We start from the raw sequence: 55,904 nt of genomic DNA, 5'->3' as shown, positions 1-55,904 counted from the left end.
CCAACCCCAAAAAAGGCCGGCGTTTCAACACAATCAGGAAAGCACAACCTGACCAAAATAAACCTAGCAAAATGTGACACCCAGGACGGGGCCCGGACGCCACACAAAAAAACAAACATCTACATCCACAAAAGATGCACGATGCCAAAAATTGGCATCAGACAATTCATCATCACACTATCGAGTTCTCAAAGAACACACACCCACCAGCTACCCACCCCTCAACAGGGCTCTCACCAGCAGACTTCGCATTCAACCTTGCCAGCCACCCCGTCTCCGGGGCAACTCTTCCAGCCTACCAGACCCCACCCGCAGCCCGCAACCCCGAAGAATTCCGAACCGCTGAGAGACCCAGCAACCCCAAACACTCTACCCAAGCCACAACGACTCAAGCCGAAACATTCAGGGGCGGCCAGCCAAGAAACCCGGTCTCCACTCCCCACCATCAGACCCTTCCAGGTCTTCCGGGGCGGCGCCGTGGCTCGCTGACTCGAAGAAAGTTACGCAACCGGATCGTCGGGGTCAAATCGCCTGCTCGCCGCCCGCCCCAACAGCCATCGCCGCAGGTCATCGCCTGCCGCGCGGAACCGAATCCCGCTGCTGCGCGCGGATTTCGGTGAATCACATCGATGTGACGTGCGTCGCAGACCGTCCTTTCGGACAGGTCATCACCCCCGGTCGGTCAGTTATGCGCAGGTCAGAGCGCTCATACGGTCGAAACATGACCGCGACCGAACTGGCCACGACCCCGACGACCGCGCCCATCGGCTCTTCGCCGGTACCCGGACTCCCAACGCGGGTTGTCTCGTCCGCGCTTGTCCCCGAGGGGTTCACGCGTTGCGGTCTCCTCTCCTGGCGCCGACAGGCGGGCGTCCTGCACATCGCCCATCCCTTCGACGAGCACAGCATCTCCGACGCCGTGGTCGTCGACGGACTCGTCGCCCTCGTCGAGGCCGGCGTGCTGGCCGGCCAGTCGCAGTTCGAATGCGCCGCGATGGGGATCATCCGCACCTCGGCGAGTAGGTACACCGACGCGTGGGCGGCTTTCTACGACAACACGCTTCGCGAACTACGCACGGGCGCATCGGCATTCGCTCCCGTCCACGAACGCGCGCGGAGCCTGGTCTCGGGCGGGGACGTCCTCGAGGTGGGATCGTGCTTCGGCTTCTTCGCTCTCGCCTGCGCCCTGGACGGTCTCCAGGTCGCGGCCTGCGACATCTCGCCCGGAGCGGTGTCGTTGCTCTCCGACGCCGCTCACCGACTCCGACTGCCCGTCGTCGCAACCGTCGGGAACGCGATCGCTCTCCCCTACGCCGACGACTCGGCCGACACCGTCACGCTCATCCATCTCCTCGAACATCTCGATCCCGCGGGGGCGCACGCCGCGATCGGCGAGGCCCTCCGGGTCGCCCGGCAGCGCGTGGTCATCGGCGTGCCGTTCGAAGACGAGCCGAGCCCGCATTTCGGCCACCTCGTCCGGCTCACCGAGAACGACCTGTGCGGCTGGGCTCGAGCCGTCCCGCATGCCGGCGCCGAGGTCGTCGTCGATCACGGCGGATGGCTCGTCCTCACCCCCCGGTCCTGATTCCTCGAGTCCGGCCGCGGGTACCGAGCGACCGCGTCAGATCAGCCCGCGTTTGCTGGCGATGTACACCGCGTCGGTCCGTTTGGACACCCCGAGCTTGCGAATGATGTTGCGAATGTGGAATTTCACGGTCGATTCCGAGATGTAGAGGGTCTCGCCGATCCGCTTGTTCGACAGTCCGTCGGCAAGGAGACGCAAGACCTCGCGCTCCCGGTCGCTGAGTGCCTCGGACTTCTCGTTCTCGCCGGACACCGCGCGGAGGACGACGGCCGCGCTGCGCGGGTCGAAGGCGCTGCCGCCGCCGGACACCGCCTGGATCGCGCGCACGAGTTCGGTCGTGTCGACATCTTTGACCACGTACCCCCGGGCTCCCGCCCGCACGGCGCGTACGACCAGATCGTCGTCGAGGAACGTGGTCAGCACCAGCGCAGCGACCTCCGGGTGGCGCTGCGCGATCTGCTCGATGAGCCGCAGCCCCTCGTACTCGGTGCCCGCCGACAGCTTGAGGTCGACCACGACGACATCGGGGTGTCGGGCGTTCACCTCGGCCAGCGCGGCGTCGGCCGATCCCGCCTCACCGACCACGTCGACGACGTCCTCGCGCTCCAGCAGCGACCGCATGCCCTGGCGCAGGAGGGCGTGGTCGTCGACGAGAAGCGTCCGGATGGGGCGCCTGATGTCGTTGTCGCTCAACCGAACTCCTTCGTTCTGAGCGGGTCGTCGGGCGTCGCGGAGCCGGCCGTGCCGATCGGCAGCACGACCGCGACGCGGATACCGCCGATGCGCGACCGGCGGATCCGCAGTTCGCCTCCGAGCTCGGCGGCGCGCGAGGACATGTTGGCCAGGCCGCGGTGCCGTCCGGCCGTGAGATCGCCGAGCGACGCAGTGCGCATCACCCGGCGCAGATGTTCGGGATCACCTACGCCGTCGTCGTCGACCGACAGTGCGACGGTGTCCGTGGCGTAGGTGAGGGTCACCGTGACCTGGTGGGCACGCGAGTGGACGGCGGTGTTGAAGAGGGCCTCGCCGGCGATCCGCAGCAGGGCGTGCTGGACCTCATCGGCAAGATCGCGCTCCCGGCCGCGCATGTGGACCGCCGTGCGCAGGTCCGGCGGCATGTGCAACGAGCACAGCTCGGTCAGGACGTCGCGCACACTCGGCGACGGCGCGTTCGTGGCGTTGTTGAGCGCGTAGATGAACGACCGCAACTGCTCCACGGCCTCCTTGGTCAGCCGGCCCGCCATCTCCAGGCGATCGAGTGCGGGACCTTCGACGAGGCCGCGACACAGTTCGATCTGCACCCCCGCCGACAGCACCGACTGGGTGACCGAGTCGTGGAGCTCGCGGGCGATCCGTCCGCGCTCCTCGTTGAGCACGGTCGCCCGCATCGCCGCCGACAGTTCGCGCTGGGTACGTTCCAGTTCGGTGTTGCGCTCGGCGAGTTCCATTGCGTGGCGGTCGGTCTCGGAGAACAGCTCGGCGTTGAGCAGTGCGACGATCGCCTGGCTGGCCAGGATGCGCAGCACGACGAGATCGGTGGGATCGACCATGCGACCGACCGGTGTCCAGGCCGACAGTCCCCCGACGACGTTGCCGTCGAGTTCGACGGGGACGTGGACGTGGTCCTCCTGGAGGATCGCGCCGTGCAGGACGGTCTCGTGTCCGCGGAGGATGTCGTTGAGCCGGTTGAGCACCTCGTCGGGCAGGTCGTCGGGTGTGGCGGCCCGCTCGGACCCTTCGAAGGCGTAGAGCCGACCACCGCTCGCGCTGATCAGGTGTCGCGGGGCCGACTGCTCGAGCCGGCCGTCCGCGAGCGCGAAGACGACCCAGTCCGCGCCCAGATGGTCCCGCGCCGCCTCGACGACCGCGATGACCAACGCCTCGGGCCCTTCGGCGGTACGGACGAGAGCACGCGAGATCCGCTCCAGCGCACCGACCACCCGACTCAGCCGCGCCTCGACCCCGCGCAGCGCCGCGTAGTGGCTGCCCTTCACGCTGCGGAGTCCGACCAGGCTCTCGAGGTCGGCCTGTTCGGGGAGAGCGCTTCGCTCGGGCGACGGACCGGTCATCACAGCGCTTCGGCGTAGAGGTCCCGGATGCCTGCGGCCTGCGGACGCCGCGGGTTGGTGGTCATGCACGAATCGGCCAGCGCGTGGGCGGTGAGGCGGTCGAGGTCGGCGCTGCGCACGCCCAGCGGTTCGAGCGACGCCGGCATGCCGACCCGGGCGCCGAGCGCGGCGATCGCATCGGCCAGTCGGTCGGCGACGGTCCGGGCGTCGCCGGATGTCTCGACCCCGATGGCGTCGGCCAGGTCGACGAAGCCGTCGGCACACACATGGGCGTTGTAGCGGATCACGTGCGGCAGCAGGACGGCGTTGATCGCGCCGTGCGGGGCGTCGCAGTGCCCGCCGACCGGGTGACTCATCGCGTGCGTGGCGCCGAGAATCGCGTTGGTGAACGCCATCCCCGCCCGTAGTGCCGCGAGCGACATCTCCTCGGCCGCTACCCGGTCCCGCGGATCGTCGACGAGGCGTTCGAGATGCGTCCACACGCCGCGAATGGATTCCAGCGCAAGCGAATCGGTGAGTCGTCCGTGCGCGAGCGAGACGTAGGCCTCGACGCAGTGGGTGAGTACATCCATGCCGACCTGGGCGGTGACCGCGGCGGGCGCGGTCATCAGCAGGGTCGGGTCACTCACCGTCACGTCCGGCACGAGTGAACGCCCGATGATGGTCACCTTGGTACGCCGCTCGGCGTCGTTGATGATGCAGAACTGGGAGACGTCGGCGCCGCTGCCGGCCGTCGTCGGCACCGCGATGAGTGGCGGGAGCGGTCGTCGGGCACGGTCGATTCCCTCGTACTCGAGGATGTGACCGCCGTTGGCCGCCAACACCGCGACACCCTTGGCGGCGTCGATCACCGAACCGCCGCCCAGGGCGACGAGGCCGTCGGCATCGTGTGCCTTGTAGGCGAGGAACGCCGCCGCGACCTCGCCGGACCGCGGGTTGGGCGAGACATCCAGGTACGACGCCGCGTCGAGGCCGCCGGCACGCAGCCCGGCCATCAGCTGTGCGTACCAGGGGGTGCGTTCCAGACAACGATCGCTGACCACGAACGGTCGGCGCATCCCGAGTCCCGCCGTCGCGACCGGCACCTCCCCGAAGGCGCCCGGGCCCAGCACGATCTCCGGGGTGTGGAACTTGGCGACCTGGCCCGATGCGCGCCGACGGACGTCACCCACCATTCGTCCCGCCTCCGTTCCATCCACTCCGACCGCACCGTCCGACCACCTCGCCCCGGCGGTACCCCGACGCTACCCAGGTCACCTCAGCGCCGCACCCAGCTCGTCACAACGCGCGAGCATCTCGGCGCCGTCACGCACGCTGACGACTCCGCTGCAGTGCTCGGCGTAGTCGGCCATCGCGCACCCGGATTGCGCCCAGTAGCGCTCGGGTTCCGGTGTGATCCAGGCGATTCGGTGCGATCGGCGACCGACCTCGGCCACCAGGTCGACACGCGGATCGAGACCATTGCTGCGCGCATCCCCGACGACGAGCACCGATGTCCGCCTGCTGATCAGGTCCCCGCAGCCGCCCAGCAGTTCGCCGAACATGCGCCCGTAGTCGCTCGTCGCGGCGAGATCCAGACCGTCGGCGGCGAGCACCGCCGCGAGAGCCGAGTCGGCCGCCGCGGACCGCAGTGCGGTCGTGACGCGCACCGGCCGATCGACGAACGCGACGACCTCGCAACGGTCGCCGAAGCGATGCAGAGTCTGCGCGAGACGCAGGATGAACCCGGTGACCGGCCGGACCGACAACGACACGTCGACGAGGACCAGCAGCCGGACCGGGCCGGGCCGCCTGCGGCGCCGCCACAGTTCGGCGGGCACACCGTCGGTCGCGACCGACGCGCGCATCGTCGCCCGGATGTCGAGGACACCCCGGTCGACCGGGCGGACCACCCGGCGCGGGGCGCCGCGCATGCGCTGGATCAGCCGGTGGCAGGCGCGATCGATCTCAGCTTGGTCGACATACCCCTCGGCCGACCGGTCGGCGCCGGAGACCGCCTCGGCGCCGCCGTCGGCGTCCAGGCGTGCGACCAGCGCGTCGACGAAAGCACCCAGTGCCCGTTCCAGTTCGGTCCTCCGGGCGTCGCCGAGGTCGTCGTTGCCGTCGGTGCCGTATGCCTTGCGCGGATCGTAGGCGTCGAGTGCGGCGAGGATTGCGTGGGCCCCGGTCAGCCCGAGCGGCCGGCTCGAGACCCGGGCTGCCGATCCGGTCAGTTCGCCGACGGTCGACGAGTCGGCGGTGTCGACCTCGACCGTGTAGGTCACTCCCCCACCGGTCGTGCCGCCGTCCGGGTCGACGCCGAGCTGCTCGGCGCCGGCCGAGACGCTGAAGTCGTTCTCCTCCCGGTGAGCGCTCTCGGCGTCCCGGTGCGCGGCGTCGGGATCGTCGGCCATCAGGTGGCCGATCTCGTCGGTGTGTTCGTCGGCGCCGATCTGGCGGGCCGCGCCCTCGAATTCCTCGTCCCAGACCACGTCATCGGGCAGATCGGCCGCGACGCCGCGGGCCCGTGGAAGGTCGTCCTCGTCGGCGCGATCGGGTTCGGCGCCGAGGAAGAAGAGCTCGAAGGCCCGCTCGAAACCCGCTGTCTCGTAGCCATATTTGACGCACACGCTCTGTAGCGCCGCACGCAGGACCGCCGGCTCGGCGGCGCCGACCATCGACAGGGTCCGCCGGATCTCGATGACCTCGGCGGGCGAGGCCGCGATCCCGGAGCTCCGCAGGACCCTTCCGAACGCGACCGCGAGCAGGTCGAGCGGGTCCGCCCGCCTCGCGGCGGCGACGGGTACCGGGGTGGCCGACGCCGCAGTCATCGGCGTCATCGTCCCGGTCGGACACCCGCACTGCGGGCGCGCCCGGCACCGAAGGCGCGCGCGGTCACCGACCCGCCGGGCGTCGTGCCGTCGACGCCGACCGGTGATCCGTTCACCGGCGACCCACCGCTGTCGGCCTCGGCAGTCAGTGCGCGCCGGGCGATCTCACCGTCCGCGCCGAACTTCACGAGCAGCGCCAGCAGAGCGCTGCGATGCTCGGCGTCGATCGGCGTGCCCGCCTGTCCGTCCCGTGCTCCGAGGTACGAGGCGGCCCGCGCGGCGTCGATCACCTCCGCGATGGACGGGCTCTTGCGCAACGGGAGGTCTCGGAGGCGGCGCGCGAGGTCGACCACCTCGGCGATGACCGTCTCCTCGACGTCTGGCGCGCGGACCGCGACGATGTCCCGCTCGGTCTGCGGATCCGGGTAGTCGACCTGGAAGTGCAGGCAGCGACGTTTGAGCGCGGGCGATAGCTCGCGAGTGTCGTTGGAGGTCAGGATGACCCACGGCGACGACCGCGCCGCGAACGTCCCGAGTTCGGGGACCGTCACCTGGCGCTCGGCGAGGACCTCGAGCATCACCGCTTCCATCGCCTCGTCGGTGCGGTCGATCTCGTCGACGAGCAGGACCGTCGGCGAGGCCGACGTGATGGCCGCCATCAGTGGCCGGGCCACCAGGAAGTCCTCGGTGTAGACGCCGACCTCGGCGCGCGCCAGCGCCGAACTCGCGGCCGAGAGGGTCGTCTCGGCGGCGAGTTCGGCACTGATGCGATCGCGCAGCATCTGCACATGGAGAAGCTGTCGCGCGTAGTCCCATTCGTAGAGGGCACGCGACTCGTCGAGACCCTCGTAGCACTGCAGCCGTACCAGCTCGCGCCCCGATGCCGACGCCAGCGCCTTCGCCAGCTCCGTCTTGCCGACCCCGGCCGGCCCCTCCAGCAGGAGGGGCCGGTCGAGGAGCGTCGCGAGATGGACGACGACCGCCAGTTCCGGACCGATCAGGTATCCCTGCTCACCCAACGCCTCGGTCAGCTCCTCCACGGACGGGAAGGAACGGCTGTCCGGGGTGATGTCCCGGGTGATGTCCTCGGGGGTTTCCCGAGGTGCGCACACGTGCGTCATCGGATGTCGGACTCCTTGTCGGCCTACGGTTCTCGGAACAGTCAGGATCTCGGATCAGGCGGGCGAGCGGGCGGATCAGTAGCTGCCGGTGAAGGCGTGCGCCACCATCGGGATCAGCGACTCGACGGTGCTCTCCCGCGGGTTGCCCGGCGTGCACCAGTCGTCCATCATGTGCTCGGCGATGGCGCGGATCTGCTTGTCCGAGGTGTCCATGGTCTCGCCGCGGCCCTCGTACTTGCCGGTGTTCATCCGGTTCTTGTCGTAGCTGCTCGTCGACAGCTGACCGAAGTTGTCGGGGATGCCGAGGTCTTTGCCCAAGCGGATGGCCTCCTCGACGGCGACGTCGGCGGCCTGGACCGTCGTCATCTTCGATGTGTCGACACCGAGCAGCGCGGCGATCTCGGCGTAACGCTCGTAGCGAGACGGCAGGTTGTACTCCCAGACGCGGGGAAGGGCGATGGCGTTGTTCAGCCCGTGATGGCTGTCATAGAACGCGCTCACCGCATGCGACAGCGAGTGCACGAGACCGAGGCCGCCGGAGTTGAACGCCTGCGCGGAGATGTACTGCGCGTACATCATCCCGGTGCGGGCCGCCAGGTTTCGCGGGTCGTACACGGCGGTGCGCAGATGGTCGCGGATCAGCTCGATCGAGTACTTGGCATTGCCCAGCGAGGGTGCGAAGTCCAGACGCGACACGTAGGGCTCGCTCGCGTGCGCGAGCACGTCGAAACCGCAGAAGGCGGTGAAGTGCTCGGGGCACGTGTAGTAGAGCAGCGGGTCGTCCATCGCCAGGTCGACGAGGCAGGTGTCGTCGAAGGCCACCCATTTGTGCGGCTTGTTCATGTCCGAGGTATCGGTGATGACGTAGGCCCAGGAGGTCTCCGAGCCGGTGCCGGCCGTCGTCGAGACCGCGATGTGCTTCGGATTCTCCTTGTTGGTGGCCTTGGAGAAGCCCTCGAACTCGTTGATGTTGCGGCCGTCGTGGGCGATGACCATACGTGCACCCTTGGCGGCGTCGTGGCTGGAGCCGCCACCGACCGAGATGATGCCGTCGCACTTCTCCGACTGGTAGAGGGCCGCGGCGTCCATGCAGTTGTAGTCCTTGGGGTTGGACTCCACCTGGTCGTAGAGCACCACGTCGACACCCTGGTACTCGATCTTGCCGATCAGCTCCTCGATGATCCCGGAGCCGCGTAGACCCGTCGTCATCAGGAGCGCACGGGTCATGCCCAGGTCCTTGGCCTCGACACCGAGCATGTCGTGCGCGCCGACACCCAGCTTCGCCTTCGGGAACGGGTGGAACTCCTTGATCGGGAAGTCCCAGATCTGGTTCAGCTCAATGGCCATGGTGGTGAACTCCTTGTGACGGTTGGTCTGTCACAACGAGAATGTCGTCCAGATCACAACCGGGACAAGGGGTCCTGCCCGTCCTCGACCACAGTGCACCCGGCCGGACGGGCCGGTACCTGTCCGATCGGACAGGGTTCAGTCGCGCACGCGCTCGATCTCACCGCCGAGACTGCGCAGGATCTCCACGAAGTGCGGGTACCCGCGGTCAATGTGCTCGACGTCGTGCACTTCGGTCACCCCGTCGGCGACGAGCCCGGCCAGCACGAGGCCGGCGCCCGCCCGGATGTCCGAACACCAGACCGGCGCACTCGACAGGCGGTCGATCCCGCGGATGACGGCGTGGTGGCCGTCGGTCCGCGCATCCGCACCGAGACGGACCATCTCCTCGACGAAGCGGAACCGGGCCTCGAAGACGTTCTCCGTGATCACCGACATGCCGTCGGAGATGGCGGCGAGGCCGATCGCCATCGGCTGCAGATCGGTGGGGAATCCGGGAAACGGCAGCGTCGAGACGTTGACGGCGGTGGGCCGGCGGTCGTGCCGGACCCGGAAGCCGTCGTCGAAGGTGTCGACCACCGCGCCGGTGTCGCCCAGTTTGTTCAGAACCAGCTGCAGGTGCTCGGGTTTCACGCCGCGCACGGTCACGTCACCGCGCGTCATGGCGGCCGCAATCCCCCAGGTGGCACCGACGATGCGGTCTCCGACCACCCGGTGTGTCGTCGGATGCAGCCGGTCCACACCGACGACGGTCAGCGTCGAGGTGCCGGCGCCGTCGATCTGTGCGCCCATCTGCTGCAGCATCACGCACAGGTCGACGATCTCCGGCTCGCGGGCGGCGTTGTCGATGGTGGTCTGTCCCTCGGCGAGCACGGCGGCCATGAGGATGTTCTCGGTCGCCCCCACCGACGGGAACTCCAGCGCGATCGGTGCGCCGACCAACGTGTCGGCCTCGGCCACCACGCAGCCGTGCTCGATCGAGCTGGTGGCGCCCAGGGCGCGCAGACCCGCCTGGTGCATGTCGAGCGGCCGCGACCCGATCGCGTCTCCGCCGGGCAGCGCCACGACGGCTCGGTGACAACGCGCCATCAGCGGGCCGAGGACACAGACCGAGGCGCGGAACTGCCGGACCGCCGCGAAGTCGGCGTGGAACTTCGGCTCCGCCGGCGCCGTGATGGTGACCGTCTCGCCGTCCATGTCGACGACCGCACCGAGACCGCGGAGAACGTCCGCCATCAGCGGGACATCGGCGATCTCGGGTGCGTTGGTCAGCACGGTCGTCCCCTCGGCAAGGAGGGCCGCGGCCATGAGTTTCAGGACGCTGTTCTTCGCGCCCCCCACTGCCACCTCGCCGGACAGACGCGCTCCCCCGGACACCAGAAACCGATCGCTCACGACTGCCACCTTAACCGTCCGGGGTCACCGGCCCACCGGCCAGTACGTCCTCCGACCGTGCGTCCGATCCCGTGGGTCCGGCGCAGTACATTCGACGCATGGCGGTACACCTGACGAGGATCTACACCCGAACGGGCGACGACGGCTCCACCGGGCTGAGCGACTTCTCCCGGGTGCCCAAAACCGATCCGCGTGTCGTCGCCTACGCCGACTGTGACGAGGCGAACGCCGTCATCGGTCTCGCCCTGGCACTCGGGGGTGACGTCCCCGACGACCTCCGGGAAGTGCTCACGACCGTCCAGAACGACCTCTTCGACGCCGGCGCCGACCTCTCCACGCCGGTCGTCGACGACCCCGAGTACCCGCCGCTGCGCATCGCGCAGGATTACATCGATGCCCTCGAGCGCTGGTGCGACTCCTTCGGTGCCGACCTGCCCGCACTGGACTCGTTCATCCTGCCGGGCGGCACACCGCTGGCTGCCCTGCTGCATCAGGCACGAACGGTGACCAGACGGGCCGAGCGCTCGGCGTGGGCCGCGGTCGCCGCCCACCCCGACGACACCAGCCTGCTGCCCGCGAAATACCTGAACCGGTTGTCGGATCTGCTGTTCATCCTGTCGCGGGTGGCGAACCGCACTCGCCCCGCCGCGGGAGGCGACCAGCAGGGCGCGAACTCGCCCGGCGACGTCAAGTGGGTTCCGGGCGGCAACCGGCAACGTCCCCCGGCGCGGCCGGAATCCTAGGCGCTGCGGCGCCGCTGCGATCTCGCGGACTGCCGGGATTCGAGCCAGGACTGGAACGCGGTCACCGCACCCGGGCCCATCGCCAGTTCGTAGTCGTCCTCGGCGCGGCCGGCGGTCTGCACCTGCAGGATGAGCATGCCGTCGAGGATATCCGTCTCGGTGCCCTCGGGGGCGCGACGACCGGAGATCTCCATGCCCTGTCGTGCGAACGTCACGTTCGGCCCCGGTTTCAGCGACGTGAGCCGGTAGTAGCGCAGAGAGTCGTCGCTGTAGTGCACGGTGCCGTGACGCCATCCCTGGTCGACGCCGGCCGGCACCGTGCGCAGCAGGACCGGAGTACCCGCGCGTCGGAGTTGCGCCAGACGCAGCGCCAGGAAGCCACACAACAGGAGCGCCACCGCCAGCAGCACACTGAGCATCACGACCGCCAGCGACATCACCTACTCCTTCGTGCAGTCACCGCGGATAGGCGAAGCGTCGAACCCGGTAGGGCTCCAGACGGCTTGGGCTGCATACACGCGGGACAGGGGGCTGTGGAACAAGCATGCCAGAACGTGCACATGAGACGCCAAACGACCTCGGCAGGCCATCGGAGAATTCCGATGGCCGGCCGAGGTCGGTCGTTGACCCGAACCGCTCGCGCGGCTCGCTCTACCGGGAAAGGTGTTGTGCCGCAGTCAGACGCGCGTGAGCACGGTGGTACTCGGGCGAATCCGGCTCCGCCTCGTCGAGCGCGGTCTTCTCCGCGTTGACGTCGACGTCGTCGGCCCAGTCGGCCGACTCCGCCAGCACCGTGACGGCCTCGCCGGTGACGGAGAGGAACCCGCCCTCGACCGCTGCCGCACGACGGTTGCCGTTCTCCTCGACGATGACCACGAAACCACCCGGGACCAACTGGCCCAGGAGCGGCTCGTGGTTGGCCAGGACACCCAGCTCACCGACGGTGGTCTGCGCGATCACGAACGTGGCCTCTCCCGAGTACAGGCTCGAATCCGCGGAGACAACCTCGACGTGGAAGGACTTCTCAGCCATGGCGAACCGCTACTTTCCGCTGATCTTGGCGGCGGCGGCCTCCACGTCGTCGAGTCCACCGCAGCTGTTGAACGCCTGCTCGGGCAGGTGGTCGAACTCGCCCTTGGCGACACGGTCGAAGGCCTCGATGGTGTCGGCGAGCGGGACGACCGAGCCCTTCTGGCCGGTGAACTTCTCGGCGACGAGGAAGTTCTGGCCGAGGAACTTCTGGATACGGCGCGCACGCTGCACCGTGACCTTGTCCTCTTCGGAGAGCTCGTCCATACCGAGGATGGCGATGATGTCCTGCAGTTCCTTGTACTTCTGCAGGATGCGCTTGACCTCGTTGGCGACGCGGAAGTGCTCGTCGCCGACGATCGACGCCTCGAGGATGCGCGAGGTCGAGGTCAGCGGGTCCACGGCGGGGTAGATACCCAGCTGCGAGATCGGACGCGAGAGCTCGGTGGTCGCGTCGAGGTGCGCGAACGTCGTGGCCGGTGCCGGGTCGGTGTAGTCGTCGGCGGGGACGTAGATCGCCTGCAGCGAGGTGATCGAACGGCCCTTGGTCGAGGTGATGCGCTCCTGGAGCTCACCCATCTCGTCGGCCAGGGTCGGCTGGTAACCCACCGCGGACGGCATACGGCCGAGGAGGGTCGAGACCTCCGAGCCCGCCTGCGTGAAGCGGAAGATGTTGTCGATGAAGAGCAGCACGTCCTGGTGCTTCACATCGCGGAAGTACTCCGCCATGGTCAGCGCCGACAGCGCCACGCGCATACGCGTGCCCGGCGGCTCGTCCATCTGACCGAACACCAACGCGGTGTCCTGGAGAACGCCCATCTCCTCCATCTCGAGGTGGAGGTCGGTGCCCTCACGGGTGCGCTCACCGACGCCGGCGAACACCGAGGTGCCGGAGAACTCACGCGCGATACGCGTGATCATCTCCTGGATGAGGACGGTCTTGCCGACGCCCGCACCACCGAACAGACCGATCTTGCCGCCCTTGACGTACGGGGTCAGCAGGTCGATGACCTTGATGCCGGTCTCGAGGATCTCGGTCTTGCCCTCGAGCTCGTCGAAGGCCGGCGGCTTGCGGTGGATGCTCCACTGCTCGCCGTCGCGACCCAGGCCCGGGCTGTCGAGGCAGTCACCGAGGGCGTTGAACACATGGCCCTTGACGACATCACCGACCGGCACGACGATCGACTTGCCGGTGTCGGACACGGCCGCGCCGCGGACCAGGCCGTCGGTCGGCTGCATCGAGATCGTGCGCACCAGGTTGTCACCGAGGTGCTGCGCGACCTCGAGGGTCAGGGTCTTGGCGACCGAGGAGAGAGCGACCTCGGCGTGCAGGGCGTTGAACAGTTCAGGAATCGAGCCCCGCGGGAACTCGACGTCGACCACGGGGCCGATGATGCGGACGACCCGCCCGTCGGCGGAACCCGCCGACTGCGCGGAGGGGGTTTCTACTGCTGCGGTCATGGTGCTTGGGTCACTTCCTCTTTATCGAAGTATGGGTTCTCGTCGATCCGGACTCGGCTGGCGCGCACGCTAGTTCGCCAGTGCGCTCGAGCCGCCGACGATCTCGCTGATTTCCTGGGTGATCTGGGCCTGGCGGAGCTGGTTGGCCTCGCGCGACAACGACTTGGACAGTTCTTCGGCGTTGTCCGTCGCGGCCTTCATCGCGGTGCGGCGCGCGGCCGACTCCGATGCCGACGAATCCAGCAGCGCCGCGTAGACCCGCGTCGCCACGTACTTCGGCAGCAGCGCGTCGAGCAGGGCGTCGGCCCCGGGTTCGAAGGTGTAGTTGCGCGACGGCGTGTCGTCGGACGAATCCTCGTCGTGCGACACGACCAGCGGGGCGATCCGCCGGACCTCGGGCACCTGCGCCAGCATCGACTGGAACCGCGTGTAGACCAGGTGCAGCTCGTCGACACCCTCGAGGGTGCCGTCTCCTTCTGGGCGCTCGACCTCGGTGCCCGATCCTGCCTGGAAGAGGTCCACCAGGAAGCTGGTCGCCGTCGCCGCGTCCGAGTACTGCGGTGACTCCGAGAAGCCCGTCCACGAGTCCGAGATCTCCAGACCCCGGAAGCTGAAGAACCCGACACCCTTGCGACCCATGACGAACAGGACCGCTTCCTTGCCTTCGTCGCGCAGGAGCGCGATGAGTTCGCGGGTCGCCTTGAGCACGTTCGCGTTGTAACCACCGCACATACCGCGGTCGCTGGTCACGACCAGGATCGCCGCGCGCTTCGGGTTCTCCCGCTCGTTGAGCAGCGGGTTGTCCAGCGATCCCGAGTTGCTCGCCAGCTCCGAGAGCACGGCGGTCATCTCCTGCGAGTACGGCTTGGCCGCCGCCACCCGTCCCTGGGCCTTGGTGATACGCGAGGTCGCGATCAGTTCCTGAGCCTTGGTGATCTTCTTGGTCGACTGGACCGACCGGATGCGTGAGCGCAGCTCACGAATGCTGGCCATGAGCCCTCACCCCTTCCTTTTCGCGATGTCCGTTGACGTCTGAGATCACTTGCGGATCTTGATCTCTTCGTTCTCGACGTTGTCGGCATCCATCGCCTCGGCCTCGGCCTCGTTGACGACGCGACGGCCGTCGTGGGTGAGGTAGCCGTTCTTGAACTTGTTGGTCTCGGCGATCAGGGCCTCGGCCTGGTCGTCGCTGAGCACCTTGCCGCCGGCGATCGAGTCGTAGACACCGGTCGCGTTGTGGTGCAGGTGGCTCAGCAGCTGGGTCTCGAAGTTGCGCACGTCGTCGACCGGGACCGAGTCGTAGTGGCCCTCACCGCAGAGGTAGATCGAGACGATCTGATCCTCGACCGAGAAGGGGCTGTACTGGTCCTGCTTCAGCATCTCGACCCAGCGGGCACCGCGCTCGAGCTGTGCCTTCGAGGCGTCGTCGAGGTCGGAGGCGAAGGCCGAGAAGGCCTCCAGCTCACGGAACTGGGCCAGCTCCAGACGCAGCGATCCCGAGACCTTCTTGAGGCCCTTGGTCTGGGCGGCGCCACCGACGCGCGACACCGAGGTACCGACGTTGATGGCCGGTCGAACACCCTTGTTGAAGAGGTCCGACTCCAGGAAGACCTGGCCGTCGGTGATCGAGATGACGTTGGTCGGGATGAACGCCGAGACGTCGTTGGCCTTGGTCTCGATGATCGGCAGACCGGTCATCGAGCCGCCGCCGAGCTCGTCGGACAGCTTCGCGCAACGCTCCAGCAGACGGGAGTGCAAGTAGAAGACGTCACCGGGGTATGCCTCGCGGCCCGGCGGACGACGCAGCAGCAGCGAGATGGCGCGGTAGGCCTCGGCCTGCTTGGTCAGGTCGTCGAACACGATGAGGACGTGCTTGCCCTGGTACATCCAGTGCTGGCCGATGGCCGAGCCGGTGTACGGGGCCAGCCACTTGAAGCCGGCCGAGTCCGAGGCGGGAGCCGCGACGATGGTGGTGTACTCCATCGCGCCCGCCTCTTCGAGGGCGGACTTGACGCCGGCGATGGTCGAACCCTTCTGACCGATCGCGACGTAGATGCAGCGAACCTGCTTGGTGGGGTCGCCGGTCTCCCAGTTGGCCTTCTGGTTCAGGATGGCGTCGATGCAGACCGCGGTCTTGCCGGTCTTGCGGTCGCCGATGACGAGCTGACGCTGTCCGCGGCCGATGGCGGTCATGGCGTCGATGGCCTTGATGCCGGTGGCGAGGGACTCCTCGACCGGCTGGCGCTCGAGCACGGTGGCGGCCTGCAACTCGAGGACGCGCTGCTCGTCGGCCTCGATGTCGCCCTGGCCGTCGATCGGGGCACCCAGCGGGTTGATGACGCGTCCCAGGAACGCATCACCGACGGGGACGGAGAGCACGTCGCCGGTGCGGCTGACCTGCTGGCCTTCTTCCAGGGACTCGTAGTCACCCAGGATCACGGCGCCGATCTCGTCCTCGTCGAGGTTCAGTGCGACGCCGAGGACGCCGCCGGGGAACTCGAGGAGCTCGTTGGCCATTGCGCTCGGAAGGCCGCTGACGTGGGCGATGCCGTCCGAGGTATCGGTGATGATGCCGACCTCGTCACGCGACGCTTCGGCTTCGAACGACGAGACGTACTGCTCGATCGCTCCCTTGATCTCGTCTGGTGAGATCGTCAACTCCGCCATGGGTTCTCGTCTTTCCTTGATGTGGCTCTGAGTCTCGAAGGCTCTGAGCTCTGGGCTTCGTGGGTTCGGGTGTGTCGGGGTGGTCGTCAGCGCGGCAGCGTCTCGGCGGCCTTGGCCAGCCGTGTCGCGACATCGGCGTCGATGACCTCGTCGCCGACACTGATCCGGAGACCGCCGAGCAGTTCCGGGGCGATCTCGGTCTGCACCGAGATGGTCCGACCGTAGATTCCGCCGAGCACGCCCGACAGTCGATCGATCTGGGCATCGGACAGCGGTGAGGCGGACACCACGTGGGCGACCGACTCGCCGCGACGGGCGGCGGCCAGCTCGGCGAGCTGATCGACAGCGACGTCGGCGGCCTGGCCGTGCAGCAGGCGCACGGTCGAGGACAGCAGCGTCCAGGTGTGGGTGCCGACCTTGTCGCCGACCAGCTTCTTCAGCAGGTCGACGCGCTTGTCGGCGTCCTTGCCGTGGTCGGACAGCAGCGAGGACAGCTGCGGGTTGGCCTCGAGGACTCGGCTCACCCGGAAGAGCTCGTCCTCGACCTGCTCGATGACCCCGTCGCGTTCGGCGGCGGTGAGGACGATCAGGGAGTTCTGACGACGCAGACCGACGACGAAGTCGCTCGACGACGACCACCGCTGACTCGACGCGGTCGCGAGCACCTCGACGACGACCGGGGCGAGCTTGCCGTCGAACAGACGGTGCACCATGGCCTTCTTGCCCTCGGGGTTCTCGTCGTCCTCGACCAGGCGCTTGCGCAGCACCGGGTTCTCGCCGAGGAAGTTGATGGCCGCGGTGAGGTCACCCGAGGCGTCGGCCAGTGCCGAACCGTCGAGATCGATTGCCGCCGAATCGAAGTGCTCCGACACGGCGAGAGCGGCGTCGCGGCTGGCGGCACGCATCGCGTGCAGACCGACGAGCGAGGCGCTCGAGGGAACCGCGTTCGCCGAACCCGACGACATCTCCTGGAGTTCGTCGATGACCCGATCGACGCTGGCCGCCTGGGCCGAGTCGTCGGCGAGATGGTTGCGCACCAGTTCGCCGGCCTTGTCGACCGCGGTGAGTCCGAGATCGGTGCGCAGCTGACGAACGAGGTTGGCGCGCACCAGGGCGACCTGGTTGCGGCCGTGCTCGGAGATGCGCTTGACCTCGTGGTCGGCCTGTGCGCGGATGTCGGAGGTGATCGCCTCGGCGTCGGCCGCGGCGTCCTTCTGCATCTGTTCCGCCTCGGCCTTGGCCTCGGCGACCGCCTTCTCGCGGGCCTGCTTGCCGTCGGCGACGCGCTTGGCAGCGGCCTCGCTCTCGGCGAGCTGCTGACGCACGGTCTCCTGTCGATCCCGCATCATCTTCGCCACCGGCGGCCGGACGTACTTCCACAGGAGGAAGAGGATGACCGCGAAGCCGAAGAGCTGAGCGATGAAGATCGCGGGGTCGAACGCAGCACCGATGTCGTGCAGCCAGGTGCCGATGGGGCCCTGGTCGGATTCGGTCTCAGTGTTGGCAGCCATGATCAGTTCACCGCTCCGCTCGTCGATCGGGTATCGGAAAGAGTTGCCGAGTCGACACCGAGCACACGCGCCGCAAGCGTCTTGGCGAGTGCGTCCACATCAGCTGCAGCCGTCGAGGCGGCCTGCTCACCCTGCGTCGCCAGCTCGGAGCTGGTCGACTGCAGGGCGGCGTCGGCCTCGGCGGTCGCTCGCTGCTTCATCTCGTTCAGCTGTTCCCGCCCCTGGGCGCGAGCATCGTCGCGCTTGGCGGTGGCCTCACCGCGCGCTTCCTTGAGGAGCGAACGGAACTGGACGTCCGCATCCTCGAATTCGGCGGCGGCGGTCCGGTTGTCCTCCACGGTGCGGTGGATCATCGCGTCCCGCTCCTCGAGGACCTGCTGGATCGGCGGAACCACGAACTTGCGGATGACCAGCAGCAAAATCACGAAGATGAGCAGGACAACGAAGAACGTTCCATTCGGGAGCAGGAAGTTCTCTGCAGCAAGCGTCATTGTGGTGAGGTGTCGTTTCTACTCGGCGACAAAAGGGAGAGCGACGATCAGCCGGCGCTGATCGGGGTGGCGAACACGAAGAGCGCCATGAAGGCCAGGTTGATGAAGTAGGCCGCCTCGACCAGACCGACGGTGATGAAGAACGGGGTGAACAGGCGACCCTGTGCCTCGGGCTGGCGAGCGATACCGGCGATCAGCTGGCTACCGGCCAGACCGTTACCGATACCGGCACCGACGGCGCCACCGGCCATGATCAGGCCGCCACCGATGAGTGCGCCGAGGCCAATCATTGGATCCATTGTGATATTTCCCTTTCGTTGCTGACATCTGGTGTGTCAGGTCTGGAGTTGCGCCGACAGGTGCCGGAGCAGGTCGTCATGTTCGGTTGTGGGCGCGGCCGTGTCCGTCTCCGCGCGGTGCCCTGGTTCGGGCGGGTCAGTGATCCTCGGTCTCCATCGACTGCGAGAAGTAGAGGATCGTCAGCAGCGCGAAGATGAACGCCTGGATCAGACCGACGAAGAGCTCGAAGGACTTCCAGATCGCGTTGGGCGCCCACATGATGTACGGCGGGAAGAGTGCGATCAGGGCGACCATCATGCTGCCGGCGAAGACGTTGCCGAAGAGTCGCAGCGAGAGCGAGATCGGCTTGGTGAACTCCTCGATGACGTTGATCGGCGCGAGGAATGCGACGTGGCCCTTGATGATCCGCTTCGGGTGACCCAGCAGGCCGCGCTTCCGGAAGCCGGCGATCTGGTACCAGACGAAGACGAAGAGCGCAAGGGCGTAGGCGAAGTTCACGTCCGCGGCCGGCGGCTTGAGGATCTCGTGGTGACCGACCTGGACCGGCAGGATGGACAGCCAGTTGGAGATCAGGATGAAGGTGAAGAGCGAGACCGCGAGCGGGAGAACGTAGGGGGCGATCTTCATGCCGATGGCACTCTCGACCTGCCCACGCATCTGGATGGTGATGGCCTCCCAGAACAGCTGCACACCCGACGGCACGCCGGTCGAGGTGACCTTCGACTTCAGGTAGAACGCCAGCGCGAGCATGATCGCCGCGGCCAGCGCCGTCGCGATGATGGTCTCCAGGTTGAAGGTCAGTCCGAACAGCTCGAATTTGGTGTAATGACCCACCTGAATGGCCGGTTCGCCATCCTCTGCGGCAAGGTTGAAGGCGGTCGTCATGGTTGGCTACGAAGTCCTTTCATCACCGGAATGACCGTGTTCAGCACCAAGACCACTTGGCCGATGGCGAGTCCGAACATCGCGCCCAACCCGTCGGGTTGGACCAGGAAAGCCGCCAGCAGCGCGAGCGCCGTGATGGCACCGAGTCGCATGGCGGAGTTGAGTGCAAGGGCGGTCTTGCGCGGGTTCTCGTCGGCGACCACGACGTCGACGGCACGTCGGACGAGGATCGCGTTGACGAAGATCCCGGCGACACCGAGAAGGAAGAACACCGCGAAGAGCGGATGTCCGACGGCGAGCGAGACGGCAGCCACCACCACGATGAACCCGCCCGCGATGAGCGCGGGGCGGCGGAGTCCGGTCGGCGCCTGGGGATAGACGGGGGCCGAATCAGGGGCAGATGCGGTCATGTCCCTCCTCAGCTCTCCTACTCCATACCGATGGCACGGATCACCCGCGTACGTGCAGCAGCACATGGCCGCTGGGCGTCAGCTCGCGTTTCGTTGTGACCCTACCAACACCGTTCTTGGTGTCTCACCGGGGGGTATTGCGTCGTGTGAGACAGAACCGGGGCTTTGTGTCCGGGCCTGCGCACATGTTGACTACTACGGGCGATAGTACACGAAAATTTACGGTTTCCTTACCTTAGGCCGAGGTACCGCCATCACGGTAACCACAGGGTCGCCGGACACCGGTCAGTGGTACGCCTTCGTCGACGTTCGCAGTTCGGCGAGGCGTCGATGCAGGCGCGGCGCCATCGTCACCAGCATCGCGACGACGAGGCCCGCACCGAAGGCCGGCGCGACGACCGACAGCGGGAACAGCGTGCTGGCCGCCGCCGAGAACGCGAGAACCCCGACCCACAGATAGATGATCAGCGCGACCCGGCGCTGCGAGTGCCCGAGTTCGAGCAGCCGGTGGTGCAGGTGCATCTTGTCCGGGGTGTAGAAACCGACGCCGGCCCGGGTCCGCCGGATCACCGCCAGCAGCATGTCGAGCATCGGGATGAAGACGACGGCGGCGACCAGGATCAGCGGGGACAGCAGCGTGAAGATGTCGGCCGGTCCGTAGGCGTTCACGGCGATACGGCCCGAGGCGCTCGTGGAGGCCGCGGCGAGCAGCAGACCGATCAGCATCGCACCCGAGTCACCCATGAAGATCCGTGCGGGCGAGAAGTTGTGCGGCAGGAATCCGAGGCACGCGCCGGCCAGTGCCACCGAGATGAGGGCCGGGGGGTAGTAGCTGACGTCGCCGCCCTGGTCGCGCAGCAGACCGAGCGAGAACATGCAGATCGCCGCCGCGGCGATGAGTCCCAATCCCGCGGCCAGACCGTCGAGGCCGTCGACGAAGTTGATCGCGTTGATCGTCGCGACCGTGATCGCGACCGTGAGGAGACCGGCCTGCAGCGGGTCGAGCACCAGCGTGCCGATGTCGGCGAACGGGATGTAGAGCTGCAGCCAGCTGATGCCGAGCAGCACCAGGACGCCGGCGGCGGTGAGCTGACCGACGAATTTGGTCAGCGCGTCCAGGCCCCACCGGTCGTCGACGACGCCGACGAGGACGATCACCGTGCCGGCGGCGATCACCGCCGTCATGTCCGTGGTGTAGGCGAAACCGCGATTGAGCGCGGGGAGGTTCGCGGCGAGCGCGATCCCGGCGACCACCCCACCGAACATCCCGAGCCCGCCGAGGCGAGGTGTCGGGATCACGTGCACGTCGCGGACCCGCGGCACGGCGACCGCGCCGGCGCGGATCGCGAAGACGCGGACCGCCGAGGTCAGGAGGTAGGTCATGGCCGCGGCCGTGAGCCCCACGAGCAGGAGCTCGCGCAGAGGAACGCCCGTCCCTCCCCCGTCCGCGGCGGCGGCGAGCAACACCGGTGCGGCACCGGTCATCGCGCCACCACCGGTGTCAGACGGGCAAGGGTCTCCGACATTGCGACCACGCTACCCGTAGGCCAGTGCGGCGATCTCGCGACGGATCCGCTGGTGTGTCTCACGGTCGCGCGTCGACATCGCGGCGGCCATCGCGTCGGCGACGATCGGATGCATCGCGGCGGTCATGCCGCGCTCGGTGGCCACCGGCGTACCGATCCGGATCGCCGATCCCTCGGAGACGGGGCGGGTGTCGAACGGGAGGACCGCCTTGTCGACGACGATCCCGGCCGCGCCGAGCCGGTGCTGCGCCTCCATCCCGGAGATGCCGAAGCCGCTGACGTCGACGACCGCGAGGTGGATGTCGGTGCCGCCGGACACCACCCGGGCGCCCCGAGAGGCCAGTTCCGTGGCGAGACCGCGGGCGTTGTCCACCGCACGACGGACGTAGCCGGCGAACTCGTCGGTACCGGATTCCGCGCAGGCGACCGCCTTCGCGGCGACGGCGTGCATCGCGGGACCGCCCTGCACGAACGGGAAGACCGCCTTGCGCAGGGCCTCGCCGTGTTCGGCCCGCGCGAGGATGACCCCGCCGCGCGGACCGCGGATCACCTTGTTGGTGGACAGGGTGACGATGTCGGCGTGCGGCACCGGCGAGGGCAGCAGGCCGGCCGCGATGTGCCCGGCGAGATGTGCGGCGTCGACCCAGAGGATGCACTCGGCCTCGTCGGCGATCCGGCGCAGGGTCGGGAAGTCGAACGTCCGCGAGTAGGACGCGGCGCCGGCGACGAGGATGCGGGGGCGGTGCACCAGCGCGAGATCCCTGACCTGGTCGTAGTCGACGAGTTCGTCGTCGCGGCGGACCTCGTAGTGCAACGGCGAGAACCACCGCCCGGAGAAGTTCGCCCGAGAACCGTGCGTCTGGTGGCCGCCGTGTTCGAGGCGCAGCGCGAGCACCGGGTCTCCGGGCTGGGCGAAGGCGGCATAGACGGCGAGGTTGGCCGCACTGCCCGACAGCGGCTGGACATTGACGTACTCGGCGCCGAACAGCGCACGGGCCCGGCCGACGGCGAGCTCCTCGAGCTCGTCGGCCACGTCACAACCACCGTGGTAGCGCGCCCCGGGATACCCTTCGGCATACTTCGCGTCGAAGACCGACGCCATCGCGGCCCGCACCCCGGGCGTCGGATCGGTCTCGCTGGCGAGCAACTGCAAGGTGTCGCGGCGCCGGCCGACCTCGCGGCTCACCATGGCGTCGACCGCGGCGTCGCCGGTCGGGGCGCCACCCGCCTCGACGCCGTGTGGTCCGGACCTCGGCGCGTCGGGGCTCATCGCTCCGCGAGCAGTGCGGCCGGGTCGGTGTCGAGTACGTCGGCGACGGCGTCCGTCGAGACCGCACCCTCGCGCAGGATGCGCGGACTCGGCCCGGAGACATCGACGATCGTCGACGCCTGCGCGGCCGGCGCCGGGCCACCGTCGAGATACACGGCGATCTCGTCGCCGAGTTGTTCGCGCGCCTCGTCGGCGGTGGTCGCCGGCGGACGCCCCGAGACGTTCGCGCTCGAGACCGCCATCGGCCCCACCTCGCGCAGCACGTCGATCGCGACCGGGTGCAGCGGCATCCGGAGCATGACGGTGCCGTCGGTGTCGCCGAGGTCCCACGCCAGCGAGGGTGCTTGTCGGACAACCAGACTCAGGCCGCCCGGCCAGAAGGCCTCGATCAGGTCGCGTGCGGGCTGCGGGACGGACAGGACCAGGCCGTCGATCGAGTACCAGGAACCGACCAGGACCGGCACGGGCATGTCGCGTCCCCGGTGCTTGGCCGCGAGGAGTGCACCGACGGCGTCGGAATCGAAGGCGTCGCAACCGACTCCGTAGAGCGTGTCGGTGGGCATCACGATCAGCCGTCCGGCTTTCGCCGCCCCGACCGCCGCCCGAATCCCCGACCAGCGGTTCTGTGGATCGTTGCAGTCGAAAACAGTGCTCACGCGATCATCCTGCCATGCCGCGTCCGACGGACCCGGCCTGCCGTCGGCGCGCCGTCACGAACCTCGGCCGGCCCGTCAGATCCGTGTGCCGGGTGACTTCCTCGAAGTCGCCGTGCGCGTGCAGGCACGACACGACGGCGTCGGCGGTCGTGTCGTCGTGTTCGATCCCGACGACGCCACCCGGCGTCAGCGTGCGGGCGATGACCGGCACCATCGGCACGATGACCGACATCCCGTCCGCGCCGCCGAAGACCGCGCGAGCCGGGTCGTGGGCGACCTCGGGTCCGACCACGGCGTCGAGCGGCACGTAGGGCGGGTTCGTGACCAGGACCGACACGCTGCCGGCCGGGACGGCTCCCGCGACCTGATCCGGATCGGTGACGTCCGCGGCGACGACGTCGACCCGTGACCCGACGGCCGGTGTCGCGTCGGCGACGTTGCGACGCAACCACACCAGCGCATCCTCGTCGGCCTCGATCGCCACGACCCGGGTCGCCGGACTCATCGCGGCGATGCCGATCGCCAGTGCCCCACTGCCGCTGCAGAAATCAGCCGCGAAATGCGATCCGGGGGTGGCGCGGAGTCGGTCGACCGCCCATTCGAGGAGGTACTCGGTCTCCGGCCGGGGGATGAACACCCCGGGGCCGACGGCCAGCTCGACGGGGCCGAAGGCGGCGGTCCCGATGATGTGCTGCAAGGGAATCCGCTGCGACCGCTGGTCGATCGCCGACCGGAACGCGCGGGCCGGCGCGTCGTCGATCGTGTCCACCAGCACCAGTCGGCCCGCATCGATCCCGAGCACGTGGGCCATCAGCCATTCGGCGTCACGGCGTGCGGAGTCGATCCCGGACGCGGCGAGACGGGCGGTCGCGGCACGCAGTTCGTCCGACAACGGGGTCGGCCTGCCGGTCACGACTCCTATTCCGCTTCCATGCGGGCCTGCCGGTCCGCGGCGACGAGCGCGTCGAGCAGGTTGTCCATGTCACCGGCGAGCACCGCGTCGAGATTGTTGGCCTTGTAACCGATCCGGTGATCGGTGATGCGGTTCTCGGGGAAGTTGTAGGTCCGGATCCGCTCGGACCGGTCCACGGTGCGGATCTGGGCCGCACGACCCTGCGCGGCGGCGGCCTCCGCCTCTTCCTCGGCTGCGGACTGCAGCCGGGCGGCGAGGACCTGCATCGCGCGCGCCTTGTTCTGCAACTGCGAACGTTCGTTCTGGCATGTGACGACGATTCCGGTGGGCAGGTGGGTGATCCGGACCGCCGAATCGGTGGTGTTCACGCCTTGGCCGCCCTTGCCGGACGAGCGGTAGACGTCGATGCGCAGTTCCGATTCGTCGATCGTCACCTCGGCCACCTCTTCGGGCTCGGGGTAGATCAGCACCCCGGCCGCCGACGTGTGGATGCGGCCCTGCGACTCGGTGACCGGCACCCGCTGGACGCGGTGCACACCGCCCTCGAACTTCAGTCGCGACCAGACCCCGTCGCGCACGGCCTCTTTCGACTTGATCGAGAAGGTGGCCTCTTTGTAGCCGCCGAGATCGGACTCGGTCACGCCGAGCACCTGCGCCTTCCAGCCGTGACGCTCGCAGTACTTGAGGTACATCCGGGCCAGGTCCGCCGCGAACAGTGCCGATTCCTCGCCGCCCGCACCGGATTTGATCTCCAGGACCACGTCGTCGGCGTCGTGGGGGTCGCGCGGGGCGAGCAGGTCGGTCAACGTCGCGTCGAGTTCCTCGACGGCCTCTTCGAGAGAGGGGATCTCGGCGGCGAACGACGCGTCATCGGCGGCCAGTTCCCGTGCGGCCTCGAGATCCTCGCGTGCCGCCTTCAACCGGGTGTAGGTCGCCATGACGGGCGCGAGCTCGGCGAATCGCTTACCGACGCGACGGGCCGCGGCGGGATCGTCGTGCAGGGCGGGATCGGCCAGCTGGCGTTCGAGACCCGAGTGCTCGGCCAGGATGTCGTCGATGGCCGAGGGACTCTGCGTACTCATGAAGGCGACCTCACTTGTCGACCGGCGCACGCCGGATGATCGGCGACACCGGGAAGAACTCTGACCGGAAAACACAGCGACGCCCGTCCCGACATCGTCGGGCGGGCGTCGCAGCGTGGTCTACTTGGCGCGCTTGCCGTAGCGCTTCTCGAACCGGGCAACGCGGCCGCCGGTGTCGAGGATCTTCTGCTTGCCCGTGTAGAACGGGTGGCACTGCGAGCAGACCTCGACGTTGATCCGACCGTTGGCAGCGGTGCTGCGGGTCTCGAAGGTGTTGCCGCAGCCGCAGACGACGGTGGTCGTCGCGTACTCGGGGTGGATTCCCTGCTTCATGTCTGACTGTCCCTTTCTGAGGTCGCCGGGTCACCGTCGCTTGTCGACGGTGTGAACCGGAACCGGACTCGACCGATCAGTATGCCACGGGGGCATCACCCGGGAAAAATCCCGGTCACCGCGGTCGCAGGTGCCTCAACGGCAGGCCGCTCGGATCCATTCCCGGCACGGCCACCCGCACTCCACTGCACGTGACGCAGATCGCGATCCTCGTAAGGGTTGCCTAAGTGTAGTACCGTGGCGTCGCCCGCCCTGTCGGCGGCACACGCTCCCCCGCACCCCGTCCCCGAAGGAATCCTCGATGTACGACGCCGCCTCCACCGGCAGCAGCCTCGCAGTCGACACCGCACGGACCTCCCCCGCCCGTCGTACCGGCAAGACGGCCCGATCGCCGTGGAACCGGCGCAATCCCTACCCGGCGACGGTCGTGCGGAACGAACTCCTCTCCGGTCCCGGATCGGCCAAGGAGGTCCGGCATCTCGAACTCGATCTCGGCGACAGCGGCATCACCTACGAGCCCGGCGACGGCATCGGCATCGCTCCGACGAACGATCCCGCGCTGGTCGATCTCCTGCTCGCCCGGCTGCGCGCGGTGGGCGACGAGATCATCGCCGACCGCAAGGCGACCTACACCCTGCGCGAGGCACTGACCAGCAGGTACGAGATCGGCGCGCCGTCGAAGTACCTCGTCCGGGCCGTCGCCGAACGCACCGGACACCCCGAACTCGCCCGACTTCTCGACGCCGGTGACCCGCAGGCACTCGACGCGTGGCTCCACGGACTCGACGTCCTCGATCTCCTGGATCTGGACCCGACCTTCACCCCGACTCCCGAGGAACTGCTCGAGGAGTTGAGTCCCCTCGCGCACCGCGAGTACTCGATCTCGTCGAGCCCGCGGGTCCACGGCGACACCGTCCACATCACGATGGCCACGGTGCGCTACCGCGTCGCCGACCGGGATCGCGGAGGTGTGTGCTCGACCCACCTGGCCAACCGCTGCGCGCCCGGCGACACCGTGCCCGTCTTCATCTCCCCCAACAAGAAGTTCCGGCTGCCCGCCGACGACGTCTCGGCCATCATGATCGGCCCGGGCACCGGCATCGCCCCGTTCCGCGGTTTCCTGCATGAGCGGGCCGCGGCCGGCGCACCCGGCGGCAACTGGCTGTTCTTCGGTGACCAGCATCGCGGCCACGACTACCTCTATGCCGAGGAGCTCGACCGGTTCGTCACCGACGGGCTTCTCGACCGGCTCGACCTCGCCTTCTCCCGCGATCAGGAACACAAGATCTACGTCCAGGACCGGATGTGCGAACACGGCGGTGAGCTGTTCGCGTGGCTCGAGGCCGGCGCGCATCTGTACGTGTGCGGCGACGCCACGACGATGGCCGACGACGTCGACGCGGCGCTGCACGAGATCGTCGCCGAACACGGTGGTCTCGAGCCCGACCAGGCCGCGGCGTACGTCGATCGCCTGCGCGCGGAGAATCGCTACTCACGCGACGTCTACTGAGATGACCCACTCCGCCGGGGACCATCCGCACGCCCGCAGCGATCTCGAGATCCTGCTGCGGACAGCCGGATTCGCGGACTCCTCGGTGAATCACGACGTCCCCGCGGTCGCCGCGCGCCTGCCCGGCCTGGCCCAGGTCGTCGGCGTCACCGTTGCCGGTCCGGTGATCATGAACGCGGTCGGAGTCCATGACCTCCCGACGACCGTGGGCGGTCCGCTTCGTGTCGACTCGCAGCAGATCGCACTGCGGCTCAACCCCTCTCGCTTGTCGTCGGCGTTGCTCAGCGATCCCGCCGCCCACGTTCCGCCGACCCTGCGACTGTTCGACCACCGCGGCAACACCGCTCACGCCACCTACCTGACGGAGAACTCCGACCGGCTGGCGTTCGAGGCGATGACCTGCACCGGCGCGGCCGCGGTCCTTGATGGGCCCTTCGTGGATTCGCCTGCGCCACAGTGCGTGGACCCGTCCGCCTCGATCGACGACGATCAGGTCGCACAATTCGACGCGGTACTCACCGACGGAGGTGTCGCCCGCCTGGCGGCCCTCCCCCATCTCGACTGCGCGCGTACCGTCCGCGTCGAGACACGTACGGTGATCGCCGCACTCGAGCACGCAGCGGGACTGGGGATGACCGTGACCTTCGCGACGGCGGCGCCGGGATGCATCCAGATGCGCCAGGACCGTCTCGACGGAGCCCGCGAGCATCGGGGCCAGATGGTGCTGGCATCCGGCAGCGCCCGCGTGATGATCAACTTCGACCTCGTCGGCGAATGCTGGGTGACGTGGCCCCGCGGGGTGTGGGACCGCACGGGATCACTCGAGATCTACAGCCGCGGAGGCGAGTGCGCGCTGATCGTCACCCAGACCGGGGCCGTCGCACCGCCGAGTGCGCAGGCGTGGCAACACCTGGCGGCCGACCTCGCCGGCTGAGAGGACACCGCGCGAGTCGCGCAACCCCGTCCGTCTCCCACCGCTCCCCAATCCGAGAGAAGCGAACCCCCATCGCTCGCTGATCCGAAGAGACTACAAAACCCCTGCTCCCTGAGGTGCGAGGAGCGCAAGCCGCCGGGCCGAGCAAGCGACGAAGGAGCGCGTCGAGGTCGACGAGTCACGAAGGGCTGGCGAGACACGTTGCTACACCCTTCGTGGCTCGCTTCGCTCGCACCTCAGGGAGGATGAGGTTCAGATGCTCGAGTGTTGTGTCGTAGTCCACGACGGCCGCCAGGCCGCAGTTCCCGAGGAGCGAAAACGACGAGCCACGAAGGTCCGGTGACCTTCGTGGCTCGTCGCAGTCGCAGAACTCAGTCGTCGTTGTTCCCGCCCGGTGCGGTCTTCTGCACCGTCATCAGGAACTCGATGTTCGTCTTGGTCTTCTTCAGCTGACTGATCAGCAGGTCGATGGCCTGCTGCGAGTCGAGACCCGAGAGCACGCGACGCAGCTTGTGCACGATGGAGAATTCCTCCGGCGACAGCAGCAGCTCGTCCTTACGAGTACTCGACAGGTTGACGTCCACCGCCGGGAACACCCGGCGCTCGGAGATCTTGCGGTCGAGCTTGAGCTCGGCGTTGCCGGTGCCCTTGAACTCCTCGAAGATCACCGTGTCGCCGGTGGAGCCGGTCTCGACGAGCGCCGAGGCGATGATCGTCAGCGACCCGCCGTTCTCGATGTTGCGCGCCGCGCCGAGGAACCGCTTCGGCGGGTACAGCGCGGTCGAATCGACACCACCGGACAGGATCCGACCCGACGCGGGCGACGCGTTGTTGTACGCACGACCCAGACGGGTGATCGAGTCCAGCAGCACCACAACGTCTTTCCCGCTCTCGACGAGTCGCTTGGCGCGCTCGATCGCGAGCTCCGACACCGAGGTGTGGTCTGACGGCGGCCGATCGAAGGTCGAGGCGATGACCTCACCCCGCACCGAACGCTGCATGTCCGTGACCTCCTCGGGACGCTCGTCGACGAGGACGACCATGAGGTGGCATTCGGGATTGTTGGTCGCGATCGCGTTGGCGATGTCCTGCAGGATCGTCGTCTTACCGGCCTTCGGCGGCGACACGATCAGGGCCCGCTGCCCCTTGCCGATCGGCATGATCAGATCGATCACACGGGTGTCGAGTCGTTCGGGGGTGGTCTCCAGCCGCAGGCGCTGGTTCGGGTACAGCGGCGTGAGCTTGTTGAACTCGGGGCGACGCTTGGCCGTCTCGACGTCTCCGCCGTTGACGGTGTCCAGCCGCACCAGCGGGTTGAACTTCTGGCGCTGGTTCTGTTGGTCGCCCTCACGCGGCACCTTGACCGCACCGGTGATCGCGTCGCCGCGTCGAAGTCCGTTCTTGCGGACCAGGTTCATCGAGACGTAGACGTCGTTCGGACCGGCGAGGTACCCCGAGGTGCGCACGAAGGCGTAGTTGTCGAGCACGTCGAGGATGCCGGCGACGGGCTGCAACACGTCATCGTCGGACACCTGCGGCTCGTTCGGGGTGTCGCGATTCTGGCCGCGACGACGCTCACGGAACCGGCGACCCCGACGGCGACCGCCGCCCTCGCCGTCGTCGTCCTGACCCCCGTCACGATTCTGATTTCCGTCGCGGTTCTGGTTGCCGTCGCGGTTCTGGTTGCCGTCGCGGTTCTGCTTGTCGCGATTCTGGCCCCCGTCGCGGTTCTGGCCCCCGTCGCGATTCTGGTTGTCGCGGTTCTGGTTGCGGTTGCGCCGAGTGCGCTGGTCGTTGCCGTCGGAGTCACCCGCGGCCTCGCCCGAGCCGTCACGGCCGCGGCGTCGCTCGCGTCCCGCACCGGTCTCCGACGAGTCGGTCTCGGAAGCGCTGCCGCCCTTGGGTGCATCCCCGGCCTGGGCCTCGGACTTCGCCGCGTCGGCGCCGTTCCGCGAGCCGTCGGCCTGGGTGGCAGCCGGGTTGTTCGTTGTTCCCGAAGCGTCGGCGTTCGCGGTCTCGGTGGACGACGCCTCGGCCGGTGCGTCCGCGGCAGCGGCCTTGCGGCCGGCGCCGCGCTGGGTGCGCGCGCCGCTCCGGGGGGCGTCGTTCTTCTCGGTCGTGTCCGCCCCGGTCGCGGCCGGGGAGTCGCCGATGGTCAGCTGGTCGTCGTTCGTCGCCGGCTTCGACGTGCCGGCCTTCGACCGGGCGGGAGCGCTCTTCGCGGCCGGGGCGTCGCCACCCGCTTGGCGCTCCTTGATCGCGGCGATCAGATCGCCCTTGCGCATCCCGGAGGTGCCCTTGATGCCGAGTTCACCGGCGACCGTCCGCAGTTCGCTGAGCACCATGCCGGACAGGCCGGTTCGTGCACGTGTCTTGGTGGCCGGTCGTCCCGAGTCGGGGCCGGCCGAACCCGCGGATTCCTGCTCGGCAGGTGCGGTGATCAGGTCCGTATCGGTCACGGAAGTCCTTTCGTTCCTCCCGCAGACGAGAACTGCGTGAGGTCTACGTTTCCCTGCTTCTGTGCGCTAGGGAGTCCGTCCGCGGTGGACGGTGAGAATGTGTGGTCCGCTGCGAGCGTGCCCGGAAACACCTGCGCTTCGGCACCGTCGACAGAGATCCATGACCCCGGCCCGGATACACAGCCGGTCATCTCCGATCGGTGAAGGATGAGAAGCGGCAGGACAAGCCTGCGCGGCTAGACCAGAATATGGTAACCCCGTTCGCATGATAGGGGCAACACGCCGGAAGCGCCAAATGAATGCGCTTTCACTCCGGCGGTCGTGCGGACGACGCCGATCAGCCGACGGTGATCTCGACGCCGCCGGCGACGGCGACCGACCGGGCGTCGAACCCGAGGCCCTGCGCCAGCTGACGGATCTCGGCGGGCACCGGCGCCGTACCGAGCACCAGGACGGTCGGTCCCGCTCCGGACACCGTCGCAGCATGTCCCCGAGCACGCAGCGCGCTGACCAGATCGTGCGTCGGCGCCATCGCCGACGCCCGGTACGGCTGGTGCAACCGATCCTGGGACGCGGCCATGAGGTTGCGCGGATCGGTGGTCAGCGCGACGACGGCGAGGGCCGACCGGCTCAGGTTGAACACGGCGTCGGCGCGCGGGACCGAATCCGGGAGCAGCCCGCGGGTGAACGACGTCGACGACTCGGTGTCGGGCACGAAGACCGTTGCGTAGATGTCGGGGTGCACCGGGAGACGGTGCGCGTGATACGAGGCGACGCCGTCAGCTGATTCGGTCCACGTGACGACCGCCGAGCCGAGCACGCTCGCGGCCGCGTTGTCGGGGTGACCCTCGAATTCGCTGGACAGTTGTACCAGTTCGTCGGCCGAGAGCCCCGGACCGAGGCCGGCGGCCGAGATCAGGCCCGACGCGGCGGCGAGACCCGACACCGCGGCGGCGGCGGACGAACCCAGACCCCGGGAATGCGGGATCCGGTTGACGCAGCGCAATGTCAGACCGGGGGCCCGCAGCCCGGCGTGTGCCAGTCCGTGCGTGAGCGCCCGCACCACGAGGTGCGAGTCGTCGCGGGGCACGGCGTCGGCGCCCTCACCCTCGACCTCGAGGGTGACGCCATCCGGGACCGTCTCGACGATCACCTCGTCGTAGATTCCGAGAGCTATTCCGAGACAGTCGAATCCGGGCCCCAGGTTGGCACTGGAGGCGGGCACGCGGACCCTCGTCGAGAGCCCTACCGGCACCGTTCCCGCAGCAGCCGCCGCGGACCCGGCCCCGTCAGCCGACACCGAGAGCATTCGCGACCGCCACCGGGTCCACCGGAATGGCCTCGACCGCCGGGATGCCCGCCAGCGCGGTGTCGGGGTCCTTCAGACCGTTGCCGGTGACCGTGCACACCACGGTCGAGCCCCGCTCGATCCAGCCGTCGGCACTCGCGGCGAGCAGGCCCGCGACGCTGGCCGCCGACGCCGGCTCGACGAACACGCCCTCCTTGCCGGCGACGAGTCGGTAGGCCTCGAGCAGCTTCTCGTCGGTGGCCGCCAGGAACTGCCCGGTCGACTCGTCCTTCGCGGCGACGGCCTGGTTCCAGCTGGCCGGGGAACCGATGCGGATGGCGGTGGCGACGGTCTCCGGGTCCTTCACCGGCGCGCCGTTCACCAGCGGCGCGGCGCCCGCGGCCTGGACACCGAGCATGCGCGGCACCGACGACGAGACGCCGTCGGCGTGATACTCCTTGTAGCCCTTCCAGTACGCGGTGATGTTGCCCGCGTTGCCGACCGGCAGAGCGTGGACGTCGGGGGCACGGCCCAGCACGTCGACGATCTCGAAGGCGGCGGTCTTCTGACCCTCGATCCGCGCCGGGTTGACCGAGTTCACGAGTTCGATCTCGGTGAACTCGGCGGTCGCCTTGCGCGCGAGTTCGAGACAGTCGTCGAAGTTGCCCTCGACCTGGATGATCTTGGCGCCGTGCATGACCGCCTGCGCGAGCTTGCCCATCGCGATCTTGCCCTGCGGGATCAGGACCGCGCAGGTGATCCCGGCCCGGGTGGCGTATGCGGCGGCTGATGCCGAGGTGTTGCCCGTGGATGCGCACAGGACCGCGGTCTTGCCGTTGTTGACCGCGTTGCTGACGGCCATCGTCATGCCGCGGTCCTTGAACGAACCGGTGGGGTTGAGGCCCTCCACCTTGAGGTAGACCTCGCAGCCGGTCAGCGACGACAGATGCGGCGCACTGATCAGCGGGGTGCCACCCTCGAGCAGCGTGACGACCTTCCAGTCGTCGGCGACGGGCAACCGCGACCGGTAGGCCTCGATGAGGCCCGGCCACGCGCGGTGCACAGGCGTAGAAGTCGCTTCAGTCATCGGTACCTTCCAATCGCAAAACACTCGACACCTTGATGACGGCGTCCATGTCTTCGAGCGCCGCAACACAATCCGATTGAGCTCGGTCGGGGGCGCGGTGGGTGACCAGGATCAGGCGGGCGTCGTCGCCCGCGCCCTCCTGGCGCACCGCGGCGATGCTGACCGACCGCTTCGAGAACTCCCCCGCGACCTGCGCCAGCACGCCGGGCTTGTCGGCCACCCGCATCGAGACGTAATACCGCGTGAACACGTCGTCGATCGGGGCGACGGGCAGGGAGGCGTAGGTCGACTCGAGCGGTCCGCGCCCGCCGTGCACGCGGTTGCGGGCGGCCATGACCATGTCGCCGAGAACCGCGGATGCCGTCGGTGATCCCCCGGCACCCTGCCCGTAGAACATCAGCCGCCCGGCGTTCTCGGCTTCCACGACGACGGCGTTGAACGCGCCGTTCACGGTCGCCAGCGGGTGGGTCAGCGGAATCAGCGCGGGGTACACGCGCGCCGAGATCCGTTGCGCGCCATTGGCGTCGCGGACGCGCTCGCAGATCGAGAGCAGTTTGATCGTGCAGTCGAACTTCTTGGCCGCGACCAGGTCCGCGGACGTGACCGAGGAGATGCCCTCGCGGTGCACATCGGCCGCCGTGACCCGCGTGTGGAAGGCGATCGAGGCGAGGATCGCCGCCTTGGCCGCGGCGTCGTAGCCCTCGACGTCGGCCGTCGGATCGGCTTCGGCATATCCGAGGCGGCCGGCCTCGGCGAGGGTGTCGGCGTAGTCGGCGCCCGTCTCGTCCATCGCGGAGAGGATGAAGTTGGTGGTGCCGTTGACGATGCCGTTGACCCGCTCGACGGTGTCGCCGGCCAGCGACTGCATCAGCGGACGGATGACCGGGATGGCGCCGGCGACCGCGGCCTCGAAGTAGAGGTCCACCTTGGCATCTGCCGCGGCGGTCGCGAGTTCGCCGGTGTATTCGGCGAGGAGCGCCTTGTTCGCCGTCACCACCGACTTGCCGCTCTCGAGCGCCGACCGGATCAGACCGCGGGCCGGGTCGATGCCGCCCATCAACTCGACGACGATGTCGACGTCGTCGCGCGCGACGAGTGCCGCCGGGTCGTCGGTCAGGAGATCCTGCGCGATCTTGCGGGGACGGCCGAGATCCCGCACCGCGACGCCGCGGATCTCCACGGGAGCCCCGACGCGCGCCCGGAGGTCGTCGGCGTTGTCGGTGATGATGCGCACCACCTCGGCACCGACATTGCCCATGCCGAGCACCGCGACACCGATGGTGCGCGAGTCCGCATCGGTTGCGCCACTTGTGTTCTGCACGGATTCGGTCACAGGCCCACCTCCAGGCTGAGGAAGTCGTCGATGGTCTCCCGGCGCAGCAGTAGCCGGGCGTTCCCGTCGGCCACCGCCACCACGGGCGGTCTCATGGTCATGTTGTATCGGCTCGACATCGAGTAGCAGTAGGCACCGGTCGCCGCCACCGCGATCAGGTCGCCGGGGCCGAGATCCTCCGGCAGCCAACAGTCCTTGATCACGATGTCGCCGCTCTCGCAATGCTTTCCCACGACCCGGCACACCACCGCACGGGCCTCCGACACCCGGGACACGAGCCGCACGTCGTATTCGGCGTCGTAGAGAACGGTGCGGATGTTGTCGCTCATGCCGCCGTCGACGGAGACGTAGCGTCGTACGGCGCCGCCGCCCAGTGCGACGTCCTTCACGGTGCCGACGCGATACAGCGTGATCGTGCCGGGACCGGCGATGGCGCGGCCCGGTTCGACGGCGATGGTCGGCATGGGCAGCCCGAGTGCTGCCGACTCCCGCTCGACGATCGCCGCGAGCGTCTCCGCCACCTTCTGCACCGGCAGCGGACGCTCGTCGGGGAGGTACGAGATCCCCAGTCCGCCACCGAGATCGACGACCGACATCTGCGCGGTCTTCTCGACACCGAACTCGCCGACGACGTCGCGGAGCAGTCCGAGCACCCGGTGGGCGGCCAGCTCGAATCCGTCCATGTCGAAGATCTGCGACCCGATGTGGCTGTGCAGACCCACGAGCCTGAGGTTGTCGGTCGCGAAGACCCGCCGGATGGCTTCCATCGCGATCCCACCGGCGAGCGAGAATCCGAACTTCTGGTCCTCGTGTGCGGTCGAGATGAACTCGTGGGTGTGCGCTTCGACACCGACGGTCACGCGCACCAGCACGTCGGCGACGACACCGCGTTCGCCGGCGATCACGTCGAGCCGATCGATCTCGATCATCGAGTCGAGGACGACGTGCCCGATCCCGGCGTCGACCGCAGCGCGCAGCTCGTCGACGCTCTTGTTGTTGCCGTGCAATGCGATTCGCTCCGGCGGGAAACCGGCGCGCAGTGCGATGGCGAGTTCACCACCGCTGCAGACGTCCAGGGACAGCCCCTCGTCGTCGACCCAGCGCGCGATCTCGGTACTCAGGAACGCCTTCGACGCGTAGTGCACTCGCCCGTACGGGCCGAACGCCGCCATCATGTCCCGGCAGCGCGACCGGAAGTCGGCCTCGTCCACGACGAACGCCGGCGTCCCGAACTCTTCGGCGAGCTGACTCACCGGCACGCCGGCCAACCGTAGCTCGCCCGATTCGTCGCGGGATGCGTTGCGCGGCCACACCTGTGCGGGGATGGCGGCGAGCACCGCCGGGTCGTTCGGACGCTCGGCGAGATGGGGTGCGGCCAGCAGTTCGGCGTGCCGGGGGCCGGCGGGGTGTGCGTTCACATCTGCTCCGGCGCGGTGACGCCGACGAGCCCCAGGCCGTTGGCCAAGACCTGACGGGTGGCCTCGCACAGGGCGAGCCGGGCCCGGTGGATGTCCGCCGGTTTCTCGTCACCCTGCGGCAGGACACGGCACTTGGCATAGAACCGGTGGTAGGTGCCGGCGAGGACCTCGAGGTAGCGACAGACCCGGTGCGGTTCGCGCAACGTGGCGGCGGTCGCGACGACATCGTCGAAATCGCCGATGGTGCGGATCAATTCGCCCTCGGCGGGATCGTCGAGCAGGTCGAGATGGTCCAGCGACGACACGACCCCGAGGTCAGCGGCGTTGCGGGCCAGTGCGGACATCCGCGCGTGGGCGTACTGCACGTAGTACACCGGGTTGTCGTTGGACTGTTTGGTGAGCAGGTCGAGATCGATGTCGATGTTGACGTCGACCGACGAGCGGATCAGCGAATAGCGCGCGCCGTCGACGCCGACCGCGTCGACGAGGTCGTCGAGCGTGATGACCGTGCCGGCACGCTTGCTCATACGGACCGGCGTGCCGTCGCGCACGAGGTTGACCATCTGGCCGATCAGCACCTCGACGGTGGCCGGGTCGTCGCCGAGCGCCGCCGCCGCGGCCTTGAGCCGGCTGATGTACCCGTGGTGATCGGCGCCGAGCATGTAGATGCAGAGGTTGAAGCCGCGGTTGCGCTTGTCACGGTAGTAGGCGATGTCGCCCGCGATGTAGGCGGCGTTGCCGTCGCTCTTGAGGACCACACGGTCCTTGTCGTCACCGAACTCGGTGGACCGCAGCCACCACGCGCCGTCCTTCTCGTACAGGTTGCCATTGGCCTTGAGCTCGCCGATGCACTCGTCGACGAGGCCGGTGGCGAACATCTTGTCCTCATGGGTGAAGACGTCGAAGTCGGTGCCGAAGTCGTGGAGGCTCTGCTTGATGTGGGTGAACATCAGGTCCACCCCGACCGAACGGAACGTCTCGAGGCGGTCGGCGTCGGGCTGCGACAGCACCTCGGGGACCGTCTCGACGACCTTCGCGGCGATGTCGGCGATGTAATCGCCCGCGTAGCCGTCCTCCGGGGTCGGGTTGCCCAGTGCCGCGGCCTCCAGCGACCGGGCGAACCGGTCGATCTGGGCACCGTGGTCGTTGAAGTAGTACTCACGCGTGACCGCACCACCGCGAGCGGCCAGCACGCGGCCTAAAGCATCGCCGACGGCCGCCCAGCGGGTACCGCCCAGGTGGATCGGCCCGGTCGGATTGGCCGACACGAATTCGAGGTTGATGACCGAACCGGCGAGTTCGTTTCCGCGGCCGTAGTCCGCACCCCGGGCCAGCACCGCCGCGACGACGGTGTTCTGCGCGGCGGCCCCGAGCCAGAGGTTCACGAACCCGGGACCGGCGATCTCGGCCTTCGCGACACCCTCGGCCGCGGCGAACGCCTCCGCGAGCCAGCCGGCGAGTTCCCGCGGGTTCACGCCGAGCCGCTTGCCCATCTGCAGGGCGACGTTGGTGGAATAGTCGCCGTGGTCAGCGTGACGGGGGCGCTCGACGACGATGGAGTCGGGCACCAGGTTCTCGTCCAGTCCGCGGTCGCGGACCACGGTCAGGGTCACGTCGCGCAGCAGCGCGGCCAGGTCGGCGGGAGTCACAGGACACCATCCTATTGGCCGCGGCCACTACACCGACAATCGCACCCTGCTCCACCCATCGGGCCCACCAGTACACTCGTGTGCGCCGAGCGCGGGCCGGGTCTCCCGCAGGTCCGCTCGGCCCCCGCAGTCGGATGAGGAAAGAAGTCAATGGCGCGCAAACCAGGGGCCAACGTCCCCAAGTCCCGCAAGCGAGCAGGATCCGTTCCCTCGGCGACGGGACGTCAGGTCGACTGGATGCTGATCGGCGCCGTCGTGGTGGTCATCGGCCTCATCGCCGGACTCGCGATCTACCTCGTCCCCAAGTTCAACGAGCGGCGCGCCGAACAGAAGGACGACTTCGCCGTGGAAACGGTGTCCGAGTTCGTGCCCTCACCGCAGAATCCCGATCCGTCGGCGAACATCCCGGGTGTGACGAAGCGCTACTACGAGGCCGCGCGGCACGTCACCGCGACCCAGCGTGTCGCCTACGACCAGTCGCCTCCGTTCGGCGGGCCGCACGACGAGATCTGGGCGACCTGTACCGGCGTCGTGTACCCGAACCCGCTGCGGTCGGAGAACGCCGTCCACGCCCTCGAACACGGCGCGGTCTGGATCACCTACAACCCGGACACCGTCTCACCGGAGGACCTCGACTACCTCAAGCAGCTTGTCCGCGGTGAGCAGTACCTGTTCCTCTCGCCCTACCCCGGACTAGACCAGCCGGTGTCGCTGCAGAGCTGGGGACACCAGCTCAAGCTCGAATCCGCCCGCGATCCGCGCGTCAACCAGTTCATCACCGCGCTGCGCCGCAACATGATGCCCGGGGTCTACCCGGAGAACCCGCAGACCGCCGCCTACCCCGAGACCCAGGCCACCTGTACCGCCATCCCCGGGTTCGATCCGTCGAACCCCCCGCCGGCCGACGAGGGTGAGCCCGGCCCCGACGCCGTCCCGATGGATGGCGGCAACCAGCAGCCCGCGGGCTGACGCGGGTTCCCAGCGAGCAGCAGACCAGGTAACGGACCGGGCCGCACGCCCCGACGAGATCGGCGAGGACCAGCGATGACCGACAACAGCGACCAGCCCGAATCGCGGGACGGGACAACGACTCCCGAGGGTCCGGACGACACCGCCGAGCCGTCGTCGCGCCCACGGATCCTGCTCGCCCTGGGCGGCGCCGCCCTCCTACTGTTCGGTCTCGGCCTGGGACTGCTGATCCAGGCGAGCCTCGCCGACGACTCCACCGGCGACGATTCCCCGGCTGCGAACTCGGCGGCCGTCGGCTTCGCGCAGGACATGACCCGCCACCATGAGCAGGGTGTGGAACTGGCCGCCATCGAACTCGAACACGGCACCGACCCCGAGGTGCGGAGCATGGCGTTCGACATCCTCACCGCCCAGAGCAATGAGATCGGCCAGATGCAGTCGTGGCTGACGCGATGGGGTCAGCCCGTCACCAACCCCGGCGCGACCATGGCGTGGATGGGCCACGGCGGTTCCGAGACCGACGGACACGACCACTCCGATCCCGCGGATCACTCCGCCGGCGGTCACGATCACGGCCACGGTGGTGACGGTGGTTCAGACCACGGGGACATGGACCACGGGGACATGGACCACGGAGACATGGACCACGGGGACATGTCGGCACCCTCCTCCGGCGCACCAGCGGCGGGTGCCGCGGACTCCGACGCCGAACAGCCGCCGATGCCCGGGATGGCGACGTCGGCGGAGATGCAACAGTTCCGCGCGATGCGGGGTCCCGAGGTCGACATCCGGTTCCTCCAGCTGATGCTGCGTCACCACGAGGGCGGTCTGCACATGATGGAATACGCCGCCGACCCGGCCAACGTCGAGCAGGCTTACGTCCGCGACCTGGCGTCGAGCATGAAACGGACCCAGGACAAGGAGATCGCCATCATCACCCAGATGCTGGCCCTGCGTGGCGCACAACCACTTCCGCTGAACTGAGCGCCCCCCACGGCGGGCACGCCGGTGAGGTGAGCAAGTTCGGTCGGGCCACGCGGCTCTCCAAACGGCGATGATGGCGGCATGCTCTCACCACGCCTCGCTGCCGCGGTCGACGCGTTGCCACTGGCCCCTGGTCTGCGAGTCCTCGAGATCGGCTGCGGGCCCGGGCCGGCAGCACGCGAGGTGGCGCGCCGGGTGGGACCCGACGGCTTCGTACTCGGCATCGATCGGTCGCCTCAAGCCGTGAACGCCGCCCGCCGGGCCGCGATCGCCGGCGGCTTCGGTCCGGACCGACTCGACTTCGACTGCAGCGCCATCGAGGACTTCGACCTCGGCGCGCGCATCCCGTTCGACGTGGCGTTCGCACTGCGCGTCGGCGCACTAGACGGGCGACACCCCGATCTCTACGACGCGGCCGTGGGGGCCGTGGCCCGGGCGCTGCGTCCGGGCGGAGTGCTGCTTGTCGACGGCGGTGATCCGTTGCGGCGCATCGAGTTGCCGGCGAGTTGAGGCAGATCAGCACCGCGTGCGCGTGGAACTGTGGCGATCACGCCGGGGCTGTGGCACGCTGCTGCCCAGCGCCGCGTGCCGGTGGCGGACCGCATCAGGCATGGAGGCGCCGGGAGAGCCGTACGTGTGAGGGAACATCCTCCGGGCTGCTCGGTTCAGCAATAGGTATCGGTATCCGATACCTATTGCTGAACGCGGCAGAAGCCGCCTGACAATGGCACATACCCCGCCAAGCCCACCTGTTCAGCGCGGAGGCCAGGGATTATGGGATCGGGCCCGGAGACTCCCGGGAAGAACGGCTACGCCGGTCAGTGCTACTGGTGCCCCCGATAGGATTCGAACCTATGGCCTTCTGCTCCGGAGGCAGACGCTCTATCCCCTGAGCTACGGGGGCTCATCGGGCGGGACTCAGCCTAGCGCACCGATCCGTCGACATCCCAATCGGCAGCTCAGGACACGCCGAGCGGGCTCTGCACTCGGACCGACGACCCGTGCTCGCCGCGGAGGACGTGCAGCTGGGCCGGAATTCGTGCGCGGAGTTCGTCGACGTGACTCACCACGCCGACGACACGCCCGCCGGCCCGCAAGTCATCCAGGACCCCCATGACGAGGTCGAGCGCCTCGGGATCGAGGGTGCCGAAACCCTCATCGATGAAGATGGTGTCGAGCACCCGCCCGCCCGACTCCGCGGAGACGACGTCGGCGAGTCCGAGTGCGAGGGCCAGCGATGCGAAGAAGGTCTCGCCGCCGGACAGCGTCGTCGTCGGGCGGAGCGCGCCGGTGTACTCGTCGCGGACCTCGATACCGAGGCCGCCACGCCGGCCCCGGACACCCGCGGCGTCGGTGTGCACGAATTCGTAACGCCCGGAGGACATCTCGCGGAGACGACCCGACGCGGCGACGAGGACCTCGTCGAGACGCGCGGCCAGCACGTAGGACCGCAGCGACATCCGGCGTGCGTTCTGTCCGCGCCCGCTGACCAATTCGGCGAGTCCCTGGAGTTCGGCGTGACGTTCCTGCAGAGGCGCCAGGGAGTCGAGGGCCTCCCAGAAGTGGGTGACGTACTCCTGGAGGTCGGCCGCCTGCCGGCCGGCCACGGCGTGTTCCTTCGCGGCGGTGTCGAGGCGGCGGCGGGCGGCGTCACGGTCTGCGGTGAGCTGTTCGACATCCGGCTCCGGAGTCGACATCGCGGCGCGCACATCCTCGTCGGCGAGGGTCTCCTCGGCAGCGGCGCGCAGACTGGCGGCCTCCTGCAGCAACGTGTCCCACGCCGCGATCTGCTTGTCCGGGGCGAATGCCGCTCGGACGGCGGCGACATCGTCGAACCCGGCGTCGGCACACGCCGCGGACAATCGATCGGTCGCCTCGGCGACCCGGTCCCGCGCTCGCGCGGCTTCTTGCCGGGCGTTCCGGTGACGACGGGTGCGACGGACCAGCTCGGCGAGTTCACGGCGCCGCTCGGCGACCCCGCCGCGGCCGCCGGTTGCCTCCCGGACGGCCTCATCGAGCTCGGTGAGGTTCTGCCGCAACGCGGTCACCCGCTCGCGACGGGCGGACTGGGCCGACTCGTCGTCGGCGAGGGTGGTGCGCCACCCATCGACCTCGGCGTCGATCCGATCGACCGCCGTCTGCAGCGCTGGGAGTCGCGACGCGGCACGTTCCGCGGCAGCCAGTTCGGCGCCCACCCGGGCGAGGTCGGCGTCGACGGCGTCGGAACGAGCACCACCGATCACGGCGTCGAGATGCGTACGGCGTTCGACGAGAGCCGCCACCGCGGATTGCGCGATGGCCTTGATCGCGCTCGCCCGCTCCTCGGCGGCCGCTGCCGCGTCTTCGTTGGCTGTGACCTCGGACGCCGGGGCGTCGCCGTCGTCGGTGGCCGGTCGAGGGTGCGTCACTGAACCACACACGACGCAGGGTTCACCCTCGACGAGCCCGCCCGCCAGTTCCACTGCCATCCCGGCGAGGCGACGCTCGCGGGCGTCGAGCACGCGCTCCCGCGCAGCGGCATGGGCGTCGCGGGCGTCGAGCAACTCCTTCTCGGCGGTCGCGAGCCGGACCAGCACCGCGTCCCGGTCGGTGAGTGCGTCGCGTACGCGGCGGAGTGCGTCGCGCTCGGCCCGGAGTTTCGGAGCCTGCATCCGCAACTCCCCCGCTTCCGCCAGTGCGGCGACGGCCTCGGCGCGACGGCCCGGCGCGGCGTCGAGCAGGGTCCGGGTCTGGGCAGTGCGGCGGTCCGCCTCGACGATCGCCGAGTTCAGGGTCTGGATCTCGGCGACCAGAGCCGGCCGCTGCGCGACGCGTTCGGCGAGGGGCTCCCACCGCCCCGACTCCTCGGTCCAGCGGTCGATCGCCGCATCCAGGCGTGCGTCGAGATCCTCGTCTGACCCGCCGGCGCACAGAGACTCACCCTCCGGCAGCGCGCACAGCTCTGCGTGCGCACGCGTGACGGCCTGCTCGGCGACCGTGAGTTCGCGAGTGACACGGTCGGCGTCGTCGGCGAGCGGCACGATGGGCGCCGCCTGCAGGGCCTGCCGACGAGCCTGTGCCGCCGCGCTCAGAGCGGCTTCGCCGTCCGCGAGCCGTGCGAGTCGCTCGGTGGCCGCACGCCCCCGGCGACGCAGCTCGGCGAGCCGGCTCCCGCTCTCGTACGCGGCCTGCGTCTGGTCGGCCGCGGCCTGCGCCGCACCTGACTCGAGGCGCATGCGCTCCGCGGCGGTGCGCGCACGCTCGAGACATTCCTGCGCCCAGTCGAAGTCGGGTTCGGCGGTCGGTTCGACCCCGCCCACCGCCACGATCTGACCGGCGACCCGGTCGAGCACGGCGGTCTGTTCGGTCAGCTTCGCCGCGCTCTCCCGCGCGCGGTCACGCAACCACTCCTCGAGGTCACCGAACCGCTCGGTGTCGAACAACCGCTCCAGCAGCGCTTCCCGCTCATCGGAGTGCGCGCGCAGGAATCGGGCGAAGTCGCCCTGCGGCAGCAGGACCACCTGGAAGAACTGATCGGCACTCATCCCCAGCAGCCGGACCACGGCGTCGCCGATCTCGGGGATGCGGGTCAGGTCGGGTCCGGATCCGTCGACCCACACGAGCGTCGCCCGAGCGTTCACCTTGCGGGTGCCGTCGCCGCGCTTCTTGGGTCGTTCGTGTTCGGGCGACCGCGTGATCCGGAGTCGGCGGGACGCGATCGTCGCCTCGAGTTCGACCTCCGGGATGTCCTCGGCCGCAGCGTGATCCGAGTGCAGGCGCCGGTTGGTGTCGCGCACGCCCGGTACCCGACCGAACAGTGCGAAGGCGACCGCGTCGAGGACCGTGGTCTTGCCGGCGCCGGTCTGGCCGTGCAGCAGGAACAGTCCGTCACCGCCGAGGTCGTCGAAGTCGACCGTGATCTCGTCGGCGAACGGACCGAAGGCCCGGACGCGCAGACGGTGCAGCCTCATGCGGACTCCGCGACGATCGCCTCGATGTCGAACAGGGTCAGTTCGGCCGCATCCGATTCGGGTTCGCCGACCACGGCGCGGAGTGCGCGTTCGAGGAGCACCCGCTCCCCCTTCGTCGGCTCGTCGCGTACGTCCTCGATGAACGATGCAACGATCTCGGCGTCGGTCCGGCCGCGCACGCGGGAACGGTAGTCGACGCCGGAGCCGGAATGCGGCCGCTCCCACTGCACATGGACCGCGAACGGGAACCGCTCGCGCAGCCGACGCATCGCGTCGGTCGGGCGGACCGGGTCGGTCAGCGTCACCTCGACGTAGTGGTCCTGCGCCGCGGCGTACCTTTCGTCGGTCAGCAGGTCGCCGAGAACGCCGGTGAGAGAGCTCAGTTCGCGGACGACGGGCAGCTCGTGTGCGCGGACCTCGGCGACGCCGTCGGCGTCGAGATCCACCACCAGGGCCGCCTTCCGGTGGGTTCGCTCACCGAAGGAGTACGGCAGCAGCGAACCGCTGTAACGGACCGTGTCGGTGACACGTTGCGGCGAGTGCAGATGCCCGAGGGCGACGTAGTCGGCGCCCGAGAACGTCTCGGCGGGAACCGTTTCCACCCCGCCGACACTGATCGAGCGCTCCGAACCGGAGGCCGCGGCCCCGCTGACGAAGGCGTGGGCGACGACCACGGACCGAACCCGGCGCGCAGTCAGATCGGTGCGGACGCGAGTCATGGCGGCGTCGAGGACAGCGGTGTGCCCGCCGATCGACTCGACGCCGAGGTGGCGTCGCGCGGTGTCGGGTTCGAGATAGGGGATGCCGTAGAACGCGACGTCTCCGTGGGCGTCCGACAGGATGACCGGACGGTCGATGTCGGCGATCGAGGTCCGCAGATGCAGGCCACCGGCGGCGGCGAATCCCGACCCCGCACCGAGGCGGGTGGGCGAGTCGTGATTGCCCGAGGTGACGACGATCTGCGCTCCCGCAGCGGCGATCTCGGCCAGGCCCTCGTCGTACACGCGGACCGCGTCGGCGGACGGGACGGACCGGTCGTACACGTCACCGGCGACGATGACGGCGTCGGCCGACTCCGCGGCGACCAGTGCGGCCAGATGCGACAGTGCGCGACGCTGGTCGGCGAGCAGCTCGACCCCGTGGAACGTCCGGCCCAGGTGCCAGTCGGAGGTGTGCACGATCCGCATGGGCGCAACCTTACGGTCGGGTGCCGACAGATCGTGGGACGCGCGCTCGCCTACGCCGTCGACCCCGGCACCGACTCGGACCGACCGGCGTCGGCGCCCACCGCGTACGGGTCGACGACCTGCGGTGGGACCGTCTGATGCGCGGGCCGGACGAAGAAGAAGGTCGCCACGACGCCGATCAGCAGCGCGGCCGCGGGCAGGTAGAGCGACTGCCCCATGGCGGTCGCGAACCCCTCGCGCAGGAACTCCGGCAGTTGCCCGGCCGCACCGTCCTGGGCGTTCTCGGCGTCGACGCCGGGCAGCTCGGCCGCCAGCCGGGTCTGCAGAAGCGCTCCGATCATGGCGGAGCCGAGAACCGAACCGATGACCCGCAGGGTGTTGTAGACGCCGGCCCCGGCCCCGGCCTGATGCCACGGCAGATTGCGGGTGGCGGTCGCGGCCAGCGGCGCCCAGATACCGGCCGAGGCCACACCCATCAGGCACAACGGAATCACGATCAACCAGACCGGGGTCTCCGGGCGGGCGACGAAGCCCAACCACGCGATGGCGATCGCGTTCAGCAGCAGTGCCGAGGACACGATCGTGCGCGGGTGGACGCGATCGACCACCCGGCCCACGATCGGAGCCAGGACACCGGTCAGCACCGCCATCGGCACCAGAACGACCGCCGACTCCGTCGGCGACATCCCGCCGACGAGCTGGAGGAAGAACGTCAGGGGGATCATCATCGCCGACACGGCGAAGCCCATCGACGCGATGCCGATGGTCGACAGCGAGAAGTTACGGTCGCGGAACAGCGACAACGGGACCAGGGGCTCGGTGCGGATGCGGGACTGCCAGTAGACGAAGACCCCCAGGACCACGACTCCGCCGACGATGAGCAGCCAGATCCAGGTATCCCAGTCGAAGGTCTCCCCCTCCTGGATGCCGAACACCAACGCGGACAGCCCCACCGCGGACAGGCCGACCCCGATCCAGTCGAACTGGTGGTCGTTCGTGCTCACCCGCGGGACGAGAACGGCCGCGAGGACGAGACCGGCGAGGCCGACGGGCAGGTTGATGAAGAAGATCCACTCCCAGCCGAACGCGTCGGTCAGCACGCCGCCGAGCAACGGACCGACGAGGGTCGCCACGCCGGCGACCGTGCCCCACACGCCCATTGCGGCGCCGCGCTTCTCGGCCGGGAAGATGCGAGTGATCAGCGCCATCGTCTGCGGGGTGATGAGGGCGGCGCCGACACCCTGCAGACCGCGGGCCGCGATCAGCTCACCGATCGACGACGACAGGCCGCACCAGAGGCTGGCCGCGGTGAAGACCGCCAGACCGAGCTGGTACATCGTCTTGGGGCCGAACTTGTCACCCAGGCGACCGGTGATCAGCAGCGGCACCGCGTAGGTGAGCAGGTACGCACTGGTGACCCAGACGACGCCGTTGACATTCGTGTCGAGGTCGGCCTGGATACGCGGCTGGGCCACGGCCACGATCGTCATGTCGACGAGGATCATGAAGAAGCCCACGCAGAGCGCCAGCATCGCGGCCCACGGGCGGCCGGTGACCATCTCGTCGATGCCCGCGTTCTGGCCGCGGGCGGCGTCGCTCGACTGCATTTCCTCGATGCTAGACCTGTCCGATTCGTGAACGGCCCGCGCGATCACGGGTTTCGCGGCAGCTCGGGGCGGGATGTCGCTCCGGATCATTACTGTGGAGCCCATGAGCACAGAGTCCGAGCAGAGCACCGCGTCCGAGGGCGAACAGGGTTCGTACGTGATGACCGGCGAGGAGTTCGTCCGGGACACGAAGTACATCGAGACCCGCATCACCGCCGACGGCCGGGACGGCTATCCGGTGGAGGCCGGTCGGTACCGGCTCGTCGCAGCCAGGGCCTGCCCGTGGGCCAACCGGACCCTCATCGTGCGGCGGCTACTCGGCCTCGAGGACGCCATCTCGCTCGGGCTGTGCGGTCCCACGCACGACAAGAACTCGTGGACCTTCGACCTCGACCCCGGCGGAGTGGACCCGGTCCTGCAGATCCCGCGACTCAAGGACGCCTACGAGAAGCGGATCCCCGGCTACCCGAAGGGGATCACCGTGCCGGCGATGGTCGACGTGCCGACCGGCGAGGTCGTCACCAACGACTTCCCGCAGATCACCATCGACTACTCGCTGGAATGGACCGCCTTCCATCGCGACGGCGCGCCGGAGCTCTACCCGGAGCGTCTGCGCGACGAGATCGACGAGGTCAGCCACGGCATCTACACGGAGGTCAACAACGGCGTCTACCGCTGCGGATTCGCCGGCAGCCAAGAAGCCTACGACGCGGCGTACGACCGGTTGTTCACCAAACTCGGCGAGTTGTCCGAGCGGTTGTCGACGCAGCGCTACCTGGTCGGCGACACCATCACCGAGGCCGACGTCCGGCTCTTCACCACCCTGGCGCGATTCGACGCGGTGTATCACGGCCACTTCAAGTGCAATCGGAGCAAGTTGAGCGAGATGCCGGTGCTGTGGGCCTACGCCCGGGACCTGTTCCAGACGCCCGGCTTCGGCGACACCACCGACTTCACCCAGATCAAACAGCACTACTACATCGTCCACACCGACGTGAATCCCACGCAGATCGTGCCGAAGGGCCCGGACCTCCGCGGCTGGCTCACCGCACACCATCGCGACGACCTGGGCGGTCGCCCGTTCGGTGACGGCACACCCCCCGGTCCCCCACCACCGGCCGAGGTCGTGCCCGCAGCGGACTGGGTACCGACGGAACGAGCGGCGGCGGAATGAAAGACAAGGCGTCACAAGGACTTTCGGCAGACCACGGCCGTACGCCCCCCGGCAAGGCCGTCGAGGTGACCGGCGGCATCCTGGACCGGGCACAGCGACTGCAGGCACCCGCGGTGAAGAAGTACGTCGATTCACTGCGGCGGAAGTACCCCGACGACTCACCCGCGCAGATCATCGAGCGGCTCGAGAAGCGTTATCTGAACGCGGTCACCGGTTCCGGCGGCGCCGTCGGCGCGGCGGCCGCGGTGCCCGGTGTCGGCACGATGACCGCGTTCGGGGCGATGACCGGGGACACGGCGTTCTTCCTCGAGGCGTCGGCCCTGCTCGCGCTGTCGATCGCCGAGGTGCACGGCATCCCGGTGCACGAGTCCGAGCGTCGCAAGGCCCTGGTCATGACCGTCGCGCTGGGCGAAGAGGGTGTGCTGGCCCTCGGTCGCGTGGTCGGCACCGGAGGCGGTGCGCTGCGCCGGCTCGGTGGAGCCGCCCTGCCATCCGGTGCGATCACCAAACTGAACAAGACCCTGGTGAACAAACTCGTCAAGAAGTACGCGATCCGCCGGGCGCCGCTGATCTTCGGCAAGCTCATGCCCGCCGGTATCGGTGCGGTCATCGGTGGTGTGGGGAGTCGCGCCCTCGGCCGCAAGGTCGTCCACAACGCGCGCGAGGCGTTCGGGCCGGCACCCCGGACGTGGGTCATCGACGTCGACTTCAGTGAAGCACCCACCCCGGATCCGCTCCCACCCGGTTCGTGGTGACCGCGGCGGCCGCACCGCACCCGCAGTCGTCGGCAGCCGCGCCCGGCTGGATCCGCCGACTCCTCGGTGAGTCATGGCGATACCGACGCGTCGTCGTCGTCACGATGATCTTCACCCTGGTCGCCGTTGGGGTGGACGTCCTGATGCCGCTGCTGACCAAGGCCGCGATCGACCACGCCACCGGCGTCGTCGACGACGGCCTCTCGCTACGCACCGTGATCATCGCGCTGGTCGTCTTCGCCGTCGTCCGTTACGCCTGCCATCTCGGCCGGCGGGTGTTCGCGGGACGGCTCGCGGTGAACGTGCAGAACACGCTGCGACTCCGACTCCTCGACACCCTGTTGCACCTCGACGGCCGCAGCCAGCACCAGATCCGCACCGGACAGATCGTGTCTCGCTCGATCTCCGACATCCAGGTCGTCCAGAGTCTGCTGGCCATGGCGCCACTGTCGTTGGGCGCCGCGGTGCAGATGGTCGTGGCCCTGGCCATCATGGCGTACCTGTCGCCGCTCCTGACCGGGGTGGCGTTGCTGATCGCCCCGCTCATCGCCCTCGAGGTGTGGCGTACCCGGCGTCGGCTGTTCGCGGCGACGTGGTCGGCGCAGCAGGCCGCCGCCGACGTCGCCCAGCACGTGGAGGAGACCGTCACCGGCGTGCGGGTCGTGAAGGGTTTCGGCCAGGAGGAACGCGCGGTCGACGACCTCATCACCCGGTGCCGGACGGTGTTCGCTCGCCGACTCCGCGCCGCCCGGATCAATGCTCGATTCGCCCCGACCCTGGCCGCCATCCCGCAGCTGGGCATGGTCGGGGTGATCGTCGTGGGCGGCTACCTCACGATGACCGGCGCGATCACGGCCGGCACCTTCGTCGCGTTCAGCACGTACGTCGCCACCATGACCGGCATCGCCCGACTGCTGACGAACCTGATCGTCAACGCCCAGCTGGCGCGGGCGGCCGTCGAACGCGTCTACGACGTCATCGACCATCCCCACGATCCGGGCGACACCGCGACCGGCACGCTGCCCGACGGCCCCCTGGGCGTCGAACTGGACGGTGTGGGGTTCGCCCACCACACCCACGACGCCGACGACCCGCCCGCCGTGCTGTCCGGTATCGACCTGCGGATCGAGCCGGGCGAATGTGTGGCGATCGTGGGTCCGCCCGGTTCCGGCAAGTCGACCATCGCCGACCTGGTCAGCCGGTTCGAACGACCCGACTCCGGGACGATCTCGCTGCTCGGCGAGAGCGCCGGTGACGAGCCGTCCCGGTACCGGATCGACGACCTCGCGCCCGAGGCACTCCACCGTGCCGTCGCCGTCGTGTTCGACGAGCCGTTCCTGTTCTCCGACACCATCACCGCGAACATCGCGATGGGCCCGGCAGCCGCCGGGGCCGACACCGCCGACCGGGTTCGGGCAGCAGCCGCCGCGGCAGACGCCGCCGAATTCGTCGAGGCGCTCCCCGACGGATACGACACCGTCATCGGCGAACGCGGACTCACCCTGTCGGGCGGGCAACGTCAGCGCATCGCCCTGGCACGCGCCCTGTTCGCCGACCCCCGCATCCTCGTGCTCGACGACGCGACGTCCGCGGTGGACGCGACCACCGAGGCGCGCATCCTGGGCGGGCTCCGCGACCGCCGCGCCACGATGCTGGTCCTCGCCCATCGACGTTCGACGCTCGTCCTCGCCGATCGCGTCGCGGTGCTCGACAACGGCCGGATCACCGCGCTGGGGACGCTCGCCGAACTCGAGGCGACCTCACCGCGCTTCCGCGGGCTGATGTCGAGCACCACGCAACCGGCACCCGACGGCGTCCACGACGACATCCCCGGCGCGGCCCCGGTCGCCGACACCGCGCCACCGCTGCGCGGACCGGGCCCGACCGAGATCGAGAGCCTGTGGCCCGAAGTAGCTTCCGACTCGATCGACGTCGCGGCCCGGACCTCTCCGGCGATGGGGGCGGGCTCACGGACCGGTCGCGGCGGCGGCGTGGCCAGCGCGCTCGGTTCGATGCCGGCCACCCCCCAGCTCCAGGCCTCGGTAGACGCGCTCCCCCCGGCGGTCGAGCGGCCGGAGGTCGACGTCGCCGCCGCCCGACGCGAGAACCCGGTCTTCACCCTGCGCGGACTCCTCGCGCCGGTCCGGTGGCTGCTCGCCGCCGCACTGCTCGCCATCGCCGTCGACACGCTCGTCGGCCTGGCCTTCCCGAGCATCGCCCGGGCGGTCATCGACTCGACCGGACACACCGAGGGGTCGACCCTTCTATGGGCCGCGGTCGGCGGTGTCGTACTGGTCGGGGTCGGCTGGGTCGCCGCGTCGTCGATGGCGATCACCTCGACCAGGGCCGGCGAACGGGTGCTGTTCGGACTGCGGATCCGCAGTTATGCCCACATCCAGCGCCTCGGACTCGACTACTACGAGCGCGAGCTGTCGGGCCGGATCATGACCCGGATGACGACCGACATCGATGCCTTGTCGACGTTCCTGCAGACCGGACTGACCTCGGCGATCGTGGCGGTGCTGACGCTCGTCGGCGTCGGTGTCGCGCTCCTGATCACCGGCCCCCTGCTCGGACTCCTGGTGCTGCCCGTCTTCCCCCTCCTGATCGCCGCGACGATCGTCTTCCGCCGCGTCGCGAGCCGCGCCTACACGCGCTCGCGCGAGCTGATCAGCGTCGTCAATGCGGACTTCCAGGAGAACATCGCCGGCATCAAGACCACGCAGACCTACCTGCGCACCGACGACGCCCAGGCCCGGTTCGCGCGTCGTTCCGGAGAATGGGTCGAGGCCCGGATGGTCTCGCAGCGGGCGATCGCCTCGTACTTCCCGCTCATCCAGCTCATGTCCGACATCGCGACCGCGATCGCGCTCGGCGTCGGCGCCGGGCAGGTGGCGTCGGGTTCGCTCTCGGCGGGCACACTCGTCGCCTTCGTCCTCTACCTGACGATGCTGTTCGGTCCGGTGCAACAGCTCTCGCAGGTCTTCGACGGCTACCAGCAGGCGGCCGTGGGGCTCCGCCGGATCGGCGACCTGCTGCGCACGCCGAGTTCGCTGCGCACCTCGACGAGAGCCGAGTCCCCGCCACACGGGGGCTTTGACGGCGTCGTCGACTTCGACCGGGTCGGATTCCGCTACCAAGGTTCGACGACGGATGCGCTGTCCGCCGTCGACCTGCACATCCCGGCCGGGTCGTCGCTCGCCCTGGTCGGCCGGACGGGCGCCGGCAAGTCGACGATCGTCAAGCTGCTGGCGCGCTTCTACGATCCGACCACCGGACGGGTCCTGGTCGACGGCACCGACATCGGTGACTACGAACTCGCCGGATATCGGCGGCGGCTCGGCCTCGTCCCGCAGGAGCCGCACCTGTTCACCGGCACCGTCGCCGAGAACATCGCCTACGGCCGGCCCGACGCCGATCGGGCCGCGATCGTCGACGCCGCCGCCGCGGTCGGCGCACTGCGCATGATCACCGCCCTGCCCGGCCGGATGAACCATCCCATCGGGGAACGCGGCCAGGGGCTGAGCTCGGGCCAGCGCCAACTCATCGCACTGGCCCGGGCCGAACTCGTCGAGCCCGATCTGCTGCTGCTCGACGAGGCGACCGCGACCCTCGACCAGGCCACCGAGGCGCAGGTCCTCGCCGCCGGTCGGGCGGTGACCCGGCACCGCACGTCGGTGATCGTCGCCCACCGACTGGCCACGGCCGCCCGCGCCGACACCATCGCGGTGGTGGACGGCGGACGGATCGTCGAACTCGGAACACACGAGGAGCTGCTCGCGTTGGGACAGAGGTACCGCGGCTTCTGGGATGCCGGTGTCGATCCCGACGAGCCGGCGGTGCCCCGCCCCGACTCACCCGCTCCGACCAGCGCACGGAGGGCCGCCACGACGGTCACGCGGGCCACCTCGGAACTGACTCCGTAGTAACAGGTCGGTAGGTGTGAGCGAGTCGACGACGCGTAGCATCGTCAGGTGGTTCACCGATAGTCTCCACAAGAGACGACGCGTGGCAGAGAACCCGGCACCTTCAGGGAATTGAGGCGAGATACCGCTGTGAGCAGCAGTTCGATTTCAGACTTCGGACAGAACACGTGGCTGGTCGAGGAAATGTACCAGCAATACAAAGAAGACCCGAACTCGGTCGACCCGAGTTGGCACGAACTACTGAAGAACTACGAACCCGGCGACAACGGTGGCTCCGCCCCGGCCGCCGCTCCGCCCTCGAATTCCGCAAAGCCCACTGCCGCAGAGACTTCGGCCACCACAGCGGCCACCTCGTCCTCCTCCTCGACCACGAGTGCGTCGACCAACGGGTCGGCACGCAACACCTCCGCGCCGGCCACCGAGACCACGCCGCGCAAGCAGGTCACCCTGGATCAGACCCCGGCGCGCACGGCACCGCGCAAACCCACCCCCGCCAAGGAGTCGACCGCCACGAAGGCGGCGTCGGGGCACAGCGTCGCCAGCCGTGACGGGTCGGCCCGCTCGCAGCCCAAGCCCGAGGCGGGCAAGGCCGCCGCGCCCGAGGCCCAGAAGTCCGGGTCCGCGAAGTCGGACGCACAGAAGTCCGAGAGCGCCGACGGCAACAAGGTCCTGCGCGGTCCCGCCGCGGCCATCGCGAAGAACATGGCGCTGTCGTTGGAGATCCCGACGGCCACCAGCGTCCGTGCGGTGCCCGCCAAGGCGATGATCGACAACCGGATCGTCGTCAACAACCACCTCGCGCGGACCCGAGGCGGCAAGATCAGCTTCACCCACATCCTGGGTTACGCGATCGTGCAGGCCATCAAGGCGTTCCCGAACATGAACCGGCACTTCGCCGAGATCGACGGCAAGCCGAACGTCGTCACACCCGCGCACACCAACCTCGGCCTGGCCATCGACCTGGTCGGCAAGGATGGCAACCGCACCTTGGTCGTCGCCGCGATCAAGGAATGCGAGACGATGGGCTTCGCCGAGTTCTACACGGCGTACCAGGACATCGTCCGTCGCGCCCGCGACGGCAAGCTCGGCGCGGCCGACTTCTCCGGCGTCACCATCTCACTCACCAACCCGGGCACGATCGGCACCGTGCACTCGGTGCCGCGCCTGATGAAGGGCCAGGGCGCCATCATCGGCGCCGGCGCGATGGAGTACCCGGCAGAGTTCCAGGGCGCGAGCGACGAGCAGATCGCCGAACTGGGCGTCGGCAAGCTCATGACGCTGACGTCGACCTACGATCACCGGATCATCCAGGGCGCGGAGTCGGGCGATTTCCTCCGCACCATCCACGAGCTGCTGATCGACGACGCCTTCTACGACGAGATCTTCACCGCGTTCCATGTGCCCTACGAGCCGATCCGCTGGCGTCGCGACCTGCCCGCCGGCCTCGTCGACAAGAGCACCCGCGTCCTCGAGCTGATCGCGGCCTACCGCAGCCGCGGCCACCTGATGGCCGACATCGATCCCCTCATGATGGACAGCGATGCGCGCAGCAGCCATCCGGATCTTGACATCCAGAACTACGGGCTGACGCTGTGGGATCTCGACCGCAGCTTCAAGGTCGGCGGGTTCCACGGCCAGGAGAAGATGAAGCTGCGGGACGTGCTGTCGATCCTGCGCGACGCGTACTGCCGGCACGTCGGTGTCGAGTACACCCACATCCTCGAGCCCGAGCAGCAGAAGTGGCTGCAGGAACGCGTCGAGATCAAGCACGTCAAGCCGCCGGTCGGTGAGCAGAAGTACATCCTGAGCAAGCTCAACGCCGCCGAGGCGTTCGAGACGTTCCTGCAGACCAAGTACGTCGGGCAGAAGCGCTTCTCGCTCGAGGGCGCCGAGTCGGTCATCCCGATGATGGACGCGGTCATCGACCAGAGCGCCGAGCACAGCCTCTCCGAGGTGGTCATCGGCATGCCGCACCGCGGCCGTCTGAACGTGCTCGCCAACATCGTCGGCAAGCCGTACTCGAAGATCTTCACCGAGTTCGAGGGCAACCTGAACCCGTCGCAGGCGCACGGATCGGGCGACGTGAAGTACCACCTCGGCGCCGAGGGCAAGTACTACCAGATGTTCGGCGACAACGAGATCAACGTGTCGCTGACCGCCAACCCCAGCCACCTCGAGGCAGTCGACCCGGTGCTGGAGGGTCTGGTCCGCGCCAAGCAGGACCTCATGGACGAGGACGATCGCTTCCCGATCCTCCCGCTCATGCTGCACGGCGACGCGGCGTTCGCCGGTCAGGGTGTGGTCGCCGAGACGCTCAACATGGCGATGCTGCCCGGTTACCGCACCGGCGGCACCGTGCACATCGTGGTGAACAACCAGGTCGGCTTCACCACCGCACCGGAACACTCGCGCTCGACCGAGTACTGCACCGACGTGGCGAAGATGATCGGCGCACCGATCTTCCACGTCAACAGCGACGACCCCGAGGCCTGCGTCTGGGCCGCGAAGCTCGCCGTCGACTACCGCCAGGCGTTCCACAAGGACGTCGTCATCGACCTCGTGTGCTTCCGCCGTCGCGGACACAACGAGGGCGATGACCCGTCGATGACGCAGCCGGCGATGTACGAGGTGATCGACACCAAGCGCGGCGTTCGCAAGAGCTACACCGAAGCCCTCATCGGCCGCGGTGACATCTCGACCAAGGAGGCCGAGGACGCTCTGCGCGACTACCAGGGACAGCTCGAGCGCGTCTTCAACGAGGTCAAGGAACTCGAGAAGTTCAGTGTCGAGCCGTCGCCCTCGGTCGAGGCCGACCAGACGCTGCCGACGAAGCTGGTGACCGCGGTCGACAGCAAGACGCTCGAGCTCATCGGCGACGCGTTCGTCAACGTGCCCGACGGTTTCACCCCGCACCCGCGTGTGAAGCCGGTCCTGGAGCGTCGCGCCGAGGCCGCCCGCAAGGGCAACATCGACTGGGCGTTCGCCGAACTGCTGGCGTTCGGGTCGCTGGTCATGGAGGGGCGCACCGTGCGTTTGTCCGGCCAGGATTCGCGCCGTGGCACCTTCACCCAGCGCCACTCGGTGCTCATCGACCGCAGCACCGGCTCGGAGTACACCCCCCTCAACCACCTGCAGCCCGCAGACGAGGAGAGCAACGGCGGCCGGTTCATGGTCTTCGACTCCCCGCTCTCGGAGTTCGCGGTCGTCGGCTTCGAGTACGGCTACTCCGTCGGCAACCCGGACGCCCTCGTGGTCTGGGAAGCGCAGTTCGGTGACTTCGTCAACGGCGCGCAGTCGATCATCGACGAGTTCATCTCCTCGGGCGAAGCCAAGTGGGGCCAGCTCTCCGACGTCGTGCTGCTGTTGCCGCACGGCCACGAGGGACAGGGACCCGACCACACCTCGGGCCGCATCGAGCGGTTCCTGCAGTTGTGCGCCGAGGGTTCGATGACGGTGGCGCTACCGTCGACGCCGGCGAGCTACTTCCACCTGCTGCGCCGCCACGTGCTCGACGGCATCAGCCGTCCGCTCATCGTCTTCACCCCGAAGTCGATGCTGCGCAACAAGGCCGCGGTGAGCCCGGTCGAGGACTTCACCGAGGACAAGTTCCGTTCGGTGATCGACGACCCGCACTTCCTCAAGGACGGCGCGGACCGCAGCAAGGTGAAGCGCGTCCTGTTGGTGAGCGGCAAGCTCTACTACGAACTCGCCGCGCGACGCGACAAGGAGAGGCGCGACGACATCGCGGTCGTGCGCATCGAGCAGCTCTACCCGGTGCCGCACCGCCGCCTGCGCAAGACGCTCGAGCAGTACGGCAACGCGAGTGAGTTCCGGTGGGTCCAGGAAGAGCCCGCGAATCAGGGTCCGTGGCCGTTCCTCGGCCTCTGGCTGCCCGAGGTGCTGCCGGATGTGCTCGGCGGACTGCGCCGGGTCTCGCGCCGCGCGATGTCCGCGCCGTCGTCGGGATCGAGTAAGGTCCACGCGGTGGAGCAGCAGGAGATCCTCGACGAGGCTTTATTTTATTAAAATGTCAGTCTTCGTATGATTTATGGTTTGTTTTTGTGTGTGTT

General features: G+C 68.7%; 43 protein-coding genes and 1 tRNA gene. 11 read left to right on the top strand and 33 right to left on the bottom strand.

From position 1 onward, the window contains the following. Nucleotides 1-721 precede the first annotated feature (721 nt). Nucleotides 722-1,585 carry a mycofactocin oligosaccharide methyltransferase MftM gene (mftM, locus tag ACFUEJ_RS19675; RefSeq protein ID WP_259936457.1) on the top strand — a complete coding sequence of 288 codons (864 nt, stop codon included), beginning with the start codon at nt 722-724 and terminating at the stop codon, nt 1,583-1,585. A 36-nt stretch (nt 1,586-1,621) separates the two neighbouring features. Here the strand turns inward: mftM and ACFUEJ_RS19670 are convergent, their stop codons facing one another. The 7 genes from ACFUEJ_RS19670 to murA all read right to left on the bottom strand — a co-directional run bounded on the left by ACFUEJ_RS19670 (nt 1,622) and on the right by murA (nt 10,327). Continuing rightward, nucleotides 1,622-2,278 carry a response regulator transcription factor gene (locus tag ACFUEJ_RS19670; protein ID WP_058252764.1) on the bottom strand — a complete coding sequence of 219 codons (657 nt, stop codon included), beginning with the start codon at nt 2,276-2,278 and terminating at the stop codon, nt 1,622-1,624. After that, the gene (locus ACFUEJ_RS19665) at nt 2,275-3,654 is read right to left on the bottom strand and encodes a histidine kinase (RefSeq protein ID WP_388031312.1); all 1,380 of its coding nucleotides are present in this window, start codon (nt 3,652-3,654) and stop codon (nt 2,275-2,277) included. Before ACFUEJ_RS19665 ends, ACFUEJ_RS19670 begins: the two co-directional genes overlap by 4 nt. Then, complete coding sequence (locus tag ACFUEJ_RS19660) at nt 3,654-4,829, bottom strand: iron-containing alcohol dehydrogenase (RefSeq protein ID WP_065632850.1); 1,176 nt, start codon at nt 4,827-4,829, stop codon at nt 3,654-3,656. Before ACFUEJ_RS19660 ends, ACFUEJ_RS19665 begins: the two co-directional genes overlap by 1 nt. A gap of 78 nt (nt 4,830-4,907) precedes the next feature. After that, a complete protein-coding gene (locus ACFUEJ_RS19655) occupies nt 4,908-6,464 on the bottom strand; it encodes a VWA domain-containing protein (protein ID WP_068969941.1) in 1,557 nt (518 codons plus the stop codon). Nucleotides 6,465-6,469: 5 nt separating this feature from the next. Beyond that, complete coding sequence (locus ACFUEJ_RS19650) at nt 6,470-7,585, bottom strand: AAA family ATPase (protein WP_388031309.1); 1,116 nt, start codon at nt 7,583-7,585, stop codon at nt 6,470-6,472. Nucleotides 7,586-7,660: 75 nt separating this feature from the next. Continuing rightward, nucleotides 7,661-8,932 carry an NDMA-dependent methanol dehydrogenase gene (gene mdo, locus ACFUEJ_RS19645; RefSeq protein WP_388031306.1) on the bottom strand — a complete coding sequence of 424 codons (1,272 nt, stop codon included), beginning with the start codon at nt 8,930-8,932 and terminating at the stop codon, nt 7,661-7,663. A gap of 138 nt (nt 8,933-9,070) precedes the next feature. Then, nucleotides 9,071-10,327, bottom strand: coding sequence for a UDP-N-acetylglucosamine 1-carboxyvinyltransferase (gene murA / locus ACFUEJ_RS19640; protein WP_058252773.1), 1,257 nt, complete (start codon nt 10,325-10,327; stop codon nt 9,071-9,073). Nucleotides 10,328-10,425: 98 nt separating this feature from the next. On the opposite strand from murA, the gene ACFUEJ_RS19635 reads away from it, so the two are divergent. After that, nucleotides 10,426-11,070 carry a cob(I)yrinic acid a,c-diamide adenosyltransferase gene (locus tag ACFUEJ_RS19635; protein WP_226513011.1) on the top strand — a complete coding sequence of 215 codons (645 nt, stop codon included), beginning with the start codon at nt 10,426-10,428 and terminating at the stop codon, nt 11,068-11,070. Here ACFUEJ_RS19635 and ACFUEJ_RS19630 read toward each other — a convergent pair. The 16 genes from ACFUEJ_RS19630 to rpmE all read right to left on the bottom strand — a co-directional run bounded on the left by ACFUEJ_RS19630 (nt 11,067) and on the right by rpmE (nt 25,604). Beyond that, entirely contained in the window at nt 11,067-11,507 is a 441-nt protein-coding gene (locus tag ACFUEJ_RS19630; protein WP_055474986.1) for a DUF2550 domain-containing protein, read from the bottom strand. The two genes, ACFUEJ_RS19635 and ACFUEJ_RS19630, sit on opposite strands and share 4 nt — an antisense overlap. Nucleotides 11,508-11,721: 214 nt before the next feature. Next, nucleotides 11,722-12,102, bottom strand: coding sequence for a F0F1 ATP synthase subunit epsilon (locus ACFUEJ_RS19625; RefSeq protein WP_055474987.1), 381 nt, complete (start codon nt 12,100-12,102; stop codon nt 11,722-11,724). 9 nt (nt 12,103-12,111) lie between these two features. Beyond that, nucleotides 12,112-13,560, bottom strand: coding sequence for a F0F1 ATP synthase subunit beta (gene atpD / locus ACFUEJ_RS19620; protein ID WP_010842985.1), 1,449 nt, complete (start codon nt 13,558-13,560; stop codon nt 12,112-12,114). Nucleotides 13,561-13,629: 69 nt separating this feature from the next. Next, on the bottom strand, nt 13,630-14,553 hold the full coding sequence (locus tag ACFUEJ_RS19615) for a F0F1 ATP synthase subunit gamma (protein ID WP_055474988.1): 924 nt from the start codon (nt 14,551-14,553) through the stop codon (nt 13,630-13,632). Nucleotides 14,554-14,598: 45 nt separating this feature from the next. Further along, a complete protein-coding gene (gene atpA, locus ACFUEJ_RS19610) occupies nt 14,599-16,227 on the bottom strand; it encodes a F0F1 ATP synthase subunit alpha (protein ID WP_055474989.1) in 1,629 nt (542 codons plus the stop codon). Nucleotides 16,228-16,313: 86 nt separating this feature from the next. After that, nucleotides 16,314-17,738: a F0F1 ATP synthase subunit B/delta gene (locus ACFUEJ_RS19605; protein ID WP_055474990.1), complete on the bottom strand. Its 1,425-nt coding sequence runs from the start codon at nt 17,736-17,738 to the stop codon at nt 16,314-16,316. A gap of 2 nt (nt 17,739-17,740) precedes the next feature. Then, nucleotides 17,741-18,229, bottom strand: a complete 489-nt coding sequence (locus tag ACFUEJ_RS19600) for a F0F1 ATP synthase subunit B (protein ID WP_055474991.1) — start codon at nt 18,227-18,229, stop codon at nt 17,741-17,743. 47 nt (nt 18,230-18,276) lie between these two features. Continuing rightward, nucleotides 18,277-18,528, bottom strand: coding sequence for a F0F1 ATP synthase subunit C (locus ACFUEJ_RS19595; protein ID WP_004021252.1), 252 nt, complete (start codon nt 18,526-18,528; stop codon nt 18,277-18,279). Nucleotides 18,529-18,664: 136 nt separating this feature from the next. Beyond that, nucleotides 18,665-19,414, bottom strand: coding sequence for a F0F1 ATP synthase subunit A (gene atpB, locus ACFUEJ_RS19590; protein ID WP_055474992.1), 750 nt, complete (start codon nt 19,412-19,414; stop codon nt 18,665-18,667). Then, nucleotides 19,411-19,824 carry a hypothetical protein gene (locus ACFUEJ_RS19585; RefSeq protein ID WP_004021250.1) on the bottom strand — a complete coding sequence of 138 codons (414 nt, stop codon included), beginning with the start codon at nt 19,822-19,824 and terminating at the stop codon, nt 19,411-19,413. The genes atpB and ACFUEJ_RS19585 overlap by 4 nt, the downstream gene beginning before the upstream one ends. A 285-nt stretch (nt 19,825-20,109) precedes the next feature. After that, nucleotides 20,110-21,309, bottom strand: coding sequence for a glycosyltransferase family 4 protein (locus tag ACFUEJ_RS19580; RefSeq protein ID WP_055474993.1), 1,200 nt, complete (start codon nt 21,307-21,309; stop codon nt 20,110-20,112). Nucleotides 21,310-21,360: 51 nt separating this feature from the next. After that, complete coding sequence (gene glyA / locus ACFUEJ_RS19575) at nt 21,361-22,620, bottom strand: serine hydroxymethyltransferase (protein WP_084817209.1); 1,260 nt, start codon at nt 22,618-22,620, stop codon at nt 21,361-21,363. Next, nucleotides 22,617-23,276 (bottom strand): L-threonylcarbamoyladenylate synthase, encoded by a 660-nt coding sequence (locus ACFUEJ_RS19570; protein WP_055474994.1) that lies wholly within the window; start codon nt 23,274-23,276, stop codon nt 22,617-22,619. The genes glyA and ACFUEJ_RS19570 overlap by 4 nt, the downstream gene beginning before the upstream one ends. Nucleotides 23,277-23,280: 4 nt before the next feature. Further along, nucleotides 23,281-24,189, bottom strand: a complete 909-nt coding sequence (locus ACFUEJ_RS19565) for a HemK/PrmC family methyltransferase (RefSeq protein ID WP_055474995.1) — start codon at nt 24,187-24,189, stop codon at nt 23,281-23,283. A gap of 5 nt (nt 24,190-24,194) precedes the next feature. Further along, on the bottom strand, nt 24,195-25,271 hold the full coding sequence (gene prfA / locus ACFUEJ_RS19560; RefSeq protein WP_055474996.1) for a peptide chain release factor 1: 1,077 nt from the start codon (nt 25,269-25,271) through the stop codon (nt 24,195-24,197). 120 nt (nt 25,272-25,391) lie between these two features. Continuing rightward, complete coding sequence (gene rpmE, locus ACFUEJ_RS19555) at nt 25,392-25,604, bottom strand: 50S ribosomal protein L31 (RefSeq protein ID WP_010842972.1); 213 nt, start codon at nt 25,602-25,604, stop codon at nt 25,392-25,394. A gap of 301 nt (nt 25,605-25,905) precedes the next feature. On the opposite strand from rpmE, the gene ACFUEJ_RS19550 reads away from it, so the two are divergent. Next, entirely contained in the window at nt 25,906-27,114 is a 1,209-nt protein-coding gene (locus tag ACFUEJ_RS19550; RefSeq protein ID WP_205333586.1) for a sulfite reductase subunit alpha, read from the top strand. A gap of 1 nt (nt 27,115) precedes the next feature. Further along, a complete protein-coding gene (locus tag ACFUEJ_RS19545; protein ID WP_137810073.1) occupies nt 27,116-28,048 on the top strand; it encodes a heme transporter in 933 nt (310 codons plus the stop codon). A gap of 371 nt (nt 28,049-28,419) precedes the next feature. Here the strand turns inward: ACFUEJ_RS19545 and rho are convergent, their stop codons facing one another. The 6 genes from rho to argS all read right to left on the bottom strand — a co-directional run bounded on the left by rho (nt 28,420) and on the right by argS (nt 37,282). Then, entirely contained in the window at nt 28,420-30,507 is a 2,088-nt protein-coding gene (gene rho, locus ACFUEJ_RS19540) for a transcription termination factor Rho (RefSeq protein ID WP_068969914.1), read from the bottom strand. Between the two features lie 337 nt (nt 30,508-30,844). Then, nucleotides 30,845-31,816: a homoserine kinase gene (gene thrB / locus ACFUEJ_RS19535; RefSeq protein ID WP_068969915.1), complete on the bottom strand. Its 972-nt coding sequence runs from the start codon at nt 31,814-31,816 to the stop codon at nt 30,845-30,847. After that, nucleotides 31,797-32,882, bottom strand: a complete 1,086-nt coding sequence (gene thrC / locus ACFUEJ_RS19530; protein WP_068969916.1) for a threonine synthase — start codon at nt 32,880-32,882, stop codon at nt 31,797-31,799. Before thrC ends, thrB begins: the two co-directional genes overlap by 20 nt. Then, nucleotides 32,875-34,215, bottom strand: a complete 1,341-nt coding sequence (locus tag ACFUEJ_RS19525; RefSeq protein WP_058252747.1) for a homoserine dehydrogenase — start codon at nt 34,213-34,215, stop codon at nt 32,875-32,877. Before ACFUEJ_RS19525 ends, thrC begins: the two co-directional genes overlap by 8 nt. Next, nucleotides 34,212-35,633 carry a diaminopimelate decarboxylase gene (gene lysA / locus ACFUEJ_RS19520; RefSeq protein WP_065632836.1) on the bottom strand — a complete coding sequence of 474 codons (1,422 nt, stop codon included), beginning with the start codon at nt 35,631-35,633 and terminating at the stop codon, nt 34,212-34,214. The genes ACFUEJ_RS19525 and lysA overlap by 4 nt, the downstream gene beginning before the upstream one ends. Next, a complete protein-coding gene (gene argS, locus ACFUEJ_RS19515; RefSeq protein WP_058252745.1) occupies nt 35,630-37,282 on the bottom strand; it encodes an arginine--tRNA ligase in 1,653 nt (550 codons plus the stop codon). The genes lysA and argS overlap by 4 nt, the downstream gene beginning before the upstream one ends. A 150-nt stretch (nt 37,283-37,432) precedes the next feature. On the opposite strand from argS, the gene ACFUEJ_RS19510 reads away from it, so the two are divergent. The 3 genes from ACFUEJ_RS19510 (at nt 37,433) to ACFUEJ_RS19500 (ending at nt 39,745) form a co-directional block, all read left to right on the top strand. Beyond that, entirely contained in the window at nt 37,433-38,251 is an 819-nt protein-coding gene (locus ACFUEJ_RS19510; RefSeq protein ID WP_065632835.1) for a DUF3105 domain-containing protein, read from the top strand. 75 nt (nt 38,252-38,326) lie between these two features. After that, on the top strand, nt 38,327-39,235 hold the full coding sequence (locus ACFUEJ_RS19505) for a DUF305 domain-containing protein (RefSeq protein WP_388031279.1): 909 nt from the start codon (nt 38,327-38,329) through the stop codon (nt 39,233-39,235). A gap of 81 nt (nt 39,236-39,316) precedes the next feature. Continuing rightward, nucleotides 39,317-39,745 carry a cyclopropane-fatty-acyl-phospholipid synthase family protein gene (locus ACFUEJ_RS19500; RefSeq protein ID WP_065632833.1) on the top strand — a complete coding sequence of 143 codons (429 nt, stop codon included), beginning with the start codon at nt 39,317-39,319 and terminating at the stop codon, nt 39,743-39,745. A gap of 318 nt (nt 39,746-40,063) precedes the next feature. Here the strand turns inward: ACFUEJ_RS19500 and ACFUEJ_RS19495 are convergent. The 4 genes from ACFUEJ_RS19495 to ACFUEJ_RS19480 form a co-directional block, all read right to left on the bottom strand. Next, nucleotides 40,064-40,139: transfer RNA gene (locus ACFUEJ_RS19495), tRNA-Arg, on the bottom strand. A 55-nt stretch (nt 40,140-40,194) separates the two neighbouring features. Next, a complete protein-coding gene (locus ACFUEJ_RS19490) occupies nt 40,195-43,185 on the bottom strand; it encodes an AAA family ATPase (protein WP_226513000.1) in 2,991 nt (996 codons plus the stop codon). Then, on the bottom strand, nt 43,182-44,372 hold the full coding sequence (locus ACFUEJ_RS19485) for an exonuclease SbcCD subunit D (RefSeq protein ID WP_068969917.1): 1,191 nt from the start codon (nt 44,370-44,372) through the stop codon (nt 43,182-43,184). Before ACFUEJ_RS19485 ends, ACFUEJ_RS19490 begins: the two co-directional genes overlap by 4 nt. 50 nt (nt 44,373-44,422) lie before the next feature. Next, entirely contained in the window at nt 44,423-45,979 is a 1,557-nt protein-coding gene (locus tag ACFUEJ_RS19480) for an MFS transporter (RefSeq protein ID WP_065632830.1), read from the bottom strand. Between the two features lie 103 nt (nt 45,980-46,082). Between ACFUEJ_RS19480 and ACFUEJ_RS19475 the strand changes: the two genes are divergently transcribed. The 4 genes from ACFUEJ_RS19475 (at nt 46,083) to ACFUEJ_RS19460 (ending at nt 55,860) form a co-directional block, all read left to right on the top strand. Next, complete coding sequence (locus ACFUEJ_RS19475; protein WP_068969918.1) at nt 46,083-47,153, top strand: glutathione S-transferase family protein; 1,071 nt, start codon at nt 46,083-46,085, stop codon at nt 47,151-47,153. Further along, nucleotides 47,150-47,908, top strand: a complete 759-nt coding sequence (locus ACFUEJ_RS19470; RefSeq protein WP_058252736.1) for a hypothetical protein — start codon at nt 47,150-47,152, stop codon at nt 47,906-47,908. The genes ACFUEJ_RS19475 and ACFUEJ_RS19470 overlap by 4 nt, the downstream gene beginning before the upstream one ends. Then, the gene (locus ACFUEJ_RS19465; RefSeq protein WP_388031275.1) at nt 47,905-51,834 is read left to right on the top strand and encodes an ABC transporter transmembrane domain-containing protein; all 3,930 of its coding nucleotides are present in this window, start codon (nt 47,905-47,907) and stop codon (nt 51,832-51,834) included. Before ACFUEJ_RS19470 ends, ACFUEJ_RS19465 begins: the two co-directional genes overlap by 4 nt. Before the next feature lie 183 nt (nt 51,835-52,017). Next, complete coding sequence (locus ACFUEJ_RS19460) at nt 52,018-55,860, top strand: multifunctional oxoglutarate decarboxylase/oxoglutarate dehydrogenase thiamine pyrophosphate-binding subunit/dihydrolipoyllysine-residue succinyltransferase subunit (protein ID WP_388031316.1); 3,843 nt, start codon at nt 52,018-52,020, stop codon at nt 55,858-55,860. Nucleotides 55,861-55,904 lie beyond the last annotated feature (44 nt).

It is taken from the genome of Gordonia sp. NPDC057258, assembly GCF_042668985.1.
GTDB lineage: Bacteria > Actinomycetota > Actinomycetes > Mycobacteriales > Mycobacteriaceae > Gordonia > Gordonia hongkongensis.
The sequence above is the reverse complement of the archived record's forward strand: the minus strand, read 5'-3'. Positions and strand labels throughout refer to the sequence as shown.

What these genes read in the sequence shown, in the direction of transcription:
- mftM (WP_259936457.1), top strand. Translation starts at nt 722, where the DNA reads ATGACCGCGACCGAACTGGCCACGACCCCGACGACCGCGCCCATCGGC.
- ACFUEJ_RS19665 (WP_388031312.1), bottom strand. Translation starts at nt 3,654, where the DNA reads ATGACCGGTCCGTCGCCCGAGCGAAGCGCTCTCCCCGAACAGGCCGAC.
- ACFUEJ_RS19660 (WP_065632850.1), bottom strand. Translation starts at nt 4,829, where the DNA reads ATGGTGGGTGACGTCCGTCGGCGCGCATCGGGCCAGGTCGCCAAGTTC.
- ACFUEJ_RS19655 (WP_068969941.1), bottom strand. Translation starts at nt 6,464, where the DNA reads ATGACTGCGGCGTCGGCCACCCCGGTACCCGTCGCCGCCGCGAGGCGG.
- ACFUEJ_RS19650 (WP_388031309.1), bottom strand. Translation starts at nt 7,585, where the DNA reads ATGACGCACGTGTGCGCACCTCGGGAAACCCCCGAGGACATCACCCGG.
- mdo (WP_388031306.1), bottom strand. Translation starts at nt 8,932, where the DNA reads ATGGCCATTGAGCTGAACCAGATCTGGGACTTCCCGATCAAGGAGTTC.
- ACFUEJ_RS19635 (WP_226513011.1), top strand. Translation starts at nt 10,426, where the DNA reads ATGGCGGTACACCTGACGAGGATCTACACCCGAACGGGCGACGACGGC.
- ACFUEJ_RS19630 (WP_055474986.1), bottom strand. Translation starts at nt 11,507, where the DNA reads ATGTCGCTGGCGGTCGTGATGCTCAGTGTGCTGCTGGCGGTGGCGCTC.
- ACFUEJ_RS19625 (WP_055474987.1), bottom strand. Translation starts at nt 12,102, where the DNA reads ATGGCTGAGAAGTCCTTCCACGTCGAGGTTGTCTCCGCGGATTCGAGC.
- atpD (WP_010842985.1), bottom strand. Translation starts at nt 13,560, where the DNA reads ATGACCGCAGCAGTAGAAACCCCCTCCGCGCAGTCGGCGGGTTCCGCC.
- ACFUEJ_RS19615 (WP_055474988.1), bottom strand. Translation starts at nt 14,553, where the DNA reads ATGGCCAGCATTCGTGAGCTGCGCTCACGCATCCGGTCGGTCCAGTCG.
- atpA (WP_055474989.1), bottom strand. Translation starts at nt 16,227, where the DNA reads ATGGCGGAGTTGACGATCTCACCAGACGAGATCAAGGGAGCGATCGAG.
- ACFUEJ_RS19605 (WP_055474990.1), bottom strand. Translation starts at nt 17,738, where the DNA reads ATGGCTGCCAACACTGAGACCGAATCCGACCAGGGCCCCATCGGCACC.
- ACFUEJ_RS19600 (WP_055474991.1), bottom strand. Translation starts at nt 18,229, where the DNA reads ATGACGCTTGCTGCAGAGAACTTCCTGCTCCCGAATGGAACGTTCTTC.
- ACFUEJ_RS19595 (WP_004021252.1), bottom strand. Translation starts at nt 18,528, where the DNA reads ATGGATCCAATGATTGGCCTCGGCGCACTCATCGGTGGCGGCCTGATC.
- atpB (WP_055474992.1), bottom strand. Translation starts at nt 19,414, where the DNA reads ATGACGACCGCCTTCAACCTTGCCGCAGAGGATGGCGAACCGGCCATT.
- ACFUEJ_RS19585 (WP_004021250.1), bottom strand. Translation starts at nt 19,824, where the DNA reads ATGACCGCATCTGCCCCTGATTCGGCCCCCGTCTATCCCCAGGCGCCG.
- ACFUEJ_RS19580 (WP_055474993.1), bottom strand. Translation starts at nt 21,309, where the DNA reads ATGACCGGTGCCGCACCGGTGTTGCTCGCCGCCGCCGCGGACGGGGGA.
- glyA (WP_084817209.1), bottom strand. Translation starts at nt 22,620, where the DNA reads ATGAGCCCCGACGCGCCGAGGTCCGGACCACACGGCGTCGAGGCGGGT.
- prfA (WP_055474996.1), bottom strand. Translation starts at nt 25,271, where the DNA reads ATGAGTACGCAGAGTCCCTCGGCCATCGACGACATCCTGGCCGAGCAC.
- rpmE (WP_010842972.1), bottom strand. Translation starts at nt 25,604, where the DNA reads ATGAAGCAGGGAATCCACCCCGAGTACGCGACGACCACCGTCGTCTGC.
- ACFUEJ_RS19550 (WP_205333586.1), top strand. Translation starts at nt 25,906, where the DNA reads ATGTACGACGCCGCCTCCACCGGCAGCAGCCTCGCAGTCGACACCGCA.
- ACFUEJ_RS19545 (WP_137810073.1), top strand. Translation starts at nt 27,116, where the DNA reads ATGACCCACTCCGCCGGGGACCATCCGCACGCCCGCAGCGATCTCGAG.
- thrB (WP_068969915.1), bottom strand. Translation starts at nt 31,816, where the DNA reads ATGCTCTCGGTGTCGGCTGACGGGGCCGGGTCCGCGGCGGCTGCTGCG.
- thrC (WP_068969916.1), bottom strand. Translation starts at nt 32,882, where the DNA reads ATGACTGAAGCGACTTCTACGCCTGTGCACCGCGCGTGGCCGGGCCTC.
- ACFUEJ_RS19510 (WP_065632835.1), top strand. Translation starts at nt 37,433, where the DNA reads ATGGCGCGCAAACCAGGGGCCAACGTCCCCAAGTCCCGCAAGCGAGCA.
- ACFUEJ_RS19505 (WP_388031279.1), top strand. Translation starts at nt 38,327, where the DNA reads ATGACCGACAACAGCGACCAGCCCGAATCGCGGGACGGGACAACGACT.
- ACFUEJ_RS19500 (WP_065632833.1), top strand. Translation starts at nt 39,317, where the DNA reads ATGCTCTCACCACGCCTCGCTGCCGCGGTCGACGCGTTGCCACTGGCC.
- ACFUEJ_RS19490 (WP_226513000.1), bottom strand. Translation starts at nt 43,185, where the DNA reads ATGAGGCTGCACCGTCTGCGCGTCCGGGCCTTCGGTCCGTTCGCCGAC.
- ACFUEJ_RS19485 (WP_068969917.1), bottom strand. Translation starts at nt 44,372, where the DNA reads ATGCGGATCGTGCACACCTCCGACTGGCACCTGGGCCGGACGTTCCAC.
- ACFUEJ_RS19480 (WP_065632830.1), bottom strand. Translation starts at nt 45,979, where the DNA reads ATGCAGTCGAGCGACGCCGCCCGCGGCCAGAACGCGGGCATCGACGAG.
- ACFUEJ_RS19475 (WP_068969918.1), top strand. Translation starts at nt 46,083, where the DNA reads ATGAGCACAGAGTCCGAGCAGAGCACCGCGTCCGAGGGCGAACAGGGT.
- ACFUEJ_RS19470 (WP_058252736.1), top strand. Translation starts at nt 47,150, where the DNA reads ATGAAAGACAAGGCGTCACAAGGACTTTCGGCAGACCACGGCCGTACG.
- ACFUEJ_RS19460 (WP_388031316.1), top strand. Translation starts at nt 52,018, where the DNA reads ATGTACCAGCAATACAAAGAAGACCCGAACTCGGTCGACCCGAGTTGG.